A 57671-nucleotide genomic window follows, 5' to 3' on the forward strand; every position below is an offset into this window, starting at 1 on the left:
CGTCCTCACGCGACTGCCGACCCACAAGGCGGCCGACATCGCCGAACTGCTCCCGCATCGCTGGACGCCCAGCGCCACCTAGCTGGCAAGACGGGTTCACCGGGTGCTTACAAAAAAGCCACCCAGCGGTGGCTTCTTGCGTGGGCCCATCCCCCTCAGCCCCGCGCCAGGTACCTCTCCACCAGCCTCACCCAATACGTCGCACCCAGCGGCAGCAGCTCGTCGTTAAAGTCGTAACTCGGGTTGTGCAGCATGCACGGACCCACCCCATGGCCCTGCTCTCGGTGATCCCCGTCACCGTTGCCGATGAACGCAAAACACCCAGGCCTCTCCTGCAGCATGAACGAAAAATCCTCCGCCCCCAACGTCGGGTCGATTGTGGCGTCTACATTGTCTGCTCCGACGAGCTCACGCATGACTTCTGCCGCGAACTGCGTTTCGGCCTCCGTGTTCACCGTGGGGGGATAGTTGCGGTGGAAGACGAAGTCCACGGTGCAATCGTATGCGGCGGCGATCGCCTTGGAGACCTCTTCCATCCGACGCTCGATCAAGTCGAGGACGTCGGTCGAGAACGTGCGCACCGTGCCGCCAATCCATGCTTCGTTCGGGATGATGTTGGTCGCGTCGCCGGCATGGAATTGCGTTACCGACAGAACCGCGGTGTCGATGGGGCGCTTGTTGCGCGTGATGATGCCCTGCAGCCCGGATACCACCTGAGCGCCAACAAACACCGGGTCGTTGCCATTGTGCGGAAGCGCCGCATGCGCTCCTTTGCCCTTGATGGTGATACGGAATTCGTTGCTCGACGCCATCAGTGCGCCGACGCGCGTGCCAAATGCTCCGACGGGCACGCCAGGCCAGTTATGCATGCCGAAGACGGCGTCGCAGGGGAAGCGTTCGAACAGGCCGTCCTTGATCATTTCGCGTGCGCCGCCACCACCTTCTTCGGCGGGCTGAAAGATCAGGTGCACCGTCCCTTTGAAGTTGCGGTGTTTCGCCAGGTAACGGGCGGCGCCCAGGAGCATGGCCGTGTGGCCATCGTGTCCGCACGCGTGCATTTTCCCTTCATGCCTGGAGCGATGTTCGAACTGGTTCGCCTCGGCCAGGGGCAGGGCGTCCATGTCGGCGCGCAAGCCGATGCTCTTGCCGTCGCCGTTGCGGATGACCCCGACGAGCCCCGTCTTGCCAAGGCCGCGGTGCACCTCGATGCCCCATTCCGTCAGCTTGGCGGCGACGAGGTCGGCGGTGCGTCGCTCTTCAAAGCACAATTCGGGATGCGCGTGGATGTCGCGTCGCAGCGCCTGGATTTCAGGCTGCGCAGCTTGGATTTCTGGAATCAGCTTCATGGATGCGCGTGTTCTGAGTGAAAGTTCGCAATCACATCGATGATACGCCGAAGGACAGATCCCGGCCGGCCATCGGCTGATCGCATGGGCCATGGAAGCTTTGCGCGCGCGGCTCCGCACGGGCAACAGAGGCGCGGTGTGCGGCGATCCGGCCGAAGGGCCTACACTGGGGCCTGCGAGCCCGGCACCGTAGGCCTTTCGATGCCGTCCGTCCCTTGCTGACGCGATCCCGCTTGCCGCAGATGAACGAATGACCCCAGTCCGCCATGTCCACACACGCCATCCCCGCACCGCCGTCCGACGAAGTCCTGCAGTTGGTCCGTACTCTCGTTGCGTTCGACACCGTCAGCCGGCATTCGAATCTCGGCCTCATCGAATGGGTGCGCGACCGCCTGCGTGCCCAGGGTGCGGAGTGCCGCCTCACGTATGACGCCACCGGCGGCAAGGCGAACCTGTTTGCCACGCTGTCGCCGGGGCGCAAGCCGGGGCTGGTGCTGTCGGGGCATACCGACGTGGTGCCGGTCGACGGCCAGGCCTGGGACACGGATCCGTTCGACGCGCAGATTCGCGACGGCCGCATGTACGGACGCGGCACCGCCGACATGAAGAGCTTCATTGCCGTTGCACTGGCACATGTGCCGGCCTTCATGGCGGCCGAGGGCGACGCCAGCTTCCACCTGTCGCTGTCGTACGACGAAGAGATCGGCTGCGTGGGTGTACGCAGTCTGTTGCGCGACCTCGAGGCCAACGGCATTCAGCCCGCGGGTTGCATCGTTGGCGAACCCACGTCGATGCGTGCCATCGTCGCGCACAAGGGTAAGCGCGCGTACCGCTGCTGCGTGCGCGGCAAGGAAGCGCATTCGGCACTGACGCCGCAGGGTGTGAACGCCATCGAGTTCGCCGCGCTGCTGATCGCGCATATCCGCACCCTTGCCGCGCGTCTTGCGGCAGAAGAAGCGCGCGACACCGACTTCGTCGTACCGCACACCACGCTGAATACCGGCACGATCCATGGCGGCATCGCCAGCAATGTCGTGCCGCGCGATTGCGAATTCACGTTCGACTTCCGCTATCTGCCGGGCACGGATCCGGATTGGCTCTTCAGCGAGATCGAACGGTACGCGCAGCACACGCTCCTGCCGCAGATGCGCGAGATCGCTCAGGACGCCGACATCCGCTTCGCCATGGAGGCCAACACGCCGGGCCTGTCCATCGCGCCGACGCACGAGCTCGTGGCACTGGCCCAGGCGCTGGCCGACAGCCGCGGCGTGGTGGGCAAGGTCGACTACGGCACCGAAGCCGGCCTGTTCTCACGCGCCGGCATCCCGACGGTGGTCTGCGGCCCCGGCAATATCGAACAGGCGCACAAGCCCAACGAATACATCGAGCTTGCGCAGATCGCCCAGTGCGAGGCATTCATGCGGCGCCTGGCGCAACAGCAGCCACACCCGCAGCCGGCGTAACGCGGCTGCCAAAGCGCGGCTCGCCACCCTCTCAAGCCGCCAGGCGCACGCATGAAAAAACCGGGCACGCAGCCCGGTTTTCATGGCAAAAGATGCCGTCAACTCAGCGAATCACCTGTCCATTCGAATTGATGATCGTCATCTCGACGAACTTCGAGCCGACGTGGTTGGACGGCGAGAAGTTGACATTGAAGCCGCCCAGATCATAGTTGCCCATCGACTCGAGCGCGGTGATGAGCTTCTCACGCGTGAGGTCGCGGCCCGCGCGCTTCAGCCCTTCCACGAGGGCGCGTGCAGCGACGTAGCCTTCCATGCTGCCGTAGTCGAAATCGGTGATGCCTTCCGCCTTGAGCAGCTTCTGGTAGTCGCGCACCAGCGGCGACGCGCCGCTATACGGGTACGGCATTACCTGCGAGATGACCACGCCGCCGCCGGCCTTGCCCAGCGCATTGGCCAGCGCCTTGGTGCCGACGAACGACACGTTGTAGAACTGTCCCGCGTAACCCTGCTCCTGCGCGGCCTTCACCAGCGCGGCCACCGTCTGGTATGCGCTCACGGCGACGATGGCATCGGGCTTTTGCGCCAGCACGGTGCCGAGCGCGCCTTTCACGTCGGTCGTGTTGCGCACCACGCTGGCCTGCGCGACGAGCGACACGCCCTGGTTCGCTGGCAGCTTCAATGCACGTTGCACCCCGTCCAGCCCGGCCTTGCCGTAGGCATCGTCGTTGTAGACCACGGCGATGCGCTTCAAGCCCGTGGTGTGAATCTGCTGAACGATGGCAGCGGTCTCGTCGTTGTAGCTCGCACGCATGTGGAAGACGTTGCGCGCGAACGGCTCGCGCAGCGCCATGGCACCGGAGTACGGCGCGAAGAACGGCACGCCCGCCGGATTGGCAATCTTGAGGGCCGCCAGGCTCGTCGGCGTGCCGACATAGCCGAACAGGGCGAACACCTTGGTGTCGTCGATCAGCGTCTTCGTGTTGCGTGCGGTGGCGTCGGGCTCGTAAAAGTCGTCGAGCACCTTCAGCTCGATCTTGCGGCCATTGACGCCGCCCGCCGCATTGACGGCATTGAAGTACAGCTTGGCGCCCCGGTTCATCTGCTGGCCGAGCTGGGCGGCCGGGCCGCTCAGTGGCACAGATTGCCCGATGAGGATGGTGTCGTTTGTGACGCCGGTTTCTGCGTGTGCAGCGGCGGCCAGCCCCATGGCGCCCGCCGCGAACATCGCCAGCAGCCCGGTGAATCTGCGTGCCTGCATGCTCTCCCCCCGAAGAGATTGGTTTGCCCGGCATCATAGCCAAACGGGCGGGGCAGGCAAACAGGATCGGCTCGGACTGTGGCAGTTTTGATGGTTTTTGAGACAGGCACCCCCGTGCGGTGCGGTGCTCAGGCCGCCTGCGCCGGCACGCGCCGCTTCAGGATGGCAAGCAGCCCCGCAGTGACGAGCGTACCCGCCACCAGCGCCACCATATAGCCGCCCAGGTGCGTGACGGCATTCGGGATCGGCAGCACAAAGGCGCCCCCATGCGGCACGCGCAATTCCACCCCGAACCACATCGACAGCGCACCCGCGCAGGCCGATCCCGCCACCAGCGCCGGAATGACGCGTAGCGGGTCGCGTGCGGCATACGGGATCGCGCCCTCGCTGATGAAGGCCAGGCCGAGCACCGCCGTGGCGCGTGCCGCCTGGCGCTCGTCGCCGGTGAAGCGCGAAGGGAAGAGCCATGCAGCCAGCGCAATGCCAAGGGGTGGCGTCATGCCGGCTGCCATGGTGGCCGCCATCGGCGTGTAGACCTGCGCGCCGATCAGCCCGGTGCTGAATGCGTACGCGGCCTTGTTGATGGGGCCGCCCATGTCGAAGGCCATCATGCCGCCGAGCAGCGCCCCCAGCGGCACCGCATTGGCGCCCTGCATGCCGCGCAGCCACGTTGTGAGCGACGTCAACAGCGCTGCCACCGGCGCACCGACCACGTACAGCATCACGAGGCCGGTGACCAGGCAACCGAGCACCGGCAGGATCAGCACCGGCTTCAGCCCCTCCAGGTTGCGCGGCAGCTTCAGCCAACGGTTCAGGGCCTCGGTGCCGTAACCAGCTACGAAGCCCGCCACGATACCGCCCAGGAAACCCGCGCCCAGGCTGGCGGCCAGCATGCCCCCGACCATGCCCGGCGCAATGCCCGGCCGGCTGGCGATCGAATAGCCGATGTAGCCCGCCAGCACCGGCACCATCAGCGCAAACGCCGATCTGGCGCCGATCTGGAACAGCGCACCGCCGAGCGTGCCGCGCGCTGCGTCTTCCGTCACGTAGATGCCGCCGAGGGCAAAGGCCAGCGCGATCAGGATGCCGCCCGCCACCACGAACGGCAGCATGAAGGACACGCCGGTCATCAGGTGCTTGTAAGGGCCGGTGCGCTCGGCGGCCGGCGCGGCTGCAGCCTGCGCTGCGGCGGGCGCTTCGACGGTGGCCTCGCTGAGCGCCCGGCGGATCAGCCCCGGGCCATCGTGGATGGCCGCCTTGGTGCCCGCCCGAAAGAGCGGCTTGCCGGCGAAGCGCGACAGGTCGACCTGCGTATCCGCCGCGATGAGTACGAGGTCCGCGCGTGCGATCGCATCGGCGGACAGCGTGTTCTGCGCGCCCACCGAGCCTTGCGTTTCGACATGGATCGCGTGGCCCAGCTCAGCGGCCGCCTGTGTGAGTGCCTCCGCCGCCATGAACGTGTGCGCGATGCCGGTCGGGCACGACGTGATGGCGACAATCCGTTTCGGTTCCGCATTGGCCGCGGGCGCGGTGGGCGCACTCCCCATCATGCGATCGAGCACGGCGCGCGCGTCGTCGAGCACCTCGTCGAGCGTGACTTCGATCGTCCGCGGATTGGCCTGGCGCGCGGCGGTGTCGGGCGACACGCCGGCCCATACGACGGCATCCGCGGTGGCCAGCACGGAGGTGTTGACGACGGAGGCGGTGTCCGGCGCGCGCACGTCCACGTCGAGCTTGCAGCCGGTTTCACGCGCGGCGTGCCGCAGCGCTGCACCGGCGAGCATGGCGCGGGTGGTGCGGCCGTCCGCGCCGAGAATTGCCAACAGGTTTGCCATGGTCGGCTCCTTGATGATGTTGACCGCGCGCGGGCTCAGGCCACGCGCTGCATGCGTACGACGGCAGCCCGCTCGCGCACGTGCTCGGGCGGTGGCAGATTTGGCCCGAGGCGCTGGAGCTTGCACGCGGCAAACGCCACGGACAGGCGCACGGTGTCTTCCATGCTTGCGCCGGCATGCCAGCCGGCCAGCACGCCCGCCACCATGGCATCGCCCGCGCCTACGGTACTGGCGGCGCGCACGGGCGGCAGGCTCGCTTGCCAGGTGCCCTCGGCGGTGACGAACAGCGCGCCGTCTTCACCCAGCGAGACGATCACCTGCGCGACGCCGCGCGCGTGGATTCCGCGCGCTGCCTCCACCACGTCCTGCAGCGTGGGCAATGGCGCGCCGGCCCACACCTCGAGCTCATGCCGGTTCGGCTTGACGGCTGTCGGCAGCGCGTGGCGCGGAGCTGCCAGCGCCAGTGCGAGCGGTGCGCCGCTGGTATCGAGCAGTGTCCGGACGCCGCGCGCGTTCAACGGCGCCAGCAGTTGCACGTACGTATCGGCCGGCAGGCCGCCGGGCAGGCTGCCGCATAGCGCCACGCCGGCCACGTCGGTCATCGCATCGATGCGCTTGCATAGCGCATCCAGGTCCAGCGCGGTGGCGGCGATGCCGGGCAGGTTGATATCGGTGGTCTGCCCATCCGCGGCGTCGCTGATCTTGATGTTGGTGCGGTTGCTGCCCTGCACACGGTAGAAGCTGTCGACGATGTGCTTGCGGGCGAACAGCGCTTCGAACAGCTCGGCATTGTCCTGGCCGAGCAGGCCGGTGGCCACCACGGGCACCTGCCAGTCGGCCAGGCAGCCGGCCACGTTGACGCCCTTGCCGCCGGCCTGGTGCGTGACACTGCGGCCCAGGTTGACGCGGCCGCGTTCGAGCCTGTCCAGCCCGACCGTCATGTCGATGGCGGGATTGAGCGTGACGGTGACGATGCGCGTAGTCATGCTGTGGCCAACTCCTTGCCGTTCGCGGCCACGGCGAGGGCGCTTTCCAGCGTGCGCACCTCCTGCGCCGACGCGCACGCCAGCGCGCGGCCCGCCAGCTCGGCGAGTGCGGAGCGTTCTGCTGCACGCAGTCGCGCCTTCACGGCGGGAATGTCGCGCGGGCTCATCGACAGCTCATTCACGCCGAGCCCCGCTAGCAGCAGCGCGCCAAACGGATCGCCCGCCAGGCCGCCGCACACGCCCACCCAGCGGTGGTGGCGTGTGGCGCCTTGTACCGTTTGCTGAATCAGTCGAAGCACGGCCGGGTGCAGGCTGTCGGCCTCGGCGGCGAGGTCGGGATGCTGGCGGTCGATGGCCAGCGTGTATTGCGTGAGGTCGTTCGTGCCGATGGAGAAGAAGTCCACGTGTTCGGCCAGCCGGTCGGCCAGCAGCGCGGCGGCCGGGACCTCGACCATGATGCCGAGCGGCACCGCCGGCGCGCCCACTTCGGCGCGGATGCGCTCGCACGCCGCGCGCACGGCCATCACTTCGTCCATCGACGTGATCATCGGGAACATGATCGACAGCGCGTTGCCGCTGCCGGCATCGCGTGCGGCGCGATAGAGTGCGCGCAATTGCGGCTCCATGAGGTCGGGCCGGCGCAGCAGCAGGCGTGCGCCGCGCACGCCGAGGAACGGGTTGTCTTCCGTGGGCAGGTTCAGATGCGGCACCTGCTTGTCGCCGCCGATGTCCAGCGTGCGCACGATCAGCGGCCGGCCGTCGAGCGCCTCGAGCATGTCTGCGTAGACGGCGTACTGGGTGTCTTCGTCGGGTGTGTGGTCGCGTTCGAGGAAGAGGAATTCGGTGCGCATCAGGCCGACGCCCTCCGCGCCGAGCGTGATGGCCTCGGCGGCCTGCGCGGGCAGGTTGACGTTGGCGGCGATCTCGACGGTGTAGCCGTCGCGTGTGCGCGCCGGGAGGCTGCGCTCGGCCTGCTCGCGCTGCGCCCGAGCGGCTTCTTCGTCCAGCCAGCGGCGCGCGCTGGCGATGCTGGCCACATCCGGGTCGAGCACCAGCCGGCCGCCCGTGCCGTCGACGATGGCTTGCGTGCCGGGCGCCACATCGAGCACTGCCGGGCCGGCAGCCACCACGGCGGGAATGCCGAGCGTGCGCGTGAGGATGGCTGTATGCGACGTCGGCCCGCCTTGCGCGGTGACGATGCCGAGGATGCGGCGTGTGTCCAGCGCAGCGGTGTCCGATGGCGACAGATCTGCCGCCACGAGAATGCAAGGCGTGTCGGGCAGCGTTTGCGCCGCCTTGCGCAGCGACGGATCGAGATGCCCCAGCACGCGCCGGCCCACGTCGCGCAGGTCGGCTGCGCGCGCGGCCAGCAGCGGATTGCCCAGCGCCGCGAGCCGCTCGGCCAGCCGCTCCACGGCGTGATGCCACGACCACGCCACGCCGTGGCCTTCGACCATCGCCTGGCAGGTCAGCGTCATGAGGTCGGTGTCGCCCAGCAGTTCCGCTTGCGCCTTGAAGATGCCGGCCTCGGCCTCGCCCAGGCGGGCGGCGGTGTCTTGCGCGAGTGCGGCAAGTTCGGCGCGCGTGTCGGCGAGCGCCTTGTCGAGCAGGTCGCCGCCCGTGGTGAGCGCGACCGGGTGGTCGGGCACGGCCGCCGCGCCATGCTGCAGCACGTGGACGGGGCCGATCGCGAGGCCCGGGCTTGCTCCAATGCCGCCGATGGCGGGCAAGGCGACCTCGGCTTGCCAACCGTGTGCGCTCTGGCGCGTGCGGGCGGCTTGAGCGTCACGCACGGCCTGCGCGCGTTCCTGCGCGACAAGGCCGCGAATGGTCTGTTGCAGGGCGTCGAGCGCGGCGCCGGCATCCGGGCCTTCCGCTGACAGCGTCAGCTTGGCGCCCGCCGCCAGCCCCAGTTGCAGAAGCGCGACGAGGTTCTTGGCGTCCGCCGTCTCGTCCCCGTGGCGGACTTGGATGCGTGCCGCAAACCGGCGTGCGGTCTCCACCCACTGGGCGGCGGGGCGGGCATGCAGGCCGCTCGGGTACTCCAGGGTGAGGGCGCGCTGCTCGGCCAGGTCCGTGCCGGGGGCGCTCGCCGCCTGGGCGGGCGCATCGCTGGACAGCGCGGCGACGATGTCCTCGGCGTCCTGCGTGGTGAAGAGCTGGCGCAGGCGTGCATCGTCATTGAGCAGGCGGGTGAGGCGGCGCAGCAGCACGATGTGCTCGTCCGACTGCGCTGCGATGGCGAAGACAAGGTGCGTCGTCTGCCCCGGGTGCCACTCCAGCCCGTCGGGAAACTGCAGTACCGCAATGCCCGTCTGGCGGATGAGGTGGCGGTCTTCGCCCATGCCGTGCGGAATGGCCACGCCGTGGCCGAGGAAGGTGTTGGCGACGGTTTCGCGGCGCAGCAGGCTGTCAATGTAGGCGGGGTCGATGCAGCCTGAGTCGGCCAGCAATTGCCCGGCGGCGCGGATGGCGCCTTCCTTGTTGGTGGCGCGTTGCTGCAGGCGGATGCGTTCAGCGCAGATGAGGGCGGTAGCCATGCGGCGGGGTCTCCTGCGGGCGGCCGCGCGGGAGGAGGCAGGCGCGGCTTGGCGTGTCGTTGATGTGGTCGCATTGAAATCGATTACAGTGAGGGTGTCAATGTGCAATGCGGCGCAAAGTGACGTGTATCCCGCTGTTTACGGGGTTTCCCCTGAAAGCGTCGCATTGGTGGCGCGGCCGGCTTTGGCTATCATGACGCTTTCTTTGGAAACGATTTCAGCATGACGGTTCGGATCAAGGACGTAGCGGCGGCGGCGGGCGTGTCGGTGGCGACGGTGTCGCGTGCGCTGGCCGGCGGCCCCGTGAGCGCGGAGCTGCGCCGGCGTGTCGATGCGGCGGTGGCCGCGTCGGGGTATCGGCCCAACCTGTCGGCGCGGCGGCTGCGCTCGCAGCAGGCGCAGACCGTCGGGCTGATCGTGTCGGACATCCGCAACCCGTTCTTCACCAGCGTCAGCCGTGCGGTGGAGGATGCAGCGTACGCGGCGGGCCTGCGCGTGATCCTGTGCAATTCCGATGAAGACCCCGACAAAGAGGCGATGTACCTGCGACTGATGGAGGAGGAGCGCGTGACCGGCGTGATTCTCTCGCCCACGCGCGGCATTGCGGAGGCGCCGCGGCCGGTCGAACTCGGCTACCCCGTCGTGCTGATCGACCGTGCCGGGTCCGCGTGCGGCACCGATGCCGTCGTGCTCGACAACCAGCAGGCGGCGCAGGCGCTGGCAGACCACCTTGCCGCGCAGGGCTATCGCCGCATCGGCGGGCTCTTTGGCCGCACCAGCAGCACGGGCGCCGAACGCCAGGCCGGCTTTGCCGCCGCGCTCGCCCGCCACGGCGTGAGCGCCGAAGCACGCTTCATCCTGCCCACCGCGGAAGCCGCCGAGACCGAAACGCTGGCGTGGCTCTCCAGCGGCGAGCGGCCCGACGCCCTCGTCGCAAGCAACGCGCAATCGCTGCTGGGCGTGCTGCGTGCGCTGCGCCGGCTGTCGCTCGAGGTGCCGCGCGACATTGCAGTCGCCGGCTTCGACAACGAGCCGTGGACGGAACTGGCCGGCCCGGGCATCACCGTGATCGAGCAGCCGGTCTACGACATCGGCCGCATGGCCATGGCGATGCTGCAAGACCGCCTCGCAGACAGCACCTTGCCGGCGCGGCGGATCCTGCTGACCGGGCGCCTGGTCCCGCGCGGTTCGACGCCGCTGCGCCCGACGTAGCGCGCGATTACAATTTCCGGATCATCGCAGCCGCGCAGGTGCCTGTAGACGCAAGCGGCCGCCACCCCACTCCGGAGTCTCCCGATGTCCACCCAAGTGATCCGTGCCGCCTGCCCGCACGACTGCCCCGACACCTGCGCCTTGCTCGTCACCGTGGAGGACGGCCGCGCCACCCGCGTGCAGGGCGACCCGGACCACCCGACCACCGCCGGCGTGCTCTGTACGAAGGTCAACCGTTACACCGAGCGCACGTATCACCCGAACCGCCTGCTCTCGCCGATGAAGCGCGTCGGCGCGAAGGGCGAGGGCAAGTTCGAGCCCATCACGTGGGACGAGGCGCTCGACACCATCGCCAGCCGTCTCGGCGAGATCGCCTCGCGCAATCCCGAAGCGATCGTCCCGTACAGCTATGCCGGCACGATGGGCCTCGTGCAGGGCGAAAGCATGGCGGCGCGCTTCTTCCACAAGCTGGGGGCATCGCTGCTAGATCGCACGATCTGCGCATCGGCCGGCGCGACGGCGCTGCGCTATACGTATGGCGCGAGCCTCGGCATGGACATCGAGCACGTGCAGGATGCCAAGCTGATCCTGATCTGGGGCGCCAATCCCATCGCCTCGAACCTGCATTTCTGGACGCGCGCGCAGGAAGCCAAGCGGCGTGGGGCGACGCTGGTGGCGATTGATCCGTATCGTTCGCTGACGGCCGAGAAGTGCCATCGGCACCTGGCCGTGCGTCCGGGCACCGATGCGGCGCTGGCCATGGCGATGATCCACGTGCTGATCCGCGACGACCTGCTTGACCACGATTACATCGCCAACCACACGCTCGGCTTCGAGGCGCTGCGCGAGCGCGCCCGGCAGTACACGCCGGACTACGCTGCCACGCTGTGCGGCATCGACGCCGCGGACATCGAATGGCTGGCCAAGCTGTACGGCACGACCGTCGTGCTCGACCGGCAGCCGGCGGCCATCCGCCTGAACTACGGCATGCAGCGCGCCCACGGCGGCGGGCAGGGCGTGCGTGCGGTGGCGTGCCTGCCATCGCTGGTGGGGGCTTGGCGCGATGCGGCGGGCGGGCTGCAACTGTCGACGTCGGGCTTCTTCCCGATCGATAACGCGAAGCTGCAGCGCCCCGATCTGCTCCCGGGCTGGCCCAAGTTGCCGCGCACCATCAACATGAGCACCATCGGCGATGCGCTGCTGCATCCGGGCGATGCATCGTTCGGCCCGAAGGTGGAGGCGGTGGTGGTCTACAACAGCAACCCCGTGGCGGTGGCGCCGGATTCGCGCAAGGTCGCGGCCGGCTTCGCGCGCGAAGACCTCTTCACCGTGGTGCTGGAGCACTTCCAGACCGACACCGCCGATTACGCCGACATCCTGCTGCCCGCCACCACACAGCTCGAGCACGTAGACGTGCACAAGGCGTACGGCCACACCTACGTGCTGGCGAACAACGCCGCCATTGCGCCGGTGGGGCAGGCGCTGCCGAACACCGAGATCTTCCGCCGGCTTGCGCAACGCATGGGCTTTACCGAGGCGTGCTTTGCCGATTCCGATGACGAGATCGCGGCCCAGGCCGTGCGCCGCGACGATCCTGCCGCCGCGCACATCGACTGGGAAACGCTCAAGCGCGAGGGCTGGCAGAAGCTCGCGCATCCGGCCGCGCCGCTCGCGCGAGGCGGTTACCGCACGCCGTCGGGCCGCTGTGAGTTCTATTCCGAGCAGATGGCCAAGGACGGCCTGGACCCGCTGCCCGGCTACGTGCCGCCGCACGAATCGGCCATCAGCACGCCTGAGCTGGCGAAGCGCTATCCGCTCTCCATGATCTCGCCGCCGGCGCGCAACTTCCTGAACTCCACCTTCGTCAACGTCGACAGCCTGCGCAGCACCGAAGGCGAGCCGCATCTCGACATCCATCCCGACGATGCCCTGCCGCGCGGCGTGGTGGATGGCGGACTGGTCCGCATCTTCAACGACCGCGGCGCCATGCAGGCGCGTGCCCGCGTGACGGACCGCGCCCGCCGCGGCGTGGTGGTCGGCCTGTCGATCTGGTGGAAGAAGCTCGCGCCCGACGGCACCAATGCCAACGAAGTCACCAGCCAGCGCCTGACCGACATGGGCCGCGCACCGACCTTCTACGACTGCCTGGTGGAGGTCGCACCGGCGGGGCAGACCGCCTGAGGACGGCCATGCGGAGGGCCCGCGGGCTGTGTCTGGCGTTGTCCCTGGCGGGCACTGCGTTGCTGGCCGGTTGCGACACGGTCGGCTATTACTATCAGTCGGTTGCCGGGCATCTCTCGCTGATGGCGCAGCGCGAGTCCATCGACAAGGCCATCGAAGATGCCCGCGCGGCGCACAACGACAAGCTCGCCAGGCGCCTCGAGGATGCCCGCAGCATCCGCATCTACGCGTCGCGCGAGCTGGCGCTGCCCGATAACGGCAGCTACCGCGTCTACGCCAACCTCAAGCGCCCGTTCGCGGTGTGGAACGTTTTTGCGGCGCCGGAGCTGTCGGTCAAGCTCAAGGAGTGGTGCTTCCTCATCGTCGGCTGCGTGACCTACCGCGGCTATTACGACCGCAGCGCCGCCCTGGCCTATGCCGACACGCTGCGCGCCGAAGGTCTGGACGTGGACGTGGCCGGCATTCCTGCGTATTCCACACTGGGTTATTTCGACGACCCGCTGCTCAACACCTTCGTCGGCCTGCCCGAAGGCGAGCTGGCGCGGCTGATCTTCCACGAGCTCGCCCACCAGGTGGCCTACGCCAAGGGCGACACCGCCTTCAACGAATCGTTTGCCACCACCGTCGAGACGATCGGCGTCGAGCGCTGGCTGGCCGATGCGGCAACGCCGAAAATTCGCGCGGAATACGCCGTTTACGATGCCCGCCGCGTACAATTCCGCGCCCTGCTGCTGGCGTACCGCAGCCGGCTCGAAAAGCTGTACGCGAGCCCCGTCTCCGATGACGAGAAGCGCGCCGGCAAGCGTGCCACCTTTGCCAGCCTGCAGGCCGATTACGCCAAGCTGAAGGCAAGCTGGGGCGGCTATACCGGCTACGACCGCTGGTTCGCGCAGCCGCTGTCGAACGCCCATCTGGGCGCGGTGGCGAGCTATCTGGAGTGGGTGCCCGCGTTCACGGCGCTGTATCACCGCGATGGCGGAGACTGGGCGCGCTTCTATGCCGACGTGAAAGCCCTGGCGCGCGAATCCAAACCAGCGCGCGAGGCCGTGCTGCGGAGCCTCGCCCCTCCAGCGTCGCCGGAGGCGGATGGCACCCCTTTGCAAAAGTGATGCCGGCGGCGGTCGGTGCACCCGTTTCGAGCATGCCGGACCGCCCGAGGGAATCGTCTAAGTTATTGTTTTGACACACACATCCGCGTACGATGCGGAAAAAATCGAACGACCATTCGAAAAAATCGACAATCGCCAGGAGACACGCCCATGGATAAACCGTGGCTGAAGCAGTACCCCCCCGGGGTGCCGGCCGAGATCGACGCATCGCAGTACCGATCGCTGGCCCATCTGCTTGAGGATTCTTTCCAGAAGAACCGCAACCGCCGTGCATTCGAATGCATGGGCAAGGTGCTGACCTACGGCGAGCTCGATACGCTGTCGCGCCAACTGGCGGCGTGGCTGCAGTCGCGCGGCCTGGGACCGGGCGCGCGCGTCGCGCTGATGATGCCGAACGTGCTGCAGTACCCGGTGGCGCTGGCTGCCGTGCTGCGCGCCGGTTACGTGGTCGTCAACGTCAATCCGCTCTACACCCCGCGCGAGCTGGAGCACCAGCTCAAGGACAGCGGCGCCGAAGCGATCATCATCCTGGAGAACTTCGCGACGACGCTGCAGCAGGTGCTGCCGAACACGCCGGTCAAGCACATCGTTGTGGCCAGCATGGGCGACATGCTCGGCGGGCTGAAGGGCATGCTCGTCAATTTCGTCGTGCGCAGCGTCAAGAAGATGGTGCCGGCGTGGGAGCTGCCCAACTGCATCCGCTTCAACGCCGCCCTGCAGGAGGGCGCCAGGCAGACGCTCAAGCCCACGTCGGTCGGCCCCGACGACATCGCCTTCCTGCAGTACACGGGCGGCACCACCGGTGTGTCGAAGGGCGCGACGCTGCTGCACCGGAACATCGTCGCCAACGTGCTGCAGTCCGAGGCGTGGATGAACCCGGCGCTCACCAAGCCGGGCCGCGACGGCCGCATGCTGGGACCGGACGAAGAGATCATCACCATCACGGCGCTGCCGCTGTATCACATCTTCGCGCTCACGGTGTGCTGCCTGCTGTCGATGCGCAAGGGCGGACTGGCCGTGCTGATCCCGAACCCGCGCGACATCCCGGGCTTCATCAAGGTGCTCAAGCAGTACCGCTTCCACATGTTCCCGGCCGTGAACACGCTGTACAACGCGCTGCTGAACCATCCCGACTTCAAGAACGTCGACTGCTCCAACCTGCGCGTGGCCAACGGCGGCGGCATGGCGGTGCAGGAAGCTGTGGCCAAGAAGTGGCTCGAGGTGACGGGCTGCCCGATCATCGAAGGCTACGGCCTGTCGGAAACCTCGCCGTCGGCCATCTGCAACCCGACCAATACCGACACGTTTTCCGGCACGGTCGGCTTGCCGATCCCGGGCACCGAGGTCGCCATCCGTGACGACGAGGGCCACGATCTGCCGATCGGGCAGGCGGGCGAAATCTGCATCCGCGGCCCGCAGGTCATGGCCGGCTACTGGAGGCGCCCCGACGAGACCGCCAAGGTCATGTACGCCGACGGCTTCTTTAAGACCGGCGACGTGGGCGTGATGGACGAGCGCGGCTACACCAAGATCGTCGATCGCAAGAAGGACATGATCCTGGTGTCGGGCTTCAACGTGTACCCGAACGAGATCGAAGGCGTGGTGGCGATGTGCCCGGGCGTGCTGGAAGTCGCCGCCGTGGGCGTGCCCGATGTGCACTCGGGCGAGGTCGTGAAGCTGTTTGTCGTTCGCCGCGATCCGACGCTGACCGAAGAGAAGCTGCAGGAGTTCTGCAAGGAACAGCTCACCGGTTACAAGCGGCCGAAGTTCATCGAGTTCCGCAATGAGCTGCCGAAGACGAATGTCGGCAAGATCCTGCGCCGAGAGTTGCGGGACGAAGCGATGAAGAAGCGCGCGTGAGTCTGCGTTGCCGTCAAGAAAAAGCCGCGATTCCTCGCGGCTTTTTCTTGTGCGGGCAGATCAGCCCACGTACAGGAGAATGCTCACGAACTGGCATGCACTGCCCGCCAGCACGAACAAGTGCCAGATGCCATGGAAGTGCTTCACCTTCTCGTCAAAGAGAAAAAAACCGACGCCCGCGGTATAGAACGCTCCACCCGCGACCACCCACCACAGGCCGGGCGCAGGCAGTGCGGCCATCAACGGCCCCATGGCGATCAGTACCAGCCATCCCATCACCACGTAAATCACCAGCGACAGAACGCGCGTGCGACGGCCGATCCAGAGCTCCTGCGCAATGCCGACGGCCGCCAGGGCCCAGTTGACGCCGAACAGCGTCCACCCCCACGGGCCGCGCAGCGTCACCAGTGCAAACGGCGTGTAGCTGCCGGCGATCAGCAGGTAGATGGCGCAATGGTCCAGGCGCTGCAAGACGCCCTTGGCCGGGCCGCGCAGGCTGTGATACAGCGTGGAGATGGTGTAGAGCAGGACCAGCGTGGTGCCGTAGACGACCGAGCTGACCACCTTCCACGCATCGTGGTGCAGCGCCGAGGATGTCACCAGCACCGCCATGCCCGCAGCGGCAAGGATGGCTCCGGCGAGGTGGCTGAAGCCGTTGAAACGTTCTCCGTGATACATGCGCGGATCTCCGGAAAGGCTCGGTGTGGGTGTGCGTTTTCGCGAGTGCAGACGCCGCATTTTCGCATGGGGTAGCGGCGAGGGCAGGCAGGCGCGTTCGAATCAGGAAGGCGCAGGTGCCCGCACAACGTCGGCAATCACGCCACGCAGCCACTGATGCGCCGGATCGTTCTGCCGCCGCGGGTGCCACAGATGCCCGAACGCAAATGGCTCAATCGGAAACGGTGCGGCAAACACACGCAGCCGCGCATCGCCGTCGAGCCGATCGAGATTGCGCCGCGCAACGGTGAGGACGAGGTCCGTTCCCGCAATCACCTCATTGGCCACGCCCCAGTGCGGCAGGGTGATCGCGATGCGTCGTGTGTGTCCGAGCCTGGCCAGCGCGCGATCGATTTCGTTGTCGACGCCGCCGCGCATGGCGACCAGCGCGTGCGGGCGCGCAAGCCATGCCTCCAGGGTCAATGTGCCGCAGGCCGGCAACGTGGATGCATCCGCCGCACAGGCGAAAGTGTCGGTGAACAGCGTCTGCGCCAGGAGTTCGGACGGCGGCGATGGAAAGACGCCGAGTGCCAGGTCCACCTCGCCGTCGAGCACCTGCAACTGCATCATCTCGCGCGTCGATTGCGTGACCACCAGGTCGATGCCGGGCGCTTCGGTGCGCAGGCGCCGCATCAGCCCAGGCAGCACGGTGCGCGCGCCGTAATCGGACATCACCAGCCGGAACACGCGCTGTGCTTCGGATGCGTCGAAAGCGGACGGGGCCAGCAGCGCGCCGAGCTGCGCCAGCACGTCCTCGAGCGGCTGCGAGAGCTCGCGCGCCCGCGCCGTCAACTCGAGCTTGCCGCCGCGGCGCACCAGCAGCGGGTCGCCAAACAGCGCACGCAGATGCGCCAGCGCATGGCTGACCGCGGGCTGGCTCTTGTGCAGCCGCACGGCCGCGCGCGAGATATGGCGTTCGGTCATCAGCGCGTGGAGGGTCACGAGCAGGTTGAGGTCAACACGCTGCAGAGGATTCGTCATGCGAACAATGGGAATGCGTCATTCGAATTTCCATTCGCGCTATTCATAAGGGAACATTGGCAGCAAGACAACTTCCGGAGTGGAGCGATGACGAATCCGCTGTCTTTTTCTGCGATGGGGCTGGCGCTGGTGGCGTTGGTGGCCGGCGCGCTCGTGCCGTTCCAGGCCGGCAGCAATGCGGTCCTGGGTCGGGCGCTTGGTCATCCGCTGTGGGCGACGGTGGTGTCGCTGCTGGTGAGCCTCCTGATGGTGGTGCCCGTGCTGATTGCGCTGCGTGCGCCGGCGCCGCTGCTCGGGCAAGCGGCGCGCCTGCCGCTGTGGGCGTGGTTCGGCGGTGTCGCGGGCGTGATCTACCTGACGGCTGCGCTCATGCTCACGCCCAGGCTGGGTGCGACCACGTTCATCGTCAGCGTGATTGCGGGGCAGATGCTCACCTCGCTGCTGATCGACCATTTCGGCCTCGTGGGGCTGCCGGTCAAGCCCGTCAATGTGGGCCGCATTGCCGGCGTGGCGCTGATCTGCGCGGGGATGCTGCTGGTGCAGTGGTTCACGCAGGCGCAGCCCGCGCCGGCCGGCAACGCTGCCAGCGCGGCGCGGGCGCGGTCTTCGCCCTGATTACATCAGGCGCGCATCGCGCGTCTCTCGCATGCAGAGCACGCCGCAAAGGCTGACCACCGCAGCCGCCGATACATACATCCCGACCCAACTGAGCCCGCCCTGTTCGGCCAGCTTCTGCGCGATATACGGCGCAATCGATGCACCGAGAATGCCGCCCAGGTTGTACGAGACGCCTGCGCCCGTGTAGCGCACGTTGGTCGGGAACAGCTCCGGCAGCAGCGCGCCCATCGGCGCGAAGGTCACGCCCATCAGGAACAGCTCGATGATCAGGAAGAGCGCCACCAGGGGCGTCTGGCCGCTGCCGAGCAGCGGTGCCATCGTGAAGCCCGACAGAATGGCCGCGATGATGCCGACGATCAGCACCGGTTTGCGCCCGAAGCGGTCCGACGCCCACGCCGACAGCGGCGTCGCCAGCCCCATGAACACCACCGCCAGGCACAGCAGCCCCAGGAAGCTCGGCCGCGAGAAATGCAGCGTGCCCACGCCGTACGACAGCGAAAACACCGTCGAGATGTAGAACAGCGTGTAGCAGACCACCATGGCCAGCGCGCCCAGCAGCGTCGGCCACCAGTGGTGCGCCAGCAGCGTGGCGACCGGCACCTTCACACGTTCCTGGCGGTCGATGGCGGCCTGGAATGCGGGCGTCTCGGCGATCTTCAGGCGCACGTACAGGCCCAGCGCCACGAGCACCGCGCTGACGAGGAAGGGAATGCGCCAGCCCCAGCTGCGGAACTGCTCGTCCGACAGTGCAAGCGCCAGCCCGAAGAACAGCCCGTTCGATGCCAGGAAGCCCACCGACGGCCCCAGCTGCGGAAACATGCCGAACCAGGCGCGCTTGCCCTGCGGCGCGTTCTCGGTGGCCAGCAGCGCCGCGCCGCCCCATTCGCCGCCCAGGCCGATGCCCTGGCCAAAGCGCAGAATGCACAGCAGGACAGGCGCCAGCGTGCCGATGCTGTCATAGCCCGGCACCAGCCCGATCAGCGTGGTGGAAATGCCCATCACCAGCAGCGACGCCACGAGCGTGGATTTGCGCCCGATCCGGTCACCGAAGTGGCCGAACAGGAACGAGCCGATCGGCCGTGCGATGAACGCGATCCCGAACGTGACGAAGGCCGACAGCGCTTGCGCCGTGGCCGATCCGTGCGGGAAGAACACGGGCCCGATCACCAGCGCCGCGGCCGTGGCGTAGACGTAGAAATCGTAGAACTCGATGGCCGTGCCGATGAAGCTCGCAAAGACGATGCGCGAGCGGCTGGCGTCCGTGGCTGGATCGGCGGCGGGCGCCACCATGGCGGAGGAAGTCGAAGAGGACATGCGGGTCTCCCGGGGACGTTGTGTTGTTGTCGTTATGAAGGCCGCCCATTGTGCGCGCGGCGGGCGGGGTGCTCAATGGCTGCGCGGTCAATCCACCTTTGCGCCCGAGGCCTTCACGACCGCGGCCCACTTCGCCGTCTCGGCACGGATGTGCGCGGCGAACTGCTCCGGCGTGTCGCCCACGGGCTCGGCGCCCTGCGCTTCGAGCTTCTCCTTGACGGCGGGGCTCGCCAGCGATTTCGCCACCGCCTGCTGGATGCGCGACACGATGGCCGGCGGCGTGCCGGCTGGCGCCAGCAGCCCGAACCACGAGCTGGCCTCGTATTGCGGCAGGCCGGCGGCCTGCGCGACGGTCGGCACGCCGGGCAGCGCCGGCGACGGTTTGGCGCTCGTGACGGCCAGCGCCTTCAGCTTGCCGCCCTTGATCTGCGGCATGGCCGAGGGCAGGTTGTCGAACATCAGGTCCATCGTGCCGCCGATCAGATCGGTCAGCGCCGGACCGCTGCCCTTGTACGGCACGTGGACCATGCTCGTGCCCGTCTGCGTCTTGAACAGCTCGCCGGCCAGATGGATCGACGTGCCGTTACCCGACGACGCCATGTTCAGCTTGCCCGGATTGGCCTTCGCGTAGTCGATGAGGTCCTTCACCGAGTTGATCTTGTTCTTCTGCGCAAAGGCCGGGTTGACCACGAGCACGTTCGGCACGGAGGCCACCAGCGTGATCGGCGCAAAGTCCTTGATCGGATCGAAACCCAGTCGCACGCCGTTCTGCGAGTACAGGGTCTGGTTGATGGCGTGCGTGCCCACCGTGCCCATCAGCAGCGTGTAGCCGTCGGGCGCGGCCTTGGCCACGAGCGTCGAGCCGATGTTGCCGCCCGCACCGGGCCGGTTGTCGACGATGACGTTCCAGCCGGCGCCGCGCGTGAGCTCGGCGGCGACGGCGCGCGCCAGGATGTCGGTCGTGCCGCCCGGCGTGAACGGTACGACGATGGTGATCGGCTTGGCTGGATACGGCGGGGTTTGCGCCGCCGCAGGCAACGCGATGGCGCCGGCAGCAGCACCGGCAAAGGCTGCGCGCAGCAAGGCACGGCGCAGCGTGCAAGGCACGGTCATGTCTCCTCCGATGATGTTCTTGTGTCGGCACAGCATAGCGCGCGGCCATGCAAAAAGGCACCCGAAGGTGCCTTCCTGCGCCCGCCAAGGAGAGGGGGCGGCGGGCAACAACACAGTGCGCGTCAGAACTTGTGACGCAGGCCGATCGCCACGCCGACCTGGCTGTCCGAGTTCGGCGTGATGAAGTACGTCTGCGATGCGGCCGGCAGGTAGCCCACCGACGTCTGCGCGCCCGTCGCCGGGTTCGTCACATAGCCGATCGAATCCCAGTTCAGCGACGCATTGCGTGCATACGCGGCGCTCAGGTACACGTCGGTGCGCTTCGAGAAGTTGTAGTCGGCGATGAACTGCCACTGCTGCGGGTTACGCGGGTTGACCGTGGCGCCGCCGATGGTCGCTTCCTTGATGTTGTCGTAGTAGTACGCCAGCGTCAGGCCCAGGGCCGGCGTCACCTGGTAGTTCACGCCCGCCCAGTAATAGTCGTCGCGGTGCGGCAGCAGCGCCAGCGTGGCGCCAGACGAAGCCGTGTCGGTCTTGCCGTAGCGATAGCCGCCCATGACCTTGACCGGGCCCACCGTGTAGCTCGCGGCGATGGCGGCGCGCTTGTCCTTGGCGTACTCGTTGCCGGGGCCGCCCAGGGCTTCGGCTGCCGTCAGCACCTTCACTTCGTCATAGGCGATCCCCACGCCGAACGGGCCGGCAAAGTAGTTGGCGCCAACCCCGTACGCCGAGTTGGCGGTCTGGCTGCCGGCGCGCTCGCCAAACGACCAGTGGCCTTCCACGGTCAGCGGGCCGAATGCGCCGGTGTACTTGATGACATTGTCTTCGCGGAAGTTCGGGCCCAGCTGGCCGACCACCGGCTCATACTGCGTGGCGTAACCGGTCGGCGAGAAGTTCGCCATCATGTCGAAGATCGTGGTGTATTGCCGGCCCAGCGTGATCTTGCCCCAGTTGCCCTGCAAGCCGACAAACGCCTGGCGCCCGAACAGGCGCCCGCCCTGCTGCAGCGTGCCGGTGTCCATGCCGTAGCCCGACTCCAGCACGAACAGGCCCTTGAGACCGCCGCCGATGTCCTCAACGCCGCGCAAGCCCCAGCGATTGGAAGACAGCCCGCCGGCCTGCATCGCCAGGCGCGAACCGCTGCTGCCCGGGATGACCACCCCCGCGGCCGTGACGGCCTGCGCGTGGTTGACGTACTCAACGTTGGCGTCGACGACGCCGTACAGCGTCACACTCGACTGAGCCTGCGCAACACCCGCAAATGTGCCCAGCACTGCCAATGCCAGCAGCGATTTCTTCATCGGTCGGTCTCCAGATCTTTATTTATTGGGTTCGGTGGCAGGCAGACCCTCCGTTCTCGTCTTCCCGCCCCATGACTTTCAAACGAAGTCGCTGACTAATGTAGCAACCCGTTGCAGGCGCCGGTCGAAATTTGCGAACGAATGTTCGTAAACGCGCGTTTGCTGTCTGATCCCGGCAACAGGCTGTTTCCGAAATCGAAATAGAAGTGGCATGTGCGTCTGCAATTCCTTGCGGTTTTGGATGCGATCCGCGCGCCAGCAGGGTTATCCCGTACAGTTGTGTTTGGCCGTGTCCGGTCTGACGCAGGACAAGATGCCGGCGGATGGCCGCCTTACAATGACGCCTGCGCCGTCCGCCATTGCCGGCGGCGCTGCTCTCATGCTCGATCGCTTCCTTTCTGAATTTGACCGCGCCCTGCGCGCCGTGGCCGGCGTCACGCGGGCCAGCCGTCCCAATCCTGCCGACGCGGTCGTCGCGCCGGCCACCTCCGACGACGTGGCCAAGCTCTCCGAGTCAGACCGCCGGCATGCTGCCGGCCTCATGCGCGTGAATCATGTGGGCGAGGTCTGCGCCCAGGCGTTGTATCAAGGGCAGGCCCTGTTCGCGCGGGATCCCGCGATCCGCGCGCAACTTGATCAGGCCGCGCGCGAAGAGGAAGACCACCTTGCCTGGTGCGCCCAGCGCCTGCAGGAGCTGAACGACCGGCCCAGCCTGCTCAACCCGCTCTGGTATGCCGGTGCCTTTGCCATCGGCGCGGTGGCCGGGCGCCTGGGCGACAGGATCAGCCTCGGCTTCGTTGCCGAGACCGAGCGCCAGGTGGAGCATCATCTCGACGGCCATCTCGACGCATTGCCGGACCACGACACCCGCTCGCGCGCCATCGTCGCCCAGATGCGCGATGACGAAATCCGCCACGGCGACCATGCGCGCCAGGCTGGCGGCATCGAGCTGCCGGCGCCCATCCGCCATGCGATGCGCGCCGCCTCGCGCGTCATGACGACGACCGCCTACCGCATCTGAGGCCGCGCGCGCGTTTCACGGCGCGGCGCTCCTCCGTTTATCCGACCTCGCGGCTGCGTCCTGCGCGAGTGCGCAGCGCGCGCGCCTGCGCACCGTTCTCTCACGTGGTTTCTCCATAAACCGCGCTATCTCCTTCATTTGATTGGGAAAAGTGCCGTGCGCACTCCTGCTGTGTGCGCTAAGTCATTGTTCTGATTGCAAATTTTCCGTCTCGCGGGCCGCTGCAAGCCTTGACCGTCCAAAATGGTTCCTCTAAAGTGGGAAACAGTGTCAGAAAGTGTAGTTTTGTGGTTTGAAGAGGCCGTTTTGCAGGCCATTTGACGGCAAGGTTGACGGCGAAGGCGTCGCTGTCCGGAGAGAGAATCCAACGTGTTCCAGGGTGCGTCGGCGCTGACGCTGGATGCCAAGGGGCGGATGTCCATTCCGTCGCGGCACCGCGAAGCGCTCCAGCTGCAGGCCGAGGGCCGGGTGACTGTGACCAAGCACCCGGACGGCTGCCTCATGCTGTTTCCGCGCCCGGAGTGGGAACGCTTCCGCGAGCGCATCGCCGCGCTGCCGATGGAAGCGCACTGGTGGAAGCGGATCTTCCTGGGCAGCGCCGCCGACGTGGAGCTCGACACCGCCGGCCGTGTCCTCATCACACCTGAATTGCGCACCGCGGCCGCCCTTGAGCGCGACGTGATGCTGCTCGGCATGGGCAGCCACTTCGAAATCTGGGACGCCGCCACGTACACCGCGAAGGAGCAGGCCGCCATGGCGCAAGGCATGCCCGACGCCCTCAAGAATTTCTCCTTTTGATGACGCGCGATGACAACCCAAGCCAGTACGGGACTGCGCCATCAAACGGTGCTTTTGGACGAAGCGGTCGATGCGCTGATCTGGCGCGACGACGGCATCTATATCGATGGAACCTTCGGGAGAGGCGGGCACAGCCGCCGCATCCTGGAACGGCTGGGGCCCGGCGGCAGACTCGTCGCCTTCGACAAGGACCCGGCAGCAATCACCGAAGCGGGCACCGTAGAGGATGCCCGCTTCGCTATTGAGCATGACAGCTTCGCGCAGATGGCCCAGTGCCTGGACGCGCGCGGCATTGAACGGGTGGCCGGCGTGCTGCTGGATCTGGGCATCAGCTCGCCCCAGATCGACGAAGGCGCACGTGGCTTCTCGTTTCGGATGGATGGCCCGCTCGACATGCGGATGGACACCACGCGCGGCATCACCGCAGCCCAATGGCTGGCCGAGGCCGATGAGCGCGACATTGCGAGGGTGATACGGGACTATGGGGAAGAACGGTTTGCTGTACAGATTGCAAAGGCGATTGTTGCTCGCCGGAGCGAATCCGGGACTCGAGGTCCTCTCGATCGCACATCCGAGCTTGCCGCGCTCGTGGCGCAAGCCGTCAAAACACGCGAGAAGGGCCAAGACCCTGCGACCCGCACCTTTCAAGCTTTACGGATTCACGTCAATCAAGAGCTTGCGGACCTCGAAACCGGTCTGAAGGCCGCCTTTGAACGTCTGGAACAGGGGGGACGTCTCGTCGTGATCAGCTTCCATTCGCTGGAAGACCGCATCGTCAAGCGCTTCATGCAGGCCTTGGCGCGTCCGGAGCAATCCGCCGCGCCGGAACTGCGTCGGGCGCCGCTGCGTGCGCATGAGCTGCCGGCGCCGCAGTTGCGCCTGCTCGGCCGCGTGAAGCCGTCGGAGGCCGAGGTGTCGGCCAACCCGCGTGCGCGCTCGGCCATCATGCGCGTGGCCGAGCGTTGCTGACAGCTGCTGACTCGCGGAGACCCACGCCATGAACCGCCTGAACATGTTCCTGCTGACCGCGCTGGTGCTGTGTGCGCTGTCGCTGGTCAACGCACAGCATCAGGCGCGGCAACTGTTTGTCGCGCTCGACCGTGCGCAGGCGGAAGAGAAGCAACTGAATATCGACTGGTCGCGCCTGCAATATGAGCAGAGCGCACTGGGCAAGAGTGCTCGCATTGCCGACATTGCGAGCCGGCAATTGAAGATGGCGCCCGCGCAGGCGGGCCGCACGCAGTATCTGCAGGGGTTTGCCGATATGCCGACGACGGAGGCCTCCTCCGCTGCGGCCAGCGCGCCCACGGCTTCCGGAGTTCAGCCATGAGCGGTGCACGCAAACCTAACGGCACCACGGCGCGCGCGCGCCTGGGCCAGTTCTCGGCCAGCCCGGTGCTGGGGCTGCGCCTGCCGATGTGGCGCTCGAAACTCGTGGTGTTCCTGATGTTTGCCGCGTTCATGGCGTTGATCGGCCGTGCGCTGTGGATCCAGGGTCCGGGCAACCGGTTTTACGAGGCCGAGGGCAAGAAGCGCTTCCAGCGCACGCTGGAGCTGCCCGCCACGCGCGGCAAGATCCTTGATCGCAACGGCCTGGTGCTGGCCACCAGCCTGCCGGTCAAGGCCATCTGGGCCGTGCCGGAAGACGTGCCCAACAACGTGCCCGGCGAGGACATGAAGAAGCTCGCCAAGCTCCTCGACATGAGCCCGAAGGAGCTCGCCGGCAAGCTCGGTGAAGACAAGGGCTTCGTCTACCTCAAGCGCCAGGTGCTGCCTGAAGTCGCCGAGCAGATCGCCGCGCTCAAGATCGAAGGCATCTATCAGACGCGCGAGTACAAGCGCTTCTACCCCGAAGGCGAGGCGATGGCGCACATCGTCGGCTTCACGAACGTCGAGGACAAAGGCCAGGAAGGCGTGGAGCTGGCGCGCCAGGCCGAGCTCGCAGGGGCGGCTGGGCAGCGGCAGGTGATCAAGGATCGCCTGGGCCGCGTGGTGGAAGACGTGGGCGTGCTCAAGGCGCCGCGCGATGGGCACGACCAGACGCTTTCCATCGACGCCAAGATCCAGTACCTGACCTTCAACGAGATCAAGGCCGCGGTCGAGCGCACCCGCGCGAAGGCGGCCAGCGCCATCGTCCTCGATGCGCAGACCGGCGAAGTCCTGGCGCTGGCCAACTACCCGACCTACAACCCGAACGATCGCAGCCGCCTGTCGGGCGAGCAGCTGCGCAACCGCGTGCTGACCGACACCTTCGAGCCCGGCTCGATGATGAAGCCGATCACTATCAGCCTGGCGCTGCAACTCAAGCGCGTGACGCCCAACACGCTGGTGCAGACCAACGGCAAATACAGCTTCGAAGGCGCCACCATTTCCGACACGAGCAACTACGGCACGCTGACGGTCGCGCAGGTCATCCAGCACTCGAGCAACATCGGCACGACGAAGATCGCGATGCTGCTCAAGCCGCAGGAAATGTGGGACATGTTCACCAGCGTGGGCCTCGGTCAGGCGCCCAAGATCGGCTTCCCGGGCGCCGTGGCGGGACGGCTGCGGCCGGCGAACAAATGGCGCCGCATCGAGCAGGCGACCATGTCGTACGGCTACGGCCTGTCGGTGTCGCTGTTCCAGATCGCACACGCGTACACCATCTTCGCGCACGACGGCGAACTGATTCCGATCACGATGTATCGCACCAATGGCCAGCCGCCGCAGGGCGAGCGCGTGATCTCACCTGAGGTGGCGCGGCAGGTCCGCCAGATGCTCGAGACCGTCACGGCGCCCGGCGGCACCGCGCCGCAGGCCCAGGTGATGGGCTATCGCGTGGGCGGCAAGACCGGCACGGCGTGGAAGCATACCGGGCGCGGCTATGACCGCTCCAAGTATCGCGCCTCGTTCATCGGTCTGGCCCCGATGTCCAACCCGCGCATCATCGTGGCCGTGAGCGTGGACGAGCCCACGGTGGGCAACCGCTACGGCGGTGGCGCGGCCGGCCCGGTGTTCTCGCAGATCGTGGGGGGCACCTTGCGTGCGCTGAACGTCCCGCCCGATTCGCCTGTCCGCCAGCTCGTGATGACCCCGGACGTGCCGGAAGAACCGGTGGGGGGGTTGCAATGACGAGCCGTTCCACCACCGTGACTTCCGACCGCCCGCCCGTGGCCGTGCGTCTTGCGGCTGTTCTCGACTGGCTCCGCACGCAGGTGCCGGCCGGTGCCGACATCACCAGCGACACGTGCAAGCTCAAGACGGGCGATGTGTTCGTCGCGTATGTGCTCGGCAACGCGCGCCAGCGCGGCGACGGCCGACCGCACATCCCGCAGGCCATTGCGGCCGGGGCGTCTGCCGTGCTGGCCGAAGCGCACGGCTACGTGGTGCCCGCCGATGCGCCGGTGCGCATTCTGCCGGTGGATGGCCTGGCCGAGCTGGCCGGGCCGCTCGCTGCGCAATGGTATGGCGTGCCGGGCCCCGAGGCATTGCGTGTCATCGGCGTGACCGGCACCAATGGCAAGACGTCGTGCTCGCAATGGATCGCGCAGGCGCTCACCCGGCACGGCGAGCGCTGCGCAGTGGTGGGTACGCTGGGCACCGGGTTCGTCGATGCGCTGGTGGCCACGGGCTTCACCACGCCCGACGCCATTCAGCTGCAACACAGCCTGGCCGAGCTGCACCGGGCGGGCGCTCGCGCAATCGCCATGGAAGTCTCGTCGCACGGCCTGGAGCAGGGCCGCGTTGACGGCACGTATTTCGACATCGCGGTGTTCACCAACCTCACGCAGGATCACCTCGACTACCACGGCACGATGGCCGAATACGAACTTGCCAAGGCGCGCCTGTTCGGCTGGCCGGGTTTGCGGGCGGCCGTGATCAACCGGGACGATGCAGCAGGTGTGCGACTGCTGCGGAACGCGCGCGCCGACGTTGAAACCATCGAATACGGCATCGACGGCGATGCCGCTGCGCAGCACGGCGCCAAGCAGTGGCTGCGTGCCGCCAACGTGCGCGCGCACCGCACCGGTACGACGTTCGAGGTGGACGGCAGCTTCGGCCGCGCAACGGTGCATGCGCCCACTGTCGGTCTGTTCAACGTTTCGAACCTGCTGGCTGTGCTCGGCGCGTTACTGGCGGCCGGCGTGCCATGGCAGGACGCCATCGCGCGCATCGAAAAGCTCCAGCCCGTGAGCGGCCGCATGGAGCGCTTTGGCGGCGAGGACGGCCCGCTGGTGGTGGTCGACTACGCGCACACGCCCGATGCGCTCGAACAGACGCTGCGCGCGCTTGCGCCAATGACCGAGGCGCGCGGCGGCAAGCTGTGGGCCGTGTTCGGCTGCGGCGGCGACCGCGACCCCGGCAAGCGCCCGAAGATGGGCGCCATTGCAGAGCGGCTGGCGCAGCATGTCGTACTGACTTCCGACAACCCGCGCAGCGAAGATCCGCAGCACATCCTCGACGAGATTGCCGACGGCATGGACCACCCGAGCGCCGCCGCGCAGATCGAAGACCGCGCCGCCGCGATCCTGCACGCGGTGCGGCACGCCGATGCGCACGACGTGATCGTCGTGGCCGGCAAGGGGCATGAATCGACGCAGGAGATCGCCGGCCGCAAACGCCCGTTCTCCGATCAGGAACACGTGCGCCTGGCGCTGGCTGCCCGCGGGGTGAACGCATGAGCGCCGCCCAGACCGTGATGATGCACGCGACCGATGCCGCTTCCTGGATGGCGGGTGCCTACCTGGCCGGCCCCGATGCGGCCATCCTGCGCGTCACTACCGACAGCCGTACCGTGCAGCCCGGCGACCTGTTTGTCGCGCTGATCGGCGAACGGTTTGATGCCCACGACTTCCTGCCCGAAGTGGTGGCGCGCGGCGCGGCCGCCGTACTGGTGTCGCGCGCGCCGGCCGCCACGCTGGATATGTCGAACGTGGCCGTTCTGACGGTAGCCGATACGCGCGTCGGGCTCGGCGAGCTTGCAGCGGGCTGGCGCCGCCAGTTTCCGATTCCCGTGGTGGCCGTGACGGGCAGCAACGGCAAGACCACGGTCAAGGAGATGATCTCGGCCATCTTCGCGCACGCCGTGGGTGAAGACGCCCGCCTGGCAACCGCCGGCAATTTCAACAACGAGATCGGCCTGCCGCTCACGCTGTTCCGCCTGAACGCGCAACACAGGCTGGCGGTGCTCGAACTCGGCATGAACCACCCGGGTGAGACCGCCGTGCTGGCCGCCATCGCCCAGCCGACGGTGGCGATGATCAACAACGCGCAGCGCGAGCACCAGGAATTCATGGTGAATGTGCAGGCCGTGGCCGAAGAACACGCCGCCGTGCTGGCGGCGCTGCCGGCTGACGGCGTGGCGGTGTTCCCGCGCGACGCGGCCAACGGCGGTGAGTTTGCGCCGGTATGGCAGGCGGCTGCGGGTTCGCGTCGCGTGCTCGATTTCGGCATCGAGGCTGGCGCTGTGAAGGGCGCCGTCACCGATGCTGCCGACGGCCAGCGCATCGACGTGCAGGCCGAGGGGCAGCGCTTCGTCATCACGCTACCGCTGCTTGGGTTGCACAACGCGCGCAATGCACTGGCGGCAACGGCGTGCGCGCTGGCTGCCGGTGTGGCGCCCGAGGTCATCGTGCAGGCGCTCGGCAGCTTCGCGCCGGTCAAGGGGCGGCTGCAGCGCAAGCCGGGCGCACACGGCGGCCTCGTCATCGACGACACGTACAACGCGAATCCGGATTCGGTGCGCGCCGCGATCGAGGCGCTCATCACGCTGCCGGCGCCGCGCTGGCTGGTGCTCGGCGACATGGGCGAGGTTGGCGCGCAAGGGCCGGCATTCCACGCGGAGATCGGTGCCTATGCGCGTGAGCGCGGCATCGATGCGGTGCTGGCCACCGGCGAGCTTGCACGGCATACGGTCGACGCGTTTGGCGCGGGCGCACAGCATTTCGCGTCGGCCGAAGCGTTGATTGAACACGGTGTGCCGGTCATCGGGCCCGGTGCGACGGTATTGGTGAAGGGCTCGCGCTTCATGCGGATGGAACGCATTGTGGAAGCGCTGGTCTTGAAAGACCCGGCTGCAACATCGGCCGCCGGGTCTTCCACGCAACAGAAGCATTAAAGGGATGTAAGAACCCATGTTATTGGCATTGGCGCAGTGGCTGCAGAACGACTACGGCTTCCTGCGCGTTTTCAACTATCTGACGTTCCGGGCCGTGATGGCATCCCTCACGGCGCTGGTGATCGGCCTCGGGTTCGGGCCGTGGGTGATCCGTCGGCTGACGGAACTGAAAGTTGGCCAGGCCGTGCGCAGCTATGGTCCGCAGACGCACCTGGTCAAGGCCGGCACGCCGACCATGGGCGGCGTCCTGGTGCTCATCGGCATTGCGGTGTCCACGCTGCTGTGGGCCGACTGGGGCAACCGATTCATCTGGATCGTGCTGCTCGTCACGCTCGGCTACGGCGCTGTTGGCTGGGTGGATGACTACCGCAAGGTCGTGCACCGTGACCCGAAGGGCATGTCCTCGCGCGAGAAGTTCTTCTGGCAGACCGTGATCGGCCTGTTTGCCGCGGCGTACCTGGCGTTCTCGGTGTCCGAGACGAGCAACATGCGCGTGCTGGAGCTGTTCATGGAATGGGTGCGCAGCGGTCTGTCGCTGAACCTGCCGGCCAAGTCGCACCTGATCGTGCCGTTCTTCAAGGAAGTCAGTTACCCGCTCGGCGTGTTCGGTTTCATCGTGCTGACTTACCTCGTGATCGTCGGCTCGAGCAATGCGGTGAACCTGACGGACGGCCTCGACGGCCTCGTCATCATGCCGGTGGTGCTGGTCGGCAGCGCGCTGGGTGTGTTTGCTTACGTGATGGGCAGCGCGGTCTACAGCAAATACCTGCTGTTCCCGCATATTCCGGGCGCGGGTGAGCTGCTGATCTTCTGCTCGGCGATGGCCGGGGCGGGGCTCGCCTTCCTGTGGTTCAACGCGCATCCGGCGCAGGTGTTCATGGGCGACGTCGGCGCGCTGGCGCTGGGCGGGGCGTTGGGCACCATTGCCGTGATCGTCCGCCAGGAAATCGTGCTCTTCATCATGGGCGGCATCTTCGTGGCCGAAACGCTCTCGGTGATGCTGCAGGTGACGTGGTTCAAGTTCACGAAGAAGCGCTATGGCGAGGGTCGGCGCCTGTTCCGCATGGCGCCGCTGCATCACCATTTCGAGCTGGGCGGCTGGAAAGAGACGCAGGTGGTCGTGCGCTTCTGGGTCATCACCATGATGCTGGTGCTGATCGGCCTGTCGACGTTGAAGCTGCGGTGAGGGCGACATGACCGACACGATCGACATGGCCGAACCCGCCCGCCCCGACGACGACATGGATGTCGTCGCCACCACGCTCGACTCCACCGAGCCGACGCCGCCGGCTGAAACAGCGCAGGCGCCGCGCATGTTTGGCGAATTCGACGCGCCCTTCGTGCTGGTGCTCGGCCTGGGCGAGTCGGGCCTCGCCATGGCGCGCTGGTGCGCCCGCCACGGTGCGCGCGTGCGCGTGGCCGATACGCGCGAGGCACCGGCCAACTTGCCGACCTTGCGCGCCCACGTGCCGGACGCCGAATTCGTGAGCGGCCCGTTTGTCGCATCGCTGCTGGAAGGCGTGACGCTGGTGGCGATCAGCCCCGGCCTGTCGCCGCTGGATGCGAACGTCGCTGCGCTGCTTGCCGCCGCCAGCGAACGCACGGTGCCCGTCTGGGGCGAGATCGAACTGTTTGCTCGCGCGCTGGCCGGCCTCAAGGCCGTGCAGGCCTACGCGCCGCGTGTGCTGGCCATCACGGGCACCAACGGCAAGACCACCACGACGGCGCTCACGGGCGCGTTGGCCCAACGTGCCGGCAAGACCGTCGGTGTGGCCGGCAACATCAGCCCCTCCGCGCTCGATAAGCTGAGCGAATGCATCGACGCAGGCGTGCTGCCCGACGTGTGGGTGCTCGAACTGTCCAGCTTCCAGCTCGAGACCACGCATACGCTGGATGCCGACGCCGCGACCATCCTCAACATCACGCAGGACCACCTTGACTGGCACGGCTCGATGGAAGCCTACGCCGCAGCCAAGGGCCGCATCTTCGGCGCCCGCACCGTGCGCGTGCTGAACCGGCAGGACGCCGGCGTGATGGCGTTCGCGAGCAAGCACGGCATCGACGTGACCTTTGGCACCGACGAGCCTGCTGCGCCCGATGCGCTTGGCCTGCTGCGCGAGGGCGGCATGCCGTGGATCGTGCTGGCCGAAGCCGAGGACGACGACCTTCCCAAGCCGGCACGCCGCAAGAAGGGCGACACGGCGCCCGCCGCGCCCGCGCCGGTCCGTCTCAAGCGCCTGATGCCGGCGGACGCACTGCGCATCCGCGGCCTGCATAACGCCACGAATGCGATGGCCGCACTCGCCCTGTGCCGTGCGATCGGCCTGCCGGTGAGCGCACTGTTGCACGGCCTGCGCGATTACGTCGGCGAGCCGCACCGTGTTGAACTCATCGCCGCGTTCGATGACATCGAATTCTTTGACGACAGCAAGGGCACCAATGTCGGCGCAACGGTGGCGGCGCTGTCTGGCCTGTCCAAGCACGTCGTCCTGATTGCGGGCGGAGACGGCAAGGGCCAGGACTTTTCGCCGCTGGCTGCGCCCGTCGCGCAGTACGCGCGTGCGGTGGTGCTGATCGGCCGCGATGCGCCGCGAATCCGCGAGGCGCTGGCGGGTACCGGTGTCGCACTCATCGACGCACCCACGCTTGAGGCTGCCGTGAACCAAGCAGCCGCGCACGCCCAGCCCGGTGATGCCGTGCTGCTGTCGCCGGCCTGCGCGAGCTTCGACATGTTCCGCAACTACGAACATCGCGCGCAGGTGTTCCACGAAGCCGTGGTCGCGCTCGCCGCCGACCGGGGAGTGCTGCTATGAGCGACACCCAGATCAAGCGCAGCGGCTTCATCGGGGCGACCATCGGCAGCGCCTGGGGCGGGCTGCGCGACGCTGTTTCGGGCGTCAAGCCAACGCGCTCCAAGATGATGGAATACGACCAGCCGCTGATGTGGGTGGCGATCGTGCTGCTCGGCCTCGGGCTGGTGATGGTGTATTCGGCGTCGATTGCGCTGCCCGATTCACCGAAGTACGCCAACTATACGAATGGGCACTTCCTGACGCGCCACGCCTTCTCGCTGTTGATCGGCGTGATCGGGGCCGTGGTGGCATTCCAGATCCCGGTGAAGTTCTGGGACAAGTACGCGCCCAAGCTGTTCATCCTCGCGCTGGTCCTGCTGATCGTGGTGCTGATTCCGCACGTGGGCAAGGGCGTGAACGGCGCGCGGCGCTGGTTGCCGCTCGGCATCATGAACTTCCAGCCTTCCGAGCTGATGAAGCTGGCGGTCGTGCTGTACGCGGCCAATTACACCGTGCGCAAGCAGGACTGGATGCAGAGCGTGCGCAAGGGCTTCCTGCCGATGGGCGTGGCGGTGGCGTTCGTCGGTTCGCTGCTGCTGCTGGAGCCCGACATGGGCGCGTTCCTCGTGATTGCCGCCGTGGCCATGGGCATCCTGTTCCTGGGCGGCGTGAACGGCAAGCTGTTCGGCGGACTGGTGCTGACGGCCGTCTCGACGTTCTCGCTGCTGATCGTGGCCTCGCCGTGGCGGCGCGAGCGCATCTTCGCGTACCTGAACCCGTGGCAAGAGGAATACGCGCAGGGCAAGGCGTACCAGCTGACGCACTCGCTCATCGCCTTCGGGCGCGGCGAGTGGACCGGCGTCGGCCTGGGCGGCAGCATCGAGAAGCTGCACTACCTGCCCGAAGCGCATACCGACTTCATCCTGGCCGTGATCGGCGAGGAGCTCGGTTTTGTCGGCGTGCTGATCGTGATCCTGCTGTTCTACTGGATGGTGCGCCGCGCGTTCGAGATCGGCCGCACCGCGCTGCAGCTCGACCGCACGTTCGCCGGGCTGGTCGCCAAGGGGCTGGGCATCTGGATCGGCTGGCAGGCGTTCATCAACATGGGCGTGAACCTCGGTCTGCTGCCGACCAAGGGCCTGACGCTGCCGATGGTCAGCTACGGCGGCTCGGGCATCCTGATGAACTGCGTGGCGCTCGCGCTGCTGCTGCGCATCGACTATGAAAACCGCGTGCTGATGCGTGGGGGCAAGGTATGACGGTCGGCACGCCACCGCGCACGCTCCTCGTCATGGCCGGCGGTACGGGCGGCCACATCTTCCCCGCGCTGTCGGTCGCCAAGCTGCTGGCCGCGCGTGGCTGGAAGGTGGTTTGGCTGGGCAACGCGAACGGCATGGAAGGCCAGCTTGTGCCCAAGCACGGCTTTCCGCTGGAGTCGGTGCAGTTTGGCGGTGTGCGCGGCAAGGGTCTCGTCACCAAGTTCCTGCTGCCGCTCAACCTGCTGCGCGCGTTCTGGCAAAGCCTCGGCGTCGTGCGCCGCGTGCGTCCGAACGTGGTGCTCGGCATGGGCGGCTATATCACCTTCCCGGGCGGCATGATGAGCGTGCTGCTGGGCCGCCCGCTCGTGCTGCACGAACAGAATTCGATTGCCGGTCTCGCCAACCGCGTGCTGGCGCGTGTGGCGGATCGCGTGCTGTGCGCCTTCCCTAACGCGCTGGCCGGTGCCGAATGGGTCGGCAACCCGATCCGCGCGGACCTGGCAGCGCTGTCGTCGCCGCAGGCGCGCTATGCGGAGCGCACCGGCCCGCTGCGCGTGCTGGTGGTGGGCGGCAGCCTCGGGGCGGCGGCCCTGAACGACGTGGTACCGAAGGCGATGGCGCTGCTGCCGGCCCACACGCGCCCGATCGTCATCCACCAGGCCGGCGCCAAGCAGATCGACACGCTGCGCGCGAACTACGCCGCAGCGGGCATCGACGAGGCCCACGCGCATGCCGTCCCGTTCATCGACGATATGGCGGCCGCCTATGCGCATGCCGATCTCGTGATCTGCCGCGCGGGCGCCATGACCGTCTCCGAAGTGGCCGCGGCCGGTGTCGCTGCGCTGTTCGTTCCGTTCCCGCATGCAGTGGACGACCACCAGACCACCAACGCGCGGTTCCTTTCCGAACGCGGCGCGGCCTTGCTGGTGCCCCAGCCGGAACTGAGTCCGGCGTCGCTGGCAGATACACTCGCGCACCTGACGCGTGCCCAATTGGCCGATATGGCGGCCAAGGCACGCGAGCAGGCGAGGCCGGAAGCGGCCGAGCGGGTTGCCGACGTGTGTGTCGCCGTAAGCCGCACATAGGGGCATAGGAAAGAATCGATATGAAGCACATTGTCAAAAACATCCATTTCGTGGGCATCGGCGGGGCCGGCATGAGCGGCATCGCCGAGGTGCTGCTGAACCTGGGCTACCGCGTGACGGGCTCGGACCTGGGCAGCAGCGCGACCACGCAGCGCCTGGCATCGCTGGGCGCGACCATCATGCAGGGCCATGCGCCGGAACACATCGTCGGCGCGAATGCCGTGGTGGTATCGACTGCCGTGCGCGGCGACAACCCGGAAGTCCTGGCCGCACGCGCCAAGCGCATTCCGATCGTGCCGCGCGCCGTGATGCTGGCCGAACTGATGCGTCTGAAGCAGGGCATCGCGATTGCCGGCACGCACGGCAAGACGACGACCACGAGCCTCGTTGCCTCCGTGCTGGCCGAGGGCGGCCTCGATCCGACCTTCGTGATCGGCGGGCGCCTCAACTCTGCCGGCGCCAACGCACGGCTTGGCACGGGCGATTTCATCGTCGCCGAGGCGGACGAATCCGACGCGTCGTTCCTGAACCTGTTCCCCGTGATCGAAGTCATCACCAACATCGATGCCGACCACATGGACACCTACGGGCACGACTTCGCGCGGCTGAAGCAGGCGTTCATCGAGTTCACGCATCGCCTGCCGTTCTACGGCATCGCGGTGCTGTGCGTGGATGATCCGAACGTGCGCGAGATCCTGCCATTCGTCTCCAAGCCCGTCGTGCGCTATGGCTTCGCCGAAGACGCGCAGATTCGTGCCGTCAACGCGCGCGCCGTCGATGGCCGCATGGAATTCACCGTCATCCGGCAGCTCAACGGCCACGCCGAGCCGCCGCTGGCGATTACGCTGAACCTGCCGGGCATGCACAACGTGCAGAACGCGCTGGCTGCGATCGCCATCGCCACCGAGCTGGAAGTGCCCGACGAGGCCATCGTCAAGGCGCTGGCCGAGTTCAACGGCGTGGGCCGCCGCTTCCAGCGTTACGGCGAAGTGCCGACCGCCGACGGCAAGGGCACCTTCACGCTCATCGACGACTACGGTCACCACCCGGTCGAGATGGCCGCCACGCTGGCCGCTGCACGTGGCGCGTTCCCCGATCGACGCCTCGTGCTGGCGTTCCAGCCGCACCGCTTCACGCGCACGCGCGATTGCTTTGAAGACTTCGTGAAGGTGCTCGGCACGGTGGATGCGCTGCTGCTGGCCGAGGTCTATGCCGCTGGCGAGCCGCCTATCGTGGCGGCCGACGGTCGCTCGCTCACGCGCGCGCTGCGTGTAGCCAACAAGGTCGAGCCCGTATTCGTGGAACAGATTGAAGACATGCCGCAAGCGATCCTCGATGCGGCACAGAACGGCGACGTGGTCATCACCATGGGCGCAGGGTCCATCGGCCAGGTGCCCGGCCAGGTCGCCGCGCGTCAGGCAGGAGCACGGGCATGACGACTATGACGACCGGTCCGTTCGTTGCGCATCCGGCCATCGATCCGAAAGCCCTCGGCAAGGTGGGCGTCCTGCTGGGCGGCCGTTCTGCCGAGCGTGAAATCTCGCTGCTGTCGGGCAAAGGCGTGCTGGCGGCGCTGCGCTCGCGTGGCGTCGACGCGCATCCGTTTGATCCGGGCGTGCAGCCGGTGGCCGACCTCGCCAAACAGGGTTTCGACCGCGTGGTGATCTCGCTGCACGGCCGCTTTGGAGAAGACGGCACGATCCAGGGCCTGCTCGAGCAGTTTGGCATTCCGTACACCGGTAGCGGCGTACTCGCGTCTGCGCTGGCGATGGACAAGGAAGCCACCAAGCGCCAATGGCAGACGCATGGCCTGCCGACGCCCGACTTCGTCATGCTGCACGCAGACGCCGACTGGCAAGCCGTGGCCGACCGGCTTGGCCTGCCGCTGATCGTCAAGCCCGCGCGTGAAGGTTCGTCGATCGGCCTGACGAAGGTGACGAACGTGGCCGAACTGCCTGCCGCCTACGAGAAGGCCGCGCGCCTGGACCGCGACGTGATGGCCGAGCAATTCATCGACGGCGACGAGCTGACCTGCCCCGTCATCGGCGAGGGTGAGAGCGCCACGGCGCTGCCGCTCATCCGCATCGTCGCGCCGCAGGCCAACTACGACTACCAGAACAAGTACTTCACCGACGACACGCGCTACGAGTGCCCCGCACCGATTCCCGCCGATGTGGCCGCACGCGTGCAGGCGCTGGTGGTGCAGGCGTATCGCGGGCTGGGGTGCCGCGGTTGGGGCCGCGCCGACATCATGCTGCGCAAGTCCGACAACGCGCCGTTCCTGCTGGAGATGAATACGTCGCCGGGCATGACCGGCCATTCGCTGGTGCCGATGGGCGCGCGCGCCGCGGGCATCAGCTACGAAGACTTCGTGCTGCAGCTGGCGGCCTCCGCATCGCTGGAGCTGCACGCGAGCAGCGACTGGAAACCTGAATAACCGACCAAACGTCAGCCAAACCGGATAGCACAACGTTATGTGGCACAACACCCGTCTCCTCAATACCGTCGCGACCGCGCTGTATGCGCTGCTCGCGCTGGCGGCATTGGGCGTGGGGGCGATGTGGCTGATACAGCGTCCGATGTTCCAACTGCAGCACGTGCGCGTGATGCCGATGGCCGGCAGCGAGCTGCGCCATGTGAACGTGCCCAGCGTGCGCGCGAATGCGCTGGTGAAGCTGCGGGGCAACTTCTTCACGCTGAACCTCGACGAGGCGCGTGCCGCGTTCGAGTCGGTGCCGTGGGTGCGGCGTGCGAGCGTGCGCCGCGTGTGGCCGAACGGGTTGCTGGTGGAAGTGCAGGAGCACGAAGCACTCGGCACCTGGGGCGGCAATGAGTCCGGCAAGCTGGTCAACACGTATGGCGAAGTGTTCGTCGCCAACCTGGCCGAAGCCGAGGACGACACCGATCTCGTCGCGCTGGCCGGGCCGGAGGGGACCGAGCAGGACGTGGTCGACAAGCTGGAAACGATGACCGAGTGGTTCAAGCCGCTGAATGCCGAGCCGGTGAGCGTGACGCTGACAGATCGCTACGCCTGGCGTGCCAGGCTGTCCAACGGCACGGTCGTCGAGTTCGGCCGGGAGTTGAATGACGATGACCGCAGCGCGCTGGCTGCGCGTGCCCGCCGCTTCGTGCGCGCGTGGCCGCAGGTGACGCAGCGCTGGGGCGGTCAGATCGAATACGCCGATCTGCGCTACCCCAACGGGTTCGCAGTTCGGGCGGCGGGTGTGCGCTTCCTGACCGATGCGCAGGCTGCGGTGCTGGCCAAGGGGGGCAAGCTGCCCAGCACCGGCAATGCTGCAAAGAAGACGAATGCAGCGGCCAACAACAAAGCAACGCGAAGCACAGAGAAAACGCGATGAGCAAGGAATACAAGGATCTTCTGGTCGGGCTGGATATCGGCACCTCCAAGGTGGTGGCGGTGGTGGCCGAGTTGCGTCCCGACGGCGCCTACGAGGTCATCGGCATGGGCCAGACCGAATCGAAGGGGCTGAAGAAGGGCGTGGTGGTCAACATCGAGGCGACCGTCCAGTCGATCCAGAAGGCGCTCGAAGAAGCGGAGCTGATGGCCGACTGCAAGATCAGCGAGGTCTTCACGGGCATCGCCGGCAGCCATATCCGCAGCTTCAACTCCAGCGGCATGGTGGCGATCAAGGACAAGGAAGTCACCTCCACCGACGTCGCGCGCGTGATCGAGACCGCCAAGGCCGTCAACATCCCGACCGACCAGCAGATCCTGCACATCCTCACGCAGGAATTCATCATCGACGGCCAGGAAGACGTGCGCGAGCCGATCGGCATGAGCGGCATCCGGCTCGAGGTGAAGGTGCACATCGTGACCGGCGCGGTGAGCGCGGCACAGAACATCGTGAAGTGCGTGCGCCGTTGCGGGCTCGAAGTGCACGACCTGATCCTGCAGCCGCTCGCCTCGAGCCTGGCGGTGCTGACCGAAGACGAGAAGGAACTCGGCGTCGTGCTGGTCGATATCGGCAGTGGCACGACCGACATCGCCATTTTCAGCGAAGGCGCGATCCGCCACACGGCCGTGATCCCCATCGCCGGCGACCAGATCACCAACGACATCGCCATGGCCCTGCGCACGCCCACGCCGGACGCCGAGGACATCAAGATCCAGTACGGCATCGCCAAGCAGGTATTGGCCGATCCGGACGAGATGATCGATGTGCCGGGCGTCGGCGACCGCGGCCCTCGCACGCTGAGCCGCCAGGCGCTGGCCGCCGTGATCGAGCCGCGCGTGGAAGAGCTGTTCTCGCTCGTGCACCAGGTGGTGCGCGAATCCGGCTACGAGGAGCTGCTCTCCAGCGGCGTGGTCCTCACCGGCGGTACGGCAATGATGCCGGGCATGGTCGAGCTTGGCGAAGACATGTTCCTGAAGCCGGTGCGCGTGGGCGTGCCCGAGTACCGCGGCAATCTGCACGAAGTCGTGAAGAGCCCGCGTTACGCCACGGTGATGGGCCTGTTGCAGGAAGGCCGCGTGCAGCGCATGCGTGGCCGCAAGGTGGTGGTGCAGTCCGGTTCGGTCAAGCAGATCTGGACGCGCATGAAGGAATGGTTCATCGGCAATTTCTAGGCGCGTGTGCGCTCAGGGTTGGCGATGTGCTCCCCGGGGGAGCAAGTGGGTTTCTTGTTTTTGATGTTTTTCGTTCAGGAACCAGGAGTTGCGGCGGGGAGGCTGCATCGTCTGGGACTGATCACTTCTGGAGGCAATGATGGACTTTGACATGATCGAAACGGAAATGCAGGACGGCACCATCATCAAGGTGGTCGGCGTCGGTGGTGCGGGCGGGAACGCCGTGCAGCACATGATCAACCGCGGCGTGCAAGGCGTGGAATTCATCTGCATGAACACCGATGCGCAGGCGCTCAAGCGCTCGACCGCATCGCGCGTGCTGCAGCTGGGCAACACGGGCCTGGGTGCCGGCGCCAAGCCCGAGGTCGGCAGGCACTGCGCAGAAGAAGCCCGTGAGCAGATTGCTGACGCACTGCGCGGCGCACACATGGTGTTCATCACCGCCGGCATGGGCGGCGGCACGGGCACGGGCGCCGCTCCGGTCGTCGCACAGATCGCCAAGGAGATGGGCATCCTGACCGTGGGCGTGGTCTCCAAGCCGTTCGATTTTGAAGGCGCACGCCGCGCCAAGGTGGGCGAGTCGGGCGCCAACGAACTGGAAGGCAACGTCGATTCGCTGATCGTCGTGCTCAACGAGAAGCTCTTCGAAGTCATGGGCGACGACGCCGAGATGGACAAGTGTTTCCAGTGCGCCGACGACGTGCTGCACAACGCCGTGGCCGGCATCGCCGAAATCATCAACGTCGATGGCCTGGTGAACGTCGACTTTGAAGACGTGAAGACGGTGATGGGCGAACAGGGCAAGGCGATGATGGGCACGGCTACCGTGTCCGGCGTCGACCGCGCACGCCTGGCTGCCGAGCAGGCCGTGGCCAGCCCGCTGCTGGAAGGCGTGGACCTGTCGGGCGCACGCGGCGTGCTGGTCAACATCACGGCCAGCCGCTCGCTCAAGCTGTCCGAGACCAAGGAGGTGATGAACACCATCCGCAGCTATGCCGCGGAAGATGCCACCGTCATTTTCGGTACGGTCTACGACGACGCCATGGGCGATGCGCTGCGCGTAACGGTCGTGGCCACGGGCCTGGGCCGCGCCAACCGGAACAAGCAGCAACAGCAGCAGACGATGACCCTGCTCAAGACCGGTACCGACAACCAGCCGGTGGCCTTCGGCGGCGGCGCCGGCCATTCGGTGGCGGCCGCGCCGGACTACAGCAACTTCGACACCCCGGCTGTGTGGCGCAGTTCGCGTGAGTCGGCATCGGCCCACGTGGCGGCACTGCAAGAGAAGGGCGTCGACACGTACGACATTCCGGCCTTCCTGCGCAAGCAGGCGGACTGATCCGGCACGTTGGCAGGATAGGTAGCGCCCGCGCACGTCAGGCTGCTTGCGGCACGCCGCGCTGCGTGCGGTTCACGGCTCCCCTCCGTGACCGCCGTCGTGTGGTGGATCGCTGCTCGCCGGCCGACAGCGCGCGACGCCACGGACACAGTCGTTGCCGCCGGGTGGGTTGGCCTCTGGCCGCCTCCCCGGAAGGGTCCAGCCCGCCCGGTGGGTGTGCCCGTTCGTCGCGTAGCGCGCGGTCTCCCGTCCTGCCTGCTGCCGCGTGATGTCGTTGTCTCCCAAGACCGCCCGCGTGAGTCGCTCTCGCGCGGGCGGTCTCGTTCTATGATCGCGCTATCCGCGCATACGCTTTCCGACCAACATGATCCAGCCTGGCCAACCGCTGCCCGACGCGACGCTCTACGAGTTCTTTGAGGTGGAAAAGGACGGCTGCGCGCTCGGACCGAACGCGTTTTCCGTGTCGCTGCTGGCCGAAGGCAAGACGATCGTCGTCTTTGGCCTGCCGGGCGCCTTTACGCCGACGTGCTCGGCGCGTCATGTGCCCGGTTACCTCGAGCACTTCGATGCCCTGCGCGCCAAGGGTGTCGACGAAATCTGGTGCGTGTCGGTCAACGACGCCTTCGTGATGGGCGCCTGGGCGCGCGCGCAGGGCACGGACGGCAAGATCCGCATGCTCGCCGACGGCAGCGCGGAGTTCACGCGCAAGCTGGGGCTGGAGCAAGATCTTTCCCAGCGCGGCATGGGCATCCGGTCACTGCGCTATGCGATGGTCGTGAGAGACGGTGTGGTAACTGCGCTACAGGTCGAGGCGCCCGGGCAGTTCGCCGTCAGCAGCGCCGAAGCGGTCCTCGCGATACTCTGACGCCACACCCGGATCTCCCCCAAATGGCGGAGCACCGCCGCCATCCGGCACCGCCTCTACGCTGAGAAGACCCGGGCGCCGAATCTGCGTGCACTAAGGTTGAGAGGCCTGTGTGCACGCCTAACATCCCGATACAAAAGTCGTTTTGAAGGCAGGGATGTGAAAATGGTATGCTTAGGGTTATCACCTATGCGGACTGCATAGATAAAAACAATCGTAGGAATTTCGTGAGTTGAGGGCGGCCATGTTGAAACAACGCACCATCAAGTCCCTCGTCAAGACCGTCGGCATCGGGTTGCACTCGGGCCGCAAGGTGACGTTGACGTTGCGCCCGGCAGCCGCAGGCACCGGCATCGTTTTCACGCGCGTGGACCTGGACCCGGCCGTCGAGATTCCCGCCACCGCCAGCGCCATCGGCGATACGCGCCTCGCTTCCGTGCTGCAGAAGGACGGCGCCCGCGTGTCGACCGTCGAACACTTGATGTCGGCCTGTGCCGGCCTCGGCATCGACAACCTGTACGTGGATGTCGACGCGGAGGAAATCCCAATCATGGACGGCAGCGCGGCCTCGTTTGTGTTCCTGCTGCAGTCGGCCGGTATCGAGGAGCAGGGGGCGGCCAAGCGCTTCATCCGCGTGACCAAGCCCGTCGAAATCCGTGACGGCGACAAGCTCGCCCGGCTCGACCCGTACTTCGGCTTCAAGCTGTCGTTCACGATCGAGTTTCGCCACCCCGCCGTCGACAAGACCGGCCAGACGTTCGAAATCGACTTTGCCGACACGAGCTACACGCGTGAAATCGCCCGCGCCCGTACGTTCGGCTTTGCGCACGAAGTCGAGATGCTGCGCGAGGTCGGTCTGGCACGCGGCGGTAGTCTGGACAATGCCATCGTGCTCGACGAGCACCGCATGCTCAACAACGATGAGCTGCGCTACGGCGACGAGTTCGTCCGCCACAAGATCCTTGATGCGATCGGCGATCTGTACGTGGTCGGCCATCCGCTGATCGCGGCGTACACGGCGCACAAGTCGGGGCACGGGTTGAACAATGCGCTGCTGCGCGCGCTGCTGGCCGACGAAACCGCCTATGAGATCGTGACGTTCGACAAGGCGGAAGAGGCGCCGCGCGCGTTCCTGCCGCAGTTGCAACCGGCGTTCTCCTGATCCACTGCGGTCGCGACGACGAAAATAAAGCGCCCTGCGGGGCGCTTTTCTATTTGGACGCGGTATGCCGCGCGACCATCTCGGCCAACGCCTGTCGCAGCGGGGAGTCGGGCAGCTCGTTCGCCAGGGCGGCCAGGCTGTTGAGCCCAACTGCGGTCATCTTGGTGCGTTTAGGCGGCTTTTCGGTCTCTTGTGGCCATAAACTGTCCCGGCCCCCCTGCGGTTGTACCCGCACCCGAATTGCGGTAATCTGCGATCCCCGGCGCTGCAGACGCTCCAGCAAGGTGGGTACCACCTGCCGTAGGCGCGCCGCTGCCGCACTATGTGCGGCGAGCAACACCAGAGTCGCTTCCCGGCTGTCGCGTGCATCGTTCTTGATACCGCCGATGGCCACGCCGCCGCCCAGTCCGGGCGGCAACAGCGACAACACCTCCGCTTCCAACGACGCCAATTGTCTGGCCGCCTGCATCAGCGGGCCGACCGAACCGGCACCCGAGAGCCAGTCCTGGACCGGTTTTGCCACGGGTGTCTTGAGAGCGGGATGAACGAAGATTCGCATGCCGGCATTGTAGGGCGCCTGACCGCGCTTTCGTGTCGTCGGGCGGCTTTTTTGTCCGGAAAAGAGCAATGCAGATCATCCTGATTCATCCGCGCAAGGCGGGCGCGGTGCACCTGTCGCGACGCGGGGTCTTCGTGGCCATTGGGGCGGCACTGCTGACCGTGGCGGCGCTGTCTGTCGGCGGAACATGGCTGGCTGCCAAGCAGGGCCTGCTGCCCGGAGCCAGCGCTTCGGCCCCGGCCGCTGCGGACCCGCGCATCACCCGCGAAAATCTCAACCTCATGGCCGCGCGCATCGGCGAGATGCAGGCGCAGATCGCGCGCCTCGATGCGCTGGGCGCCCGCGTGTCGGGTCTGGCCGGGGTGCCGCCGCGCGAATTCAACTTCAAGTCGCAGCCGGGCCGCGGTGGTCCGGAGGGCGCGTTCTCCCGGCCGATGTCGATGCCCGAGATCCAGTCGGAGCTGGATCGGCTGACGCGCTCGGCCGATCAGCGCAACGACTACCTCAGTGTGCTCGAAAGCACCCTGATGGACCGCCAGATCCACGCCAAGCTGATGCCGACCGTACGCCCGGTCGCCACGGGCTACGACTCGTCCGGCTTTGGTGTGCGGATCGATCCGTTCACCGGCCGGCGCACGCAGCATGATGGCGTGGACTTCGTCGGCCCGGTCGGTACGCCGATCGTGGCGGCCGCCGGCGGGGTGGTGGTGGCCAGCGAGTTCCATCACGAATACGGCAACATGATCGACATCGACCACGGCAACGGCCTGAAGACGCGCTACGCGCATGCGTCGAAGGTGTTCGTCAAGGTCGGTGACATCGTCAAGGCCGGCGAGCGCATCGCGCTGATCGGCCGCACGGGCCGCGCAACGGGCCCGCACCTGCATTTCGAGGTGCACGTCAACGACGTGCCGCAGAATCCGGTGGCGTTCCTGGAAAACGCCGGTCAGCCGAAGATGGCAGTCAACAAAACGCCGGCGCCATCCGTGGCGGCCGCCGATATCGGCAAGAGCATGGCGGCTGCGGGCCACTGATCGGGCCCGGGTTGCAATCGGGGGCGCCCGTCCCCAATTCAGCGTGATTGTGTGCCGGTCCGGCGCGGTGGACGCTGCACCAAAGTGCGGCGTTCCTGCCACATCGGGCCGGCCTCGCGCCATCAAGCGGGTGTTGTGCACATGCTAAACTCCCGCCTTTGCGCCAACCCTTTTCGGGCCGTTGCGCTGCCTGGTTTCGCGGTATTTCGCGAAGCGGTTTCGGGTGGCTCGCCGGCCCTCGCCATCGATGATCACGGGCCTTCTCAAGAAGATTTTCGGCAGCCGCAATGAGCGGCTGATCAAACAGTACCGCCGCAAGGTGGCGCAGATCAATGCGCTCGAGCCCAAGTTCGAAGCGCTTTCCGATGCCGAACTGCAGGCCAAGACCGAAGAATTCCGCCAACGTTTTGCCAAGGGCGAGACGCTGGATGCGCTGTTGCCCGAAGCGTTTGCCGTGTGCCGCGAGGCCAGCAAGCGCGTGATGAAGATGCGGCACTTCGACGTCCAACTGATCGGCGGCATGGTGCTGCACGACGGCAAGATCGCCGAAATGCGCACGGGTGAAGGCAAGACGCTGACCGCCACGCTGCCGGTGTACCTGAACGCCATCTCCGGCCAGGGCGTGCACGTCGTCACGGTCAATGACTACCTCGCCCAGCGCGACGCCGAGTGGATGGGCCGCCTGTACAACTGGCTGGGCCTGTCGGTGGGGGTCAACCTGACCACCATGGACCACGACCAGAAGCAGGCTGCCTACGCGGCGGACATCACCTACGGCACGAACAACGAGTTCGGCTTCGACTACCTGCGCGACAACATGGTCTACGACGCCGGCCAGCGCGTGCAGCGTCCGCTTAACTACGCCATCGTCGACGAGGTGGATTCGATCCTGATCGACGAAGCGCGTACGCCGCTGATCATCTCGGGCCAGGCCGAAGACCATACTGACCTGTACCGTCGCATGAACAGCATCCCGGCGCAGCTGACCCGCCAGATCGGCGAAGAGAAGGCGGATGGCACGGGCGTCGAGAAGCCGGGCGACTACTACGTCGACGAAAAATCGCATCAGGTCTACCTGACCGAGTCGGGCCACGAGAAGGCCGAGCAGATCCTGCTGCAGGCGGGCCTGATCGGCGAGGGCGAATCGCTCTACGCGCCGCAGAACATCACGCTGATGCACCACCTGTACGCCGCCCTGCGCGCGCACAGCCTGTTCTTCCGCGACCAGCACTACGTGGTGCAGAACGGCGAAGTGGTGATCGTCGATGAATTCACCGGCCGCCTGATGACAGGCCGCCGCTGGTCCGACGGCCTGCACCAGGCCGTGGAAGCCAAGGAAGGCGTGCAGATCCAGCAGGAAAACCAGACGCTGGCGACCATCACGTTCCAGAACTACTTCCGCATGTACGGCAAGCTGGCCGGCATGACCGGCACGGCGGATACGGAAGCGTACGAATTCCAGGAGATCTACGGGCTGGAAACGGTGGTGATCCCGACCAACCGTCCGCCGCAGCGCAAGGACTTGCAGGACCAGATCTACAAGACCTCGAAGGAGCGTTACGACGCCGTCATCCGGGATATCCGCGACTGCTACGAGCGCGGTCAGCCGGTGCTGGTCGGCACGACCTCCATCGAAAACTCCGAGCTGCTGTCGAACCTGCTCACGCAGGCCAAGCTGCCGCACCAGGTGCTCAACGCCAAGCAGCACGCGCGTGAGGCGGAGATCATCGCGCAGGCCGGCCGGCCCAAGATGATCACCATTGCCACCAACATGGCGGGCCGCGGCACCGACATCGTGCTGGGCGGCAACGTGGAGAAGCAAGCCGGCTTCGTGATGGCCGACGCATCGCTTTCCGACGAAGAAAAGGCGGCGCGCGTGAAGCAGCTGCAGGATGAGTGGCAATCGCTGCACGAGCAGGTGAAGGCTGCTGGCGGCCTGCACATCATCGGCACCGAGCGCCATGAGTCGCGCCGGATCGACAACCAGCTCCGTGGCCGTGCCGGCCGCCAGGGTGACCCGGGTTCGTCGCGCTTCTATCTGTCGCTGGACGATCAGCTGCTGCGCATTTTCGCGGGCGACCGCGTGCGCGCCATCATGGACCGCCTGAAGATGCCCGAGGGCGAGCCGATCGAAGCCGGCATCGTCACGCGCTCGATCGAATCGGCGCAGCGCAAGGTGGAAGGCCGCAACTTCGACATCCGCAAGCAGCTGCTGCAATACGACGACGTTGCCAACGACCAGCGCAAGGAAATCTACAAGCTGCGTAACGAGATTCTCGAAGCGCAGGATGTGGGTGAGCTCGTCAAGAACCTGCGCGAGTCCGTGTTCACGGAACTCTTCCGCACGTATGTGCCGGCCGAGACCATGGAAGAGCAGTGGGATGTCGCCGGTCTGGAGAAGACGCTGCGCGAAGACTGGGGCGTCGATCAGCCGCTGGTGAAGACGCTGGAAGCGGCCCAGTCGATCGAAGACGAAGACCTGCTGAAGATGGTGCTGGACGCCGCCGAAGCCGTGTACGAAGGCAAGGTCGCGCAGGTTGGCCGCGAGTCTTTTGCCGGCTTTGAGCGCTCGGTGATGCTGCAGAGCCTTGATACGCACTGGCGCGAGCACTTGGCCGCGCTCGACATGCTGCGCCAGGGCATCCACCTGCGCGGCTATGCGCAGAAGGATCCGAAGCAGGAATACAAGCGCGAGTCTTTCGAGCTGTTCGGCCGCCTGCTCGACACGATCCGCAACGAAGTCACCCGCATCATCTTTACGGTGCGCATCCAGTCGCAGGAAGAACTGGAGCAGGCTTCGGAGCAGATCGAGGAAGACCTGTCCGCGTTGAGCAACGTGCAGTACAAGCATGACGAGTTCAACGAGCTGGCCGAAGTGGCCGCCGGCGATGCCGAGATTCATGGCGCCACGCCGGCAATGGCCGCCCCGCGCTCCGCGGCCTCCGCCGCCGCTGCGGCCCTGGCAGGCGAGGTGCCGAAGGTCGGCCGCAACGACCCGTGCCCGTGCGGCTCGGGCAAGAAGTACAAGCAGTGCCATGGCAAGCTGGTCTGATGTGATCGACCGCGCCGTGTGCGCGGCGCATTCCGTTTTCTGTTGATTCACGATGCCCGCGATGCGGGCATCCTCATTTGAAAGGTGTGTCCATGGCTGTGAATCTCGTCGCGCCCGCTGCCGACTCCCTCTTGCCGATCGATGGCGTGGACCTGGGCTGGGCCGAGGCCGGTGTACGCAAGGCCAATCGCAAGGACGTGCTGCTGGTCCGCATTGCAGAGGGCTCGAGCGTGGCCGGCGTCTTCACGCAGAACCGCTTCTGCGCGGCGCCCGTCCAGGTGTGCCGCGAGCATCTGGCGAGCGGCAAGAGCACCCGTGCCATCGTGGTGAACACCGGCAACGCCAACGCGGGCACCGGCGCGCCCGGCCTCGCGCATGCGCGCCAGACCTGTGATGCCGTCGCCAGGCTGCTCGGCGTATCGCCCGAGCAGGTGCTGCCGTTCTCGACCGGCGTGATCCTCGAGCCGCTGCCGGTCGATCGCATCATCGCAGGGCTGCCTGCCGCGCAGGCCAACGCGAAGCCGGACAACTGGCTGGCCGCCGCCGAGGCCATCATGACCACCGACACCGTACCGAAGGCGGCCTCGGCAACGTGCACGCTGTCGGGCAAGACCGTCCGCCTGTCGGGCATCAGCAAGGGCGCCGGCATGATCCGCCCGAACATGGCCACCATGCTCGGCTTCATCGCCACAGACGCCAACGTGGATGAAGCCGTGCTGCAAGGCCTCGTGCGCCACGCGGCGGATCACTCGTTCAACAGCGTGACGGTGGATGGCGATACGTCGACCAACGATTCGTTCGTCGTCATCGCCACCGGCCGTGCCGGCACGCCGCGCATCGATTCCGAATCCCACCCCGACTACGCTGCCTTGCGCGATGCCCTGACCGGCCTCGCCCAGGAGCTGGCGCAGAAGATCGTGCGCGACGGCGAGGGCGCAACCAAGTTCATGACCATCCGCGTGGAAGGCGGGCGCCATGTCGAAGAATGCCGCCAGATCGCGTATGCGGTGGCGCATTCGCCGCTGGTCAAGACCGCGTTCTACGCATCGGACCCGAACCTGGGCCGCATCCTGGCCGCCGTCGGTTATGCCGGCGTGACGGACCTCGACGTCAACGGCGTCAACCTGTGGCTCGACGATGTATGGGTCGCGCGTGACGGCGGGCGCAACCCCGACTACCGCGAAGAAGACGGCCAGCGCGTAATGAAGCAGGCCGAGATCACCGTGCGCATCGCGCTCGGTCGCGGTGACGCTGCTGCCACGGTGTGGACGTGCGACTTCTCGCACGACTACGTGTCGATCAACGCGGATTACCGCTCCTGACCGGAGGCCCGTGCTGATGTCGTCCGATCTTTCCGCACGGCTCGACCGCTTTCTCGGACGGCTCGAGCAGTGGCTGCCTCCCGAACTGACCGAAGCCGACTGGAACGAGGCCGTGGCCTTTCGCTGGCGCAAGCGCCAGAGCCTGTTCGGCAACATCGGCTACCTCGCGCCGGTCCGCCAGCTGCCGCCGATCCATCTGAGCGACCTGCACAACATCGAGCGCCAGAAGGCCGCCATCGTCGCCAACACGCGACAGTTCGTGCGCAGGCTGCCGGCCAACAACGTGCTGCTCACGGGGGCGCGCGGCACGGGCAAGTCGTCGCTCATCAAGGCGTGCCTGAACGAATTCGTGAACGAAGGCCTGCGCCTGGTCGAAGTCGACAAGGACGACCTGGCTGACCTCGGCGACATCGTCGAGCGCTTAGCCTCGCGCCCCGAGCGCTTCGCGATCTTCTGCGACGACCTCTCGTTCGAGGACGGTGAATCGGGCTACAAGGCGCTGAAGTCGGCGCTGGACGGCTCGGTGGCGGCGCAGTCGGACAACGTGCTGATCTACGCCACCTCGAACCGGCGCCACCTGCTGCCCGAGTACATGAAGGACAACGAGACCTACCAGCACACGTCGGACGGTGAAATCCATCCGGGCGAGGTGGTGGAAGAGAAGATTTCGCTGTCCGAGCGCTTCGGCCTGTGGCTGTCGTTCTACCCGCCGAAGCAGGACGAGTACCTGACCATCGTGGGCCACTGGCTCAAGCATTTCGGCTGCAGCGACGAGGACATCGCCGCTGCACGGGGCGAGGCGCTGGTGTGGGCGCTCGAACGCGGTTCGCGCTCGGGCCGTGTGGCCTGGCAATTCGCCCGCGACTGGGGCGGCAAGCACGGGCGCCAGCATGTCGACTGACAACCTGACGCAAGTGCCGCCCACGCACACGCCGGACGGCCGCAAGATCACCGAAGTGGCCGTGGGCGTGCTGGTGCAGCCGGACGGCCGCTTCCTGCTGGCCCAGCGCCCCGAAGGCAAGCCGTATGCAGGCTACTGGGAATTCCCTGGCGGCAAGCTGGAGTCAGGCGAGTCGGTGGAAGCCGCTCTCACGCGGGAACTGAAGGAAGAGCTCGACATCACCCTGCGCACATGCGAGCCCTGGCGCACGATCGAACACGACTATCCGCACGCCTATGTGCGGCTGCACTTCTGCAAGGTGACGGCGTGGGAAGGGACGTTGCGGGCGCTGGAAGGGCAGGACTTTGCGTGGCAGACGCTGCCGGTCAGCGTCGAGCCGGTGCTGCCGGCCACACTGCCCGTCTTCGAATGGATGCGCGAGGAAGCGAGCGCCAGTTGACCGCTAGTTGAGCTTGCTGGTCGTATCGCCGCCCGGAGCGTCGGGCGGCAAGTCGTCGTCTTCCACCACGGGAATCGTGTACTGCTCGGCCGCCCAGGCGCCCAAGTCGATCTGCTTGCAGCGCTCGGAGCAGAACGGGCGGTAGCGGCTTTCCGGCACCCATGGCACCGGCTTGCCGCAGGTCGGGCATTTGACGGTCTTCACGTTCATCGCAAAGGCTAGAAATTACAGAGCTTGAGCTGGAACGGGATATCCGCGTCGACCGGCTTGGGTCGCAGGTCGCCATCCTGCTGGGTGAAGCGTACCCAGAGCATGTACTTGTTGGCGCTGATCTCGGGAATGAAGCCCAGCGCCGCATCATCCAGGCGCACCTGCATGAGCTGGTACACGCGGCCCGACAGCATCTGCTGATAGCTACCTGCGTTAGCAATGACCTTGCCACTCTGGCCCGATTCGCGCAGCAGGCGCAGCACGATCATCGTGGCGTCGCGCAGTGGCACCAGCGGTTGGGCCCATTTGATGATGTCGGTGCGGCGGCGCTCGGCCGGATGATGCTGCCATGCAAAATACGCCGGCAGGTCGAACTCGCACGTGCCGCCCGGGATGATGGCGCGGCTGCGGATGCTCGTCAGCCATTCGTTGTCGGCGATGAGCTGGCCGGCCTTGCCCTGCGTGGCGGTGAGGTTGCCCGAGGCGGTTTCGAGCTCGCTGATGACGCTGTCGAGGGCATCCTGGTCGATCTGCGGATTGGCGCGCAGGGCGGTCAGCGTCTGGCGCTGGCGGTCCAGCTCCTTGAGCAGGTCGGACTTGAGATCCGCGCGGCCTGCCACGTCGACGATCTCGAACAGCGTGGTCAGCGCCACATGGTGCTGCAGCGGGTGTTCCTGCACGAGAAAGAAATCCAGACGCTCGAACAGGTCTTCGAGGCGCAGCAGCGTCCGAATGCGTTCGTTGAAGGGATATTCGTACAGGATCAAAACTGGGTGCCCGGTTTGCTGGCCGGCTGGCATATGCGGCCGTGAAGCCCGTTTGGCTTCAATCTGCCCGCATTCTATGCGAGACCCTCGCGCATCACAATGCAAAGGACTGTGACAGGCGCTTTCCGGCGGCTTCAGCTCGACCGGTAGGCTTGGTCCAGACGGTCGATCTGGGGGGTGAGGTCGTCGAGCGTGCCGCTGTTCTCGATCACGTCGTCGGCCGCGGCCAGGCGCGCTTCTCGCGGAGCCTGGCGTGCGACGATGGCTTCCACCTGCACGCGCGGCAGCCCATTGCGGGCCATGACCCGTGCGATCTGCGTTTCCACGGGGCAATCCACCACCAGGATGCGGTCGACGAGTTTGCGCCAGCTTTGCGGCCCGGCGAGGGATTCCACCAGCAGCGGCACCACGTAGACGAGGTATGGGCTGGCCCCAAACGCCTGTGCCGCGGCCCCGCGCGACAACGCAATCTCGCGGATGAGCGGATGCGTGATCTGCTCGAGCCGCGCCTTGGCCGTCGCATCGGAAAAGGCCAGCGCGCGCATGGCGTCGCGGTCCATGGCTCCGTCGGCGCGCAGGATGCCGGCACCGAAGGTTTCGACCAGTTTGGGGATGGCGGCGCCGCCCGGCGCGGTGATCTCGTGCGCGATGGCGTCGGTATCGACGATGGCGGCGCCGCGATCGGCGAGGCGGTCCGCCACGTAGCTCTTGCCGCTGCCGATGCCGCCGGTGAGGCCGATCACGCGCATGATGGCTGCCTCTTACGGCCCGAGCAGCGGCCCGAACCCGGCCATCACGAGCAACTGCGGCCCGGCCAGCAGGGCGATCGCGCCGGCCCCTGCAATGAACGGCCCGAACGAGAACGGCGATTCGCTCTTGGCGCCGCGCGCGATGCGCACCAGCCCGAAAACCAGGCCCACCACCGATGACAGCAGCACCAGGAGCGGCAGCGCCTGCCAACCGAACCACGCGCCGAGCGCGGCCATCAGCTTGAAGTCGCCGTAGCCCATGCCTTCGCGGCCGCGCAGCAGCTTGTAGGCCCAGTAGATGGACCACAGGAAGAGGTAGCCGGCCATCGCCCCGATCACGGCGTCATCCAGGTGCGCAAACATGCCGAACAGATTCACCCCCAGGCCGAGCCAAAGCAGCGGCTGCGTGATGGCGTCGGGCAACAGCTGGGTGTCGGCATCGATCATCGTGCCGGCAATCAGGAACCACAGCAGCACCGCCGACGCCACCGCCACCCAGGTCGGACCAAAATGCCACAGGCAAGCCGCGGTCAGCAGGCCCGTGACGAATTCCACGGCGGGGTATCGCCACGAGATAGGCGTCTTGCATGCGCTGCACCGGCCGCGCAGCGCGAGCCAGCTCAAGACGGGGACGTTCTCGAGCGCCCTGATCTGGTGGCCGCACGACGGGCACGCCGAGCGCGGCACGACCAGGTTGTAGGTCTCGGGGTGTGGCAGTGGTTCTTCGCGCAGTTCAGCGATGTAGTTCGCTTCTTCGCGCTCGATCATGCGCGGGAGCCGGTGAATCACCACGTTGAGGAAGCTGCCGACCAGCAGGCCGACCAGCGCGCCGGACCCGATCACGAACCACGCCGGCAATTGCGCCAGCGTGGAGATGACAAACATGTCGGGCATCAAACCACCTGACCCAGCTTGAAGATCGGCAGATACATCGCCACCACCATGCCGCCGATCAGCACGCCGAGGATCACGATGATGATCGGCTCGATCAGCGCCGAGATATTCGCCACGGCGTCATCGACTTCACGCTCGTAGAACTCGGCCACCTTCAGCAGCATGCTGTCCAGCGCACCGGACTCTTCACCGATCTGCGTCATCTGCAGCACCATGTTGTCGAACACGTGGGTGGCCTGCATGGCGTTGGTCAGGCTCGTACCGATGCGCACCGCCTGCTGGATGTCGATCGTCGCGTCGTGATAGACCCAGTTGCCGGCAGCACCTGCCACGGATTCCATCGATTCCACCAGCGGCGTGCCGGCCGCGAACATCGTCGCCAGCGTGCGCGTCCAGCGCGCGATGGTCGCCTTGCGGATGATGTCGCCGAAGATCGGCATTTTCAGGATCCACCGGTGCGTGGCGCGCTGCACGTTCTCCGATCGCTTGAATGCCCGGATAAATGCGACGATGCCGATGATCGGCACGAAGACGATGAAGTACCACCACTGCACGAAGAAGTCGGAGATGCTCATCACCACCAGCGTCGGGGCGGGCAGCGTGGCGCCGAAGCTCGAGAACACCCCCTTGAACGCCGGCACCACGAAGATCATCAGCACCACCGTCACCAGGAACGCCACCGTCAGCACCGAGATCGGGTAGATCATGGCCGACTTGATCTGCGCCTTCAGCGCGATCGACTTTTCCATGTACAGCGACAGCCGCTCGAGCAGCGCATCGAGGATACCGCCCTGCTCACCGGCGTCGATGAGGTTGCAATAGAGCGTGTCGAAGTACCGGGGGTGGCGTCGGAACGCCTGCGCCATGCTGCTGCCCGACTCGATGTCCATGCGGATCTCGGTCAGCAGCTGCGTGAAGTTCGGGTTCGCGTGGCCGCGCGCGATGATGTCGATCGACTGCAGCAGCGGCACGCCGGCCTTGAGCATGGTTGAGAGCTGGCGCGTGAAGTACGCGATGTCCTTCGGCGTGATCTTCTTGCCGCGCGCGGCACGGCGGCGCTTGGACTTGGTGATCGACAGCCCCTGCTTGCGCAGGATCGCGTTGACCTCGGTGATGGTCTCGGCGCGCATTTCACCCTTGAAGATCTTGCCTTTGCGGTCTTTGCCTTCCCACTCGAAGATGTACTGCGTGGGCGCCTTCGTCTTGGCGGTCTTGCGTGCCGGCGCGGCGGCCGCGCGGTTTGCGGCTGGTGCTCGTGTGGCCATGGTTGGTTCCTACCCCCCGGTATGGGAACGATTGATCGAGAAGGTCATTGGTTCGTCGTGGCCAGCACTTCCTCGAGAGAAGTCAGCCCCAGCTTCACTTTCTTCAGGCCCGCTTCACGCAGCGACAGTACGCCTTCCTTGCGCGCCTGCTCGGCAATCTGCAGCGCCGTGCCGTGCGTCAGGATGATCTCCTGGATCGCCTCCGTAATCGGCATGACCTGGTAGATGCCGACCCGCCCCTTGTAGCCGCTGCCGTTGCAGGTCTCGCAGCCGACCGGGTGATACGGTTGCCATGAGCCGTCGAGGTCGGCCTCGGTAAAGCCGGCGTCGAGCAGCGTTTCCTTCGGCAGCGGCCCCGGTTTCTTGCAGTCCTTGCACAGCCGACGCGCCAGACGCTGCGCCGTGATCATCAGCACCGACGACGCAATGTTGAACGGCGCCACGCCCATGTTCATCAGGCGCGTGAGCGTGGTCGGAGCGTCATTCGTGTGCAGCGTGGAGAACACCAGGTGGCCCGTCTGCGCGGCCTTGATCGAGATATCGGCCGTTTCCAGGTCCCGGATTTCGCCCACCATGATGATGTCCGGATCCTGCCGCAAAAACGACTTGAGTGCCGCCGCGAACGTCAGCCCCGCCTTGTCGTTCACGTTGACCTGGTTGATGCCGGGCAACTGGATTTCCGCCGGGTCTTCTGCCGTGGAAATGTTGATGTCGCCGGTGTTGAGCATGTTGAGGAAGGTGTACAGCGACACCGTCTTCCCCGAGCCTGTCGGCCCCGTCACCAGCACCATGCCGTACGGCCGCTTGATCACGTCGAGCAGCAGCTGTTTCTGCTCGGGCTCGTAGCCGAGCTGGTCGATATCGAGCCGCTCGGTGGACGACTCCAAAATCCGGATCACGATCTTCTCGCCGAACAGCGTCGGCAGCGTCGAGACCCGGAAGTCGATGGCGCGATCGATCGTCTCCTTGTTGTCCTTGTCCTTGCGGTCCTTCGGGACGGTGATCAGCAGCTTCATGCGGCCGTCCTGCGGCACGCGCTTCTCGGAAATGTCCAGGCGCGAGAGCACCTTGATGCGCGTGGCGATCTTGTCGCGGATGTCCAGCGGCGGCTGGGCCACCTGCATCAGCACGCCGTCGATGCGAAAGCGCACGCGGTAAAACGTTTCAAACGGCTCGAAATGCAGGTCGGAAGCACCGCGCAGCAGGGCTTCGGTAAAGAGCTTCTGCAGAAAGCGCACGACGGGGGCATCGTCGATGCCGTCGGCCGTGGTGCGGCGCGTGGCCGCCGCGGCGCCCGGGTCGTATTCGATCTGTACGGCTTCCTGCTTGGGGAAGAGGGATTTGATCTCGGCCGGCGCTTCGTTGGCCAGGTTGAGTTGGCGCACCAGCTTGTCGTGCTCGACGATGACCGTTTCGATCGTCACGTTCATCTTCTGGCGCAACTCTTCGATCGGACGCGCGTCGCTGGGGTCGGACGTGGCAACGATCAGCCGGTTTTCGCGCCGGGCCAGCGGCAGCAGGCGCAGTTGCGCGAAATGCTTGTTGGCCGTGAGCACGGCCGGCACCGTATCCAGCTTGTACTGCGCCAGATCCAGCAGCGGCATCTGGTACTTGCTGGCTACGAAGACGGCAAGGTCGTGAGCGCTCATGATCCCGCTGCTCACGAGTTCGTCGATCAGTTGCGTGCGCTTTTCACGCGCGCTCTGTTCGAGCTGGGTGAGTAACGTCGGCGCGATCCGCCGGCTCTGCGCTAGAGCGAGTCCGAGAGTCATGAATCCGTCTGGCTGACCATGTTCAGCGCGCGCCGGGCCCCACTGCCGCAACGCGTGCCCGCCCCCCTAGGCGAGTTGTTTTATGTTCTGCAGCCGGCATCCCACCCATTCGTGGGGGGTGGTGCCCGGGATCGGGGCAGTTTGCCCACCGGGCCTGGATTTGTAAAGCGCACCGCCCGGCGCAGCTTGCATTTGTGCCACATCGGCACGAAAGGGGCAGGACTGAAGCTTCCGGCGTCGCGTGTGGCTTCAGCTGCGCTTCGTGGGCGGCGGCTGGTGCAGCCTCACCGTGCGGATCGACTGACTGTCCATCTGCACGATGTCCATCACGCACCCCGCGATCTTCACACTGACCGTCGCCTCGGGAATCTCCTCCAGCACTTCGAGCAACAGCCCGTTGAGGGTCTTCGGCCCGTCCGTGGGCAGCGTCAGGCCCAGGCGCCGGTTGAGGTCGCGCAGCGACATGCCGGCATCGGCCATGTACGTGTGCTGGGCGTCCCAGGCAAGCTTGCCGGCGTTCGGCAGCGTGGTGGTGAATTCGCCGATCATCTCCTCGATGATGTCTTCGAGCGTGACCAACCCGAGCATGTCGCCGTACTCGTTGACGATCAGGCCGATGCGGCGGCGGTTCTCCTGGAAGTATTGCAGCTGGCGGAAGACCGGCGTGCCGCTGGGCACGAAATACGGCTCGACGAGCAGGCCGCGGAAGTCGTCGTGCGTCAGTTCCGTGTGGCCGAGCAATGACAGCGCCTTGCGCACGTGCAGGATGCCGATCACCTGGTCGCTGTCCTGCTCGAATACGGGCAGCTTGTTGTGATAGCAGGTTTCGAGCTGCTGGATGACCTCGTCGATCGGGCGCGACAGGTCCAGCGATTCCACGCGCGCGCGCGGCGTCATCACGTCATCCACGGTGATCGCGTCGAGATCGAACAGGTTCAGCAGGATGCTGCGGTGCTTGTGCGGAATGAAGTTGCCCGACTCCAGTACCAGCGTGCGCAGCTCTTCGGGCGACATGCGCTGCTCCGGCGCCTTGCTCGTATTGATGCGCACCAGCCGCAGCACGCCCATGGCAAACGCGTTGACCACCACGACCAGCGGCGTCGATACTTTCATCAGCGGCTTGATGATGAAGCTGGCCGGAAAGGCGATCCGCTCGGGGTACGTCGCACCGACGATCTTCGGCGCAATTTCGCAGAAGACGATGATCAGGAAGGCGACCACAGCCGTGGCGATCGACAGCGTTGTCCCGCTGTTGCCGAAGTAGTGGATCGCCAGGTTCGCGATCAGCACCGGCACGGCCGTGTTGATCAGGTTATTGCCGATGAGGATGAGCGAGAGCAGCTTGTCGGTCTGGCCCAGCAACTGCTGCGTGTTGCGCGCGCCCGAGACGTTGGACTTGGCAAGATGGCGCAGGCGATGGCGGTTGAGCGCCATCATCGCGGTTTCGGAAATCGAGAAGAAGGCGGAGCAGCACAGCAGCAGCGCGACAGCGCCGAGTTGCGCCCAGAGCGGCCAAGAGTCCAAAGCGGGAGAAGAGAGGCGACGACGCGCCCACTATAGCAGAGGGGTTTGCCGCGCCGGCGGCGGGAGCCGTGTCTGCGCGCACGGCAAAATACGCTGCGGCACCGAGCGGGAATACGAAGGATGCTGGGAAATTGCTGTGCGGGCGAGGCCAGAAAACCGTGCCGCAGGAACCACTTGAATACGAGAAACTGGTCGGGGTGAGAGGATTCGAACCTCCGGCCTCTACGTCCCGAACGTAGCGCTCTACCAGGCTAAGCTACACCCCGATGCTTCTTCGCAGATCCCGTGCGCGTCAGGACTGACGTTGCAGCGAGAAAGCACACAAGTCTATCAGCGTCTG

48 protein-coding genes and 1 tRNA gene (1 of these 49 running past the window's edge) are annotated in these 57671 nt (G+C 66.5%); 29 read left to right on the forward strand and 20 right to left on the reverse strand.

Features of this window, described 5'->3' with window-relative positions; all coding sequences use genetic code 11:
- Window positions 1-155: 155 nt before the first annotated feature.
- Window positions 156-1346 carry a M20 aminoacylase family protein gene (locus tag KHN96_RS16375; protein WP_115044093.1) on the reverse strand — a complete coding sequence of 397 codons (1191 nt, stop codon included), beginning with the start codon at window positions 1344-1346 and terminating at the stop codon, window positions 156-158.
- 266 nt (window positions 1347-1612) lie between these two features.
- On the opposite strand from KHN96_RS16375, the gene argE reads away from it, so the two are divergent.
- The gene (gene argE, locus KHN96_RS16380) at window positions 1613-2809 is read left to right on the forward strand and encodes an acetylornithine deacetylase (protein WP_062738015.1); all 1197 of its coding nucleotides are present in this window, start codon (window positions 1613-1615) and stop codon (window positions 2807-2809) included.
- A 103-nt stretch (window positions 2810-2912) separates the two neighbouring features.
- Here the strand turns inward: argE and KHN96_RS16385 are convergent, their stop codons facing one another.
- From KHN96_RS16385 to ptsP, 4 genes are all read right to left on the reverse strand, one after another.
- Window positions 2913-4067, reverse strand: a complete 1155-nt coding sequence (locus KHN96_RS16385; protein WP_045785903.1) for an ABC transporter substrate-binding protein — start codon at window positions 4065-4067, stop codon at window positions 2913-2915.
- 128 nt (window positions 4068-4195) lie between these two features.
- Entirely contained in the window at window positions 4196-5902 is a 1707-nt protein-coding gene (locus tag KHN96_RS16390; RefSeq protein WP_062738014.1) for a PTS fructose transporter subunit IIC, read from the reverse strand.
- A 35-nt stretch (window positions 5903-5937) separates the two neighbouring features.
- The gene (gene pfkB / locus KHN96_RS16395) at window positions 5938-6888 is read right to left on the reverse strand and encodes a 1-phosphofructokinase (RefSeq protein ID WP_062738013.1); all 951 of its coding nucleotides are present in this window, start codon (window positions 6886-6888) and stop codon (window positions 5938-5940) included.
- Complete coding sequence (gene ptsP / locus KHN96_RS16400) at window positions 6885-9428, reverse strand: phosphoenolpyruvate--protein phosphotransferase (protein ID WP_062738012.1); 2544 nt, start codon at window positions 9426-9428, stop codon at window positions 6885-6887. Before ptsP ends, pfkB begins: the two co-directional genes overlap by 4 nt.
- A gap of 222 nt (window positions 9429-9650) precedes the next feature.
- Here ptsP and KHN96_RS16405 point away from each other — a divergent pair, with 222 nt between their 5' ends.
- From KHN96_RS16405 to KHN96_RS16420, 4 genes are all read left to right on the forward strand, one after another.
- Window positions 9651-10640, forward strand: a complete 990-nt coding sequence (locus KHN96_RS16405) for a LacI family DNA-binding transcriptional regulator (protein WP_062738011.1) — start codon at window positions 9651-9653, stop codon at window positions 10638-10640.
- An 84-nt stretch (window positions 10641-10724) separates the two neighbouring features.
- On the forward strand, window positions 10725-12821 hold the full coding sequence (locus KHN96_RS16410) for a molybdopterin-containing oxidoreductase family protein (RefSeq protein ID WP_115044091.1): 2097 nt from the start codon (window positions 10725-10727) through the stop codon (window positions 12819-12821).
- Window positions 12822-12829: 8 nt separating this feature from the next.
- Window positions 12830-13930 (forward strand): aminopeptidase, encoded by a 1101-nt coding sequence (locus KHN96_RS16415; RefSeq protein WP_115044088.1) that lies wholly within the window; start codon window positions 12830-12832, stop codon window positions 13928-13930.
- 150 nt (window positions 13931-14080) lie between these two features.
- Complete coding sequence (locus KHN96_RS16420; RefSeq protein ID WP_062738008.1) at window positions 14081-15790, forward strand: long-chain fatty acid--CoA ligase; 1710 nt, start codon at window positions 14081-14083, stop codon at window positions 15788-15790.
- 60 nt (window positions 15791-15850) lie between these two features.
- Here KHN96_RS16420 and trhA read toward each other — a convergent pair whose 3' ends face one another.
- Window positions 15851-16468, reverse strand: coding sequence for a PAQR family membrane homeostasis protein TrhA (gene trhA, locus KHN96_RS16425; RefSeq protein WP_045785910.1), 618 nt, complete (start codon window positions 16466-16468; stop codon window positions 15851-15853).
- A gap of 102 nt (window positions 16469-16570) precedes the next feature.
- Entirely contained in the window at window positions 16571-17488 is a 918-nt protein-coding gene (locus tag KHN96_RS16430) for a LysR family transcriptional regulator (RefSeq protein WP_062738007.1), read from the reverse strand.
- Window positions 17489-17575: 87 nt separating this feature from the next.
- On the opposite strand from KHN96_RS16430, the gene KHN96_RS16435 reads away from it, so the two are divergent.
- Window positions 17576-18103 (forward strand): DMT family transporter, encoded by a 528-nt coding sequence (locus KHN96_RS16435; RefSeq protein WP_062738006.1) that lies wholly within the window; start codon window positions 17576-17578, stop codon window positions 18101-18103.
- Here KHN96_RS16435 and KHN96_RS16440 read toward each other — a convergent pair whose 3' ends face one another.
- The 3 genes from KHN96_RS16440 to KHN96_RS16450 all read right to left on the reverse strand — a co-directional run bounded on the left by KHN96_RS16440 (window position 18104) and on the right by KHN96_RS16450 (window position 21834).
- On the reverse strand, window positions 18104-19420 hold the full coding sequence (locus tag KHN96_RS16440) for an MFS transporter (RefSeq protein ID WP_045785913.1): 1317 nt from the start codon (window positions 19418-19420) through the stop codon (window positions 18104-18106).
- An 87-nt stretch (window positions 19421-19507) separates the two neighbouring features.
- The gene (locus tag KHN96_RS16445; protein ID WP_062738005.1) at window positions 19508-20533 is read right to left on the reverse strand and encodes a tripartite tricarboxylate transporter substrate binding protein; all 1026 of its coding nucleotides are present in this window, start codon (window positions 20531-20533) and stop codon (window positions 19508-19510) included.
- Window positions 20534-20655: 122 nt separating this feature from the next.
- Window positions 20656-21834, reverse strand: a complete 1179-nt coding sequence (locus tag KHN96_RS16450) for a porin (RefSeq protein ID WP_045785915.1) — start codon at window positions 21832-21834, stop codon at window positions 20656-20658.
- A gap of 379 nt (window positions 21835-22213) precedes the next feature.
- Here KHN96_RS16450 and coq7 point away from each other — a divergent pair, with 379 nt between their 5' ends.
- The 18 genes from coq7 to lpxC all read left to right on the forward strand — a co-directional run bounded on the left by coq7 (window position 22214) and on the right by lpxC (window position 42843).
- A complete protein-coding gene (coq7, locus tag KHN96_RS16455; RefSeq protein WP_062738018.1) occupies window positions 22214-22855 on the forward strand; it encodes a 2-polyprenyl-3-methyl-6-methoxy-1,4-benzoquinone monooxygenase in 642 nt (213 codons plus the stop codon).
- A 369-nt stretch (window positions 22856-23224) separates the two neighbouring features.
- Window positions 23225-23653, forward strand: coding sequence for a division/cell wall cluster transcriptional repressor MraZ (gene mraZ / locus KHN96_RS16460; RefSeq protein ID WP_045785916.1), 429 nt, complete (start codon window positions 23225-23227; stop codon window positions 23651-23653).
- A gap of 9 nt (window positions 23654-23662) precedes the next feature.
- The gene (gene rsmH / locus KHN96_RS16465; RefSeq protein WP_045785917.1) at window positions 23663-24622 is read left to right on the forward strand and encodes a 16S rRNA (cytosine(1402)-N(4))-methyltransferase RsmH; all 960 of its coding nucleotides are present in this window, start codon (window positions 23663-23665) and stop codon (window positions 24620-24622) included.
- 28 nt (window positions 24623-24650) lie between these two features.
- Complete coding sequence (gene ftsL, locus KHN96_RS16470) at window positions 24651-24983, forward strand: cell division protein FtsL (RefSeq protein WP_045785918.1); 333 nt, start codon at window positions 24651-24653, stop codon at window positions 24981-24983.
- Window positions 24980-26767 carry a peptidoglycan D,D-transpeptidase FtsI family protein gene (locus KHN96_RS16475; RefSeq protein WP_045785919.1) on the forward strand — a complete coding sequence of 596 codons (1788 nt, stop codon included), beginning with the start codon at window positions 24980-24982 and terminating at the stop codon, window positions 26765-26767. The genes ftsL and KHN96_RS16475 overlap by 4 nt, the downstream gene beginning before the upstream one ends.
- A complete protein-coding gene (locus KHN96_RS16480) occupies window positions 26764-28317 on the forward strand; it encodes a UDP-N-acetylmuramoyl-L-alanyl-D-glutamate--2,6-diaminopimelate ligase (protein WP_062738004.1) in 1554 nt (517 codons plus the stop codon). Before KHN96_RS16475 ends, KHN96_RS16480 begins: the two co-directional genes overlap by 4 nt.
- Window positions 28314-29753, forward strand: a complete 1440-nt coding sequence (locus KHN96_RS16485) for a UDP-N-acetylmuramoyl-tripeptide--D-alanyl-D-alanine ligase (RefSeq protein WP_062738003.1) — start codon at window positions 28314-28316, stop codon at window positions 29751-29753. The genes KHN96_RS16480 and KHN96_RS16485 overlap by 4 nt, the downstream gene beginning before the upstream one ends.
- Before the next feature lie 16 nt (window positions 29754-29769).
- The gene (mraY, locus tag KHN96_RS16490) at window positions 29770-30939 is read left to right on the forward strand and encodes a phospho-N-acetylmuramoyl-pentapeptide-transferase (protein WP_045785922.1); all 1170 of its coding nucleotides are present in this window, start codon (window positions 29770-29772) and stop codon (window positions 30937-30939) included.
- A 127-nt stretch (window positions 30940-31066) separates the two neighbouring features.
- A complete protein-coding gene (gene murD / locus KHN96_RS16495; protein ID WP_181817430.1) occupies window positions 31067-32566 on the forward strand; it encodes a UDP-N-acetylmuramoyl-L-alanine--D-glutamate ligase in 1500 nt (499 codons plus the stop codon).
- On the forward strand, window positions 32563-33804 hold the full coding sequence (ftsW, locus tag KHN96_RS16500; RefSeq protein ID WP_045785924.1) for a putative lipid II flippase FtsW: 1242 nt from the start codon (window positions 32563-32565) through the stop codon (window positions 33802-33804). The genes murD and ftsW overlap by 4 nt, the downstream gene beginning before the upstream one ends.
- Window positions 33801-34889 (forward strand): undecaprenyldiphospho-muramoylpentapeptide beta-N-acetylglucosaminyltransferase, encoded by a 1089-nt coding sequence (gene murG / locus KHN96_RS16505; RefSeq protein WP_045785925.1) that lies wholly within the window; start codon window positions 33801-33803, stop codon window positions 34887-34889. Before ftsW ends, murG begins: the two co-directional genes overlap by 4 nt.
- A gap of 20 nt (window positions 34890-34909) precedes the next feature.
- Window positions 34910-36325, forward strand: a complete 1416-nt coding sequence (murC, locus tag KHN96_RS16510; RefSeq protein ID WP_045785926.1) for a UDP-N-acetylmuramate--L-alanine ligase — start codon at window positions 34910-34912, stop codon at window positions 36323-36325.
- 5 nt (window positions 36326-36330) lie between these two features.
- Window positions 36331-37326, forward strand: a complete 996-nt coding sequence (locus tag KHN96_RS16515) for a D-alanine--D-alanine ligase (RefSeq protein ID WP_045785927.1) — start codon at window positions 36331-36333, stop codon at window positions 37324-37326.
- Window positions 37327-37363: 37 nt separating this feature from the next.
- Window positions 37364-38248 carry a cell division protein FtsQ/DivIB gene (locus tag KHN96_RS16520; protein WP_045785928.1) on the forward strand — a complete coding sequence of 295 codons (885 nt, stop codon included), beginning with the start codon at window positions 37364-37366 and terminating at the stop codon, window positions 38246-38248.
- Complete coding sequence (gene ftsA / locus KHN96_RS16525) at window positions 38245-39477, forward strand: cell division protein FtsA (RefSeq protein WP_045785929.1); 1233 nt, start codon at window positions 38245-38247, stop codon at window positions 39475-39477. Before KHN96_RS16520 ends, ftsA begins: the two co-directional genes overlap by 4 nt.
- A 139-nt stretch (window positions 39478-39616) precedes the next feature.
- Entirely contained in the window at window positions 39617-40816 is a 1200-nt protein-coding gene (gene ftsZ, locus KHN96_RS16530; protein ID WP_045785930.1) for a cell division protein FtsZ, read from the forward strand.
- Window positions 40817-41180: 364 nt separating this feature from the next.
- Window positions 41181-41681 carry a peroxiredoxin gene (locus tag KHN96_RS16535; protein ID WP_045785931.1) on the forward strand — a complete coding sequence of 167 codons (501 nt, stop codon included), beginning with the start codon at window positions 41181-41183 and terminating at the stop codon, window positions 41679-41681.
- A 244-nt stretch (window positions 41682-41925) separates the two neighbouring features.
- Window positions 41926-42843, forward strand: a complete 918-nt coding sequence (lpxC, locus tag KHN96_RS16540) for a UDP-3-O-acyl-N-acetylglucosamine deacetylase (protein WP_045785932.1) — start codon at window positions 41926-41928, stop codon at window positions 42841-42843.
- Window positions 42844-42892: 49 nt separating this feature from the next.
- Here lpxC and KHN96_RS16545 read toward each other — a convergent pair whose 3' ends face one another.
- Window positions 42893-43402, reverse strand: a complete 510-nt coding sequence (locus KHN96_RS16545) for a DciA family protein (protein ID WP_062738001.1) — start codon at window positions 43400-43402, stop codon at window positions 42893-42895.
- Between the two features lie 68 nt (window positions 43403-43470).
- Here KHN96_RS16545 and KHN96_RS16550 point away from each other — a divergent pair, with 68 nt between their 5' ends.
- The 5 genes from KHN96_RS16550 to KHN96_RS16570 all read left to right on the forward strand — a co-directional run bounded on the left by KHN96_RS16550 (window position 43471) and on the right by KHN96_RS16570 (window position 50150).
- A complete protein-coding gene (locus KHN96_RS16550) occupies window positions 43471-44436 on the forward strand; it encodes a M23 family metallopeptidase (RefSeq protein ID WP_062738000.1) in 966 nt (321 codons plus the stop codon).
- Between the two features lie 247 nt (window positions 44437-44683).
- A complete protein-coding gene (secA, locus tag KHN96_RS16555; protein WP_045785935.1) occupies window positions 44684-47488 on the forward strand; it encodes a preprotein translocase subunit SecA in 2805 nt (934 codons plus the stop codon).
- 92 nt (window positions 47489-47580) lie between these two features.
- Window positions 47581-48810 (forward strand): bifunctional glutamate N-acetyltransferase/amino-acid acetyltransferase ArgJ, encoded by a 1230-nt coding sequence (gene argJ, locus KHN96_RS16560; RefSeq protein ID WP_045785936.1) that lies wholly within the window; start codon window positions 47581-47583, stop codon window positions 48808-48810.
- 16 nt (window positions 48811-48826) lie between these two features.
- Entirely contained in the window at window positions 48827-49711 is an 885-nt protein-coding gene (locus KHN96_RS16565; protein ID WP_045785937.1) for an ATP-binding protein, read from the forward strand.
- Window positions 49701-50150, forward strand: coding sequence for an NUDIX domain-containing protein (locus tag KHN96_RS16570; protein ID WP_045785938.1), 450 nt, complete (start codon window positions 49701-49703; stop codon window positions 50148-50150). The genes KHN96_RS16565 and KHN96_RS16570 overlap by 11 nt, the downstream gene beginning before the upstream one ends.
- Window positions 50151-50153: 3 nt before the next feature.
- Here the strand turns inward: KHN96_RS16570 and yacG are convergent, their stop codons facing one another.
- From yacG to ispB, 9 genes are all read right to left on the reverse strand, one after another.
- The gene (yacG, locus tag KHN96_RS16575) at window positions 50154-50360 is read right to left on the reverse strand and encodes a DNA gyrase inhibitor YacG (protein WP_045785939.1); all 207 of its coding nucleotides are present in this window, start codon (window positions 50358-50360) and stop codon (window positions 50154-50156) included.
- An 8-nt stretch (window positions 50361-50368) separates the two neighbouring features.
- On the reverse strand, window positions 50369-51127 hold the full coding sequence (zapD, locus tag KHN96_RS16580; protein ID WP_062737999.1) for a cell division protein ZapD: 759 nt from the start codon (window positions 51125-51127) through the stop codon (window positions 50369-50371).
- 134 nt (window positions 51128-51261) lie between these two features.
- A complete protein-coding gene (coaE, locus tag KHN96_RS16585) occupies window positions 51262-51876 on the reverse strand; it encodes a dephospho-CoA kinase (RefSeq protein WP_062737998.1) in 615 nt (204 codons plus the stop codon).
- A gap of 12 nt (window positions 51877-51888) precedes the next feature.
- The gene (locus tag KHN96_RS16590; RefSeq protein ID WP_062737997.1) at window positions 51889-52770 is read right to left on the reverse strand and encodes a prepilin peptidase; all 882 of its coding nucleotides are present in this window, start codon (window positions 52768-52770) and stop codon (window positions 51889-51891) included.
- Window positions 52770-54035 carry a type II secretion system F family protein gene (locus KHN96_RS16595; protein WP_062737996.1) on the reverse strand — a complete coding sequence of 422 codons (1266 nt, stop codon included), beginning with the start codon at window positions 54033-54035 and terminating at the stop codon, window positions 52770-52772. Before KHN96_RS16595 ends, KHN96_RS16590 begins: the two co-directional genes overlap by 1 nt.
- Window positions 54036-54079: 44 nt before the next feature.
- Window positions 54080-55807: a type IV-A pilus assembly ATPase PilB gene (pilB, locus tag KHN96_RS16600; RefSeq protein ID WP_045785944.1), complete on the reverse strand. Its 1728-nt coding sequence runs from the start codon at window positions 55805-55807 to the stop codon at window positions 54080-54082.
- A 249-nt stretch (window positions 55808-56056) separates the two neighbouring features.
- Window positions 56057-57331, reverse strand: coding sequence for an HlyC/CorC family transporter (locus tag KHN96_RS16605; protein WP_045785945.1), 1275 nt, complete (start codon window positions 57329-57331; stop codon window positions 56057-56059).
- 189 nt (window positions 57332-57520) lie between these two features.
- Window positions 57521-57597, reverse strand: a tRNA-Pro gene (locus tag KHN96_RS16610).
- 26 nt (window positions 57598-57623) lie between these two features.
- Window positions 57624-57671, reverse strand: the end of a protein-coding gene (gene ispB, locus KHN96_RS16615; RefSeq protein ID WP_045787773.1) for an octaprenyl diphosphate synthase. 882 nt of this gene lie beyond the right edge of the window; the window shows 48 of its 930 coding nt (coding positions 883-930); the start codon falls outside the window, past its right edge — the gene reads right to left on this strand; its stop codon occupies window positions 57624-57626.

The organism is Ralstonia mannitolilytica, from assembly GCF_905397375.1.
GTDB lineage: Bacteria > Pseudomonadota > Gammaproteobacteria > Burkholderiales > Burkholderiaceae > Ralstonia > Ralstonia mannitolilytica.

Bases quoted from the DNA above. Each gene is read 5' to 3' on its own strand.
- KHN96_RS16515 (WP_045785927.1), top strand. From the start codon at position 36,331: ATGACGACCGGTCCGTTCGTTGCGCATCCGGCCATCGATCCGAAAGCC.
- murG (WP_045785925.1), top strand. From the start codon at position 33,801: ATGACGGTCGGCACGCCACCGCGCACGCTCCTCGTCATGGCCGGCGGT.
- KHN96_RS16590 (WP_062737997.1), bottom strand. From the start codon at position 52,770: ATGCCCGACATGTTTGTCATCTCCACGCTGGCGCAATTGCCGGCGTGG.
- yacG (WP_045785939.1), bottom strand. From the start codon at position 50,360: ATGAACGTGAAGACCGTCAAATGCCCGACCTGCGGCAAGCCGGTGCCA.
- KHN96_RS16405 (WP_062738011.1), top strand. From the start codon at position 9,651: ATGACGGTTCGGATCAAGGACGTAGCGGCGGCGGCGGGCGTGTCGGTG.
- KHN96_RS16410 (WP_115044091.1), top strand. From the start codon at position 10,725: ATGTCCACCCAAGTGATCCGTGCCGCCTGCCCGCACGACTGCCCCGAC.
- KHN96_RS16535 (WP_045785931.1), top strand. From the start codon at position 41,181: ATGATCCAGCCTGGCCAACCGCTGCCCGACGCGACGCTCTACGAGTTC.
- KHN96_RS16420 (WP_062738008.1), top strand. From the start codon at position 14,081: ATGGATAAACCGTGGCTGAAGCAGTACCCCCCCGGGGTGCCGGCCGAG.
- KHN96_RS16430 (WP_062738007.1), bottom strand. From the start codon at position 17,488: ATGACGAATCCTCTGCAGCGTGTTGACCTCAACCTGCTCGTGACCCTC.
- KHN96_RS16415 (WP_115044088.1), top strand. From the start codon at position 12,830: ATGCGGAGGGCCCGCGGGCTGTGTCTGGCGTTGTCCCTGGCGGGCACT.
- KHN96_RS16570 (WP_045785938.1), top strand. From the start codon at position 49,701: ATGTCGACTGACAACCTGACGCAAGTGCCGCCCACGCACACGCCGGAC.
- lpxC (WP_045785932.1), top strand. From the start codon at position 41,926: ATGTTGAAACAACGCACCATCAAGTCCCTCGTCAAGACCGTCGGCATC.
- KHN96_RS16475 (WP_045785919.1), top strand. From the start codon at position 24,980: ATGAGCGGTGCACGCAAACCTAACGGCACCACGGCGCGCGCGCGCCTG.
- KHN96_RS16520 (WP_045785928.1), top strand. From the start codon at position 37,364: ATGTGGCACAACACCCGTCTCCTCAATACCGTCGCGACCGCGCTGTAT.
- KHN96_RS16450 (WP_045785915.1), bottom strand. From the start codon at position 21,834: ATGAAGAAATCGCTGCTGGCATTGGCAGTGCTGGGCACATTTGCGGGT.
- KHN96_RS16440 (WP_045785913.1), bottom strand. From the start codon at position 19,420: ATGTCCTCTTCGACTTCCTCCGCCATGGTGGCGCCCGCCGCCGATCCA.
- murD (WP_181817430.1), top strand. From the start codon at position 31,067: ATGTTTGGCGAATTCGACGCGCCCTTCGTGCTGGTGCTCGGCCTGGGC.
- KHN96_RS16485 (WP_062738003.1), top strand. From the start codon at position 28,314: ATGAGCGCCGCCCAGACCGTGATGATGCACGCGACCGATGCCGCTTCC.
- pilB (WP_045785944.1), bottom strand. From the start codon at position 55,807: ATGACTCTCGGACTCGCTCTAGCGCAGAGCCGGCGGATCGCGCCGACG.
- ftsZ (WP_045785930.1), top strand. From the start codon at position 39,617: ATGGACTTTGACATGATCGAAACGGAAATGCAGGACGGCACCATCATC.
- KHN96_RS16445 (WP_062738005.1), bottom strand. From the start codon at position 20,533: ATGACCGTGCCTTGCACGCTGCGCCGTGCCTTGCTGCGCGCAGCCTTT.
- ftsA (WP_045785929.1), top strand. From the start codon at position 38,245: ATGAGCAAGGAATACAAGGATCTTCTGGTCGGGCTGGATATCGGCACC.
- KHN96_RS16385 (WP_045785903.1), bottom strand. From the start codon at position 4,067: ATGCAGGCACGCAGATTCACCGGGCTGCTGGCGATGTTCGCGGCGGGC.
- KHN96_RS16565 (WP_045785937.1), top strand. From the start codon at position 48,827: ATGTCGTCCGATCTTTCCGCACGGCTCGACCGCTTTCTCGGACGGCTC.
- KHN96_RS16550 (WP_062738000.1), top strand. From the start codon at position 43,471: ATGCAGATCATCCTGATTCATCCGCGCAAGGCGGGCGCGGTGCACCTG.
- KHN96_RS16595 (WP_062737996.1), bottom strand. From the start codon at position 54,035: ATGGCCACACGAGCACCAGCCGCAAACCGCGCGGCCGCCGCGCCGGCA.
- rsmH (WP_045785917.1), top strand. From the start codon at position 23,663: ATGACAACCCAAGCCAGTACGGGACTGCGCCATCAAACGGTGCTTTTG.
- argJ (WP_045785936.1), top strand. From the start codon at position 47,581: ATGGCTGTGAATCTCGTCGCGCCCGCTGCCGACTCCCTCTTGCCGATC.
- KHN96_RS16545 (WP_062738001.1), bottom strand. From the start codon at position 43,402: ATGCGAATCTTCGTTCATCCCGCTCTCAAGACACCCGTGGCAAAACCG.
- secA (WP_045785935.1), top strand. From the start codon at position 44,684: ATGATCACGGGCCTTCTCAAGAAGATTTTCGGCAGCCGCAATGAGCGG.
- coq7 (WP_062738018.1), top strand. From the start codon at position 22,214: ATGCTCGATCGCTTCCTTTCTGAATTTGACCGCGCCCTGCGCGCCGTG.
- ftsW (WP_045785924.1), top strand. From the start codon at position 32,563: ATGAGCGACACCCAGATCAAGCGCAGCGGCTTCATCGGGGCGACCATC.
- ftsL (WP_045785918.1), top strand. From the start codon at position 24,651: ATGAACCGCCTGAACATGTTCCTGCTGACCGCGCTGGTGCTGTGTGCG.
- mraY (WP_045785922.1), top strand. From the start codon at position 29,770: ATGTTATTGGCATTGGCGCAGTGGCTGCAGAACGACTACGGCTTCCTG.
- coaE (WP_062737998.1), bottom strand. From the start codon at position 51,876: ATGCGCGTGATCGGCCTCACCGGCGGCATCGGCAGCGGCAAGAGCTAC.
- KHN96_RS16375 (WP_115044093.1), bottom strand. From the start codon at position 1,346: ATGAAGCTGATTCCAGAAATCCAAGCTGCGCAGCCTGAAATCCAGGCG.
- murC (WP_045785926.1), top strand. From the start codon at position 34,910: ATGAAGCACATTGTCAAAAACATCCATTTCGTGGGCATCGGCGGGGCC.
- KHN96_RS16480 (WP_062738004.1), top strand. From the start codon at position 26,764: ATGACGAGCCGTTCCACCACCGTGACTTCCGACCGCCCGCCCGTGGCC.
- ptsP (WP_062738012.1), bottom strand. From the start codon at position 9,428: ATGGCTACCGCCCTCATCTGCGCTGAACGCATCCGCCTGCAGCAACGC.
- pfkB (WP_062738013.1), bottom strand. From the start codon at position 6,888: ATGACTACGCGCATCGTCACCGTCACGCTCAATCCCGCCATCGACATG.
- KHN96_RS16390 (WP_062738014.1), bottom strand. From the start codon at position 5,902: ATGGCAAACCTGTTGGCAATTCTCGGCGCGGACGGCCGCACCACCCGC.
- KHN96_RS16435 (WP_062738006.1), top strand. From the start codon at position 17,576: ATGACGAATCCGCTGTCTTTTTCTGCGATGGGGCTGGCGCTGGTGGCG.
- argE (WP_062738015.1), top strand. From the start codon at position 1,613: ATGTCCACACACGCCATCCCCGCACCGCCGTCCGACGAAGTCCTGCAG.
- trhA (WP_045785910.1), bottom strand. From the start codon at position 16,468: ATGTATCACGGAGAACGTTTCAACGGCTTCAGCCACCTCGCCGGAGCC.